This is a genomic window from Kitasatospora purpeofusca (assembly GCF_000718025.1).
In the GTDB taxonomy this organism is placed as follows: Bacteria; Actinomycetota; Actinomycetes; order Streptomycetales; family Streptomycetaceae; genus Kitasatospora; species Kitasatospora purpeofusca.
Genome location: NZ_JODS01000014.1, coordinates 169,348 through 224,362, shown reverse-complemented (window position 1 = coordinate 224,362; position 55,015 = coordinate 169,348). Strand labels below are relative to the sequence as shown.

Genomic DNA, 55,015 nt, shown 5'->3' with positions numbered 1-55,015 from the left:
CATGTCCTCGGCCAGCAGCGCGTTCTCGGCGGCCGAGAACTGCGCGGCGGCCGGCAGCAGCACGGTGCGCATCTGCTCGGAGGCGTACCGCTGGTAGGCGCCGCCGAGCGGGTAGCCCTGCCGGTTGTTGGCCCGGGCGGTCTCCACCAGCCCCGCGTACACCGGCACCTGCTGGTTCAGCTTGGAGAGCAGTTCCCGCAGCTGCGAGGAGGCGGGGGTGCGGGAGGCGGACTCGGCGATCAGCTGGGAGGCCGTCCTGAGGTCCTGCTCGTAGCGGTCCCGTACGGCCCGCGGTTCGGCGCCCGCCAGTAGGAAGCCGGTGGCGGCGGTGGCGTCCGCGTCGGCCAGCGAGCGGTTGATGTCGGCGGCGGCCTGGCTCAGCGGCTGGCTGTTGTCGACCACCCGCTGCGCCGCCGCGGCCCGGGAGTTCACCTGGACGGCGGTCAGCGCGCCGAACGCCAGGGTCAGTACCGCGAGCAGCGCTCCGGCCAGTCGCAGCCGGCCCGGCGCCGTCCGGGTGGCCCGCCCCAGCCGGGCGAGCGGCCCGCTCGGCAGGACCACCGCCCCCGTGCCGCCGGCCCGTCGCTGGGCCGGCACCGTACCCGCGGGCCGTTCCGGCGTGTGCGCGCCCGGCCCCTCCGTGCGTACCGGTGTCGCCACCAGCCACCCCCTCCCCTGTGGCCCGCCCCCCGTTTCGGGGGCCCGGCCGTTGCCAGCAGTATGGCCGTCACTCCCCGCGGCCACACCCGAGTTGCGCGGATCTTGAGCTGTCCGTCCCTGCTTCGCCCGCCGGTCCGTCCCCCCACGGGCCGTGCGGCGAACGGGTCGACGCGGCACGCACCCTACGCGGTTCCCGAGTAGAGCGGAGGATTGGGGTCCGGTTGTGTGGGAGTCGCGTCCGCGCCGAGGTGTCCGCGGCGCGTTCGGCGGCGTGAACCGGCCGGGCGCGCTCCCGGGGCGCTCGCGGTGCGGGTCCGCCCCGGCGGCCCGGTCCTTCGTACGATGACGCCATGCGCCTTCTGGGAACGATCTCCGCCGACCGTCCGCTGCTCGTCGTCGCCGTCCGGGAGGAGGCCGCCCACCTCGGCGACCGCCTTCCGGTGCTGCTCACCGGCATCGGCAAGGTCAACGCCGCCGCCGCGCTGGCCACCGTCCTCGCCGGGGGGCAGCACCCCTCCGAGGTGGTGAACCTCGGCACCGCCGGCGCCCTGCGCCCCGGCTGGGAGGGCATCCACACCGTCACCCAGGTGATCCAGCACGACCTGGACACCCCCGCCCTGTACGCCCTCACCGGCCGCACCTACGGCGCGCCGCTGGTCGTCGGCAAGGGCGGCGACGGGCCGGTCCTGGCCACCGGCGACCTCTTCGTCTCCGACCCGGCCGCCCGCGACCGCCTCGCCGAGCACGCGGACCTGGTGGACATGGAGGGCTACGCCGTTGCCGCGGTCGCCCACCGGGCCGGCCTGCCGGTCCGCCTGGTCAAGCACGTCAGCGACGAGGCGGGCGACGGCGCCGCCCACAGCTGGCAGGAGTCGGTCGACGACTGCGCCCGGCACCTGGCCGACTGGCTGCACGCCCAGGGCTGGTGACGGTCCGAAGGACATCGCTGTGGGTGGGGCTGTGGGCGGGGCCTCCTAGGGTGGCCGGGTGACCGACAACACCGACGCCCCCGTGCGGGCCGACCTCCGGCCGCCGGGGCTGAACGCCGACGAGCACACCACGCTGCTCACCTTCCTCGACTACCTGCGCACCTGTGTGATCGCCAAGACCGACGGGCTGTCCGACGAGGACGCCCGCCGGCCCGGCGTCGCCTCCGGGACGAGCCTGCTCTGGCTGGTGCGCCACCTGACCGCCGTCGAACTCAACTGGTTCCTCTGGGCCTACCGGGGGGACGACGTCGACCTGTGGGACGACGACGCGCCCTCGCCCGGCGACGAGACGGTGGCCGGGTCGGTGGCCGCGTACCGGGAGGCGATCGCCCGGGCCAACGAGGTGATCGGGTCGGCGGCGGCCTGGCCGGACCGGCCCGGTGTGCGCTCGCTGCGGCCCAACGCCGAGGCGCCGTCGATGCGTTGGCTGCTCGTCCACATGATCGAGGAGACCGGCCGGCACGCCGGACACGCCGACATCCTGCGGGAGTTGCTGGACGGTTCGGTCGGCCGCTGACGGGGGCGGGTGGCGGCCGTTCTGACAGAGAGTGGAATACTCCCCCGCGCAGTACCCGGCGCCGCTCCGGCGGCGCCGGGTGTTTTTCACACAGGGGGAACACAAGTTCATGTCTTTTTCTGACAGAAGCAGCGGGCGCCGTCGCACCGCGCACGCCGCCAGGACGGCGCTCGGCGCCTCGGCGCTCGCGCTGACGCTGCTCACCACCGCGGCCTGCGGCCCGGACAACAGCTCGGCCGACACCGCCGTCACCGCGGGTGCGGGCGCGGCACCGAACATCGGGCTGCCGGCCAACCTCGAAGACCTGAAGAAGTGGAAGTTCGACGACTGGGAGAAGTGGGCGAAGGACTACGCCCTCCCGGCCGCCGCCAAGGGCTTCTGGACGCTGGACAAGCTGCTCAAGGCCAAGCCCAACGAGCCGCTCCCGCCGCCGCCCGCACCGCCCGCCGCACCGGCGCAGCCCACCCAGGCCCCGGCGCAGCCCTCGCAGCCCGCCAAGCCCGCCCAGCCTTCGCAGCCGGCCCAGCCCGGGCAGCCGACGGCGCCCGGTGCGCCGACGGCCCCGGCCACCACGCCCGGCAAGCCGCCGGCCGGCCAGCCCACCCAGCCGGGGCACCCGACCCCGCCGCCCGCGCCGCCGAAGCCGTCGAACACCCAGCAGCCGGCCTCGCAGGCCCCGGCCCCGCCGGCCCAGCCCACCCAGGCTCCGGCGCAGCCCGCGCAGCCGCCCGCCCAGCCCGCGCAGCCGCCCGCCCAGCCCGCCCAGCCCTCGCAGGCACCGGCCCAGCCGGCCCAGCCCGCGCAGCCGGCCGACAACGGCAACGACCCGCTGCCGAAGACCGTCAACGCCCAGCCGCTCCCGCACCCGTACACCAAGCTCGCCGTGCACGGGAAGCTGTTCGCGGACGCGCCGGGCAGCGGTGCCGAGGCCGCCGCCGGGCTGAGCCACTACCAGTGCTCCGCCACGGTGGTCGCCGACCCGGCCCACCCCGGCAAGAGCAACCTGGTCTGGACGGCCGGCCACTGCATCCACCAGGGCAAGGGCGGCAAGTACTTCAGCAACATCTCCTTCATCCCGGCGTTCAACAGCAACGGCGCGCTGAGCGGCGGCAAGCAGGCCGACGAGGCGCAGTACGCGCCGCTCGGCATCTGGAACGCCACCCAGGCGGTCACCTCGCCGCAGTGGAAGGCCGAGGGCGGGGACGGCGGTTCGCCGGCCACCCAGTACGACTTCGCGATCATCCGGGTGCAGCCCGGCGAGGGCGGCAAGTCGCTGGAGGAGACGGTCGGCGGCGCCGTGCCGGTCTGGTTCAACGCCCCGCGCGAGCAGCTCAGCATCACCGAGTACGGCTACCCGGCGGCCCCGCCGTTCGACGGCATGGAGCTCAACCGCTGCGAGAGCGGCAAGCCGACCCGGCTGTCCTACGACCCGACCCGCCCGCCGATGCACGCCATCGGCTGCACCATGACCGGCGGTTCCAGCGGCGGCGGCTGGCTGGCGGTCAAGGACGGCAAGCCGGCGCTGGTCAGCAACGTCTCGGTCGGGCAGCACACCGGTGACCCGAAGTTCCAGGCCGGACCGTACCTGGACGACGTCGCCGCCGGTGCGTACGACTTCATCTCCAAGAAGGGCTGATCGGAGAAGGGCCGACGCACGACGGACGCACCGCGGCCGCCCCCGCACACCCAGGTGTGCGGGGGCGGCCGCATGCCCGCCCGAGGTGGCTCAGTCGGCGAACGCCGTGAGGTCCAGCGCGGCCAGCCGGTCCGGGTCGGTGAGCACGTCGATCGCCACGATCACGCCGCCCACCACGGTGAACGCCATGATCGACACCGGCCGCCCGTTCGCCCCGATCACCACGACCCCCGCCGCGCCGTTGACCAGCGCCGGCCGCGCGTACGGCGACAGGCCGCGGAACATGACCGCCTGGCCCGCGACCGTCCGGGCCCCGTTGAGCACCACCGGACGCCGCTGCTCCCGACCGGCGGCGGCCCCGTCGGCGCGCAGCACCACGTCCGGGTCCAGCACCGCGAGCAGCGCGTCGAGGTCCCCGGTGCGGGTGGCGGCGAAGAACGCGTCGACGGCCACCCGCTGGCGGGCCAGGTCCCGGTCCGGCGCGGGCGCCCGGCCCTGCACCTTGCGCCGGGCCCGGCTGGCCAGCTGGCGGGTGGCCGCCGCCGTCTTCTCGACCAGCGGGGCGATCTCCTCGAACGGCACCGCGAACATGTCGTGCAGCACGAAGGACACCCGCTCGGCGGGCGAGAGCGACTCCAGGACCACCATCAGCGCCAGCCCGACCGAGTCGGCCAGCAGCACCTCCTGCTCGGGGTCCGGCGCGTCCGCCCGCCTGAGCAGCGGGTCCGGTATCCGCGGCGGCTCGATGTCGCCGCCCCCGCTCCCCGCCCCGATCCGGGACTCGAAGGACTCCTCGCGCCGCTGGGCCCGCGAGCGCAGCTGGTTGAGGCAGATCCGTCCGACCACCGTGGTCAGCCAGCCGCCGAGGTTCTCCACCCCGGAGGTGTCGGTGCGGTCGTAGCGCAGCCAGGTGTCCTGGACGGCGTCCTCCGCCTCGGCGATCGAACCGAGCATCCGGTAGGCGACGGCCCGCAGGTGCGGCCGGTGCGCCTCGAACGAGTCCACGTCCCCCGACCCGGCGCCCCTCGCGGTCGCGGCGTCGTCCGCCGCGTCCGCCGCCAGAAAATTCTCGTCCACCCGTGTCACATTCCTCTGCCGCCGTGGGTCAAAGCTCCGGAAGCACGAAGCTAGCGGGTCCGCCGGAAGCGCGGCCTCCGTTCGTCCTAGGAGTGACGATCATGACTCTCCCGACCCCGACCCACGCCCCCGTTCTCGTGACCGGCGGCACCGGCACCCTCGGCCGCCACGTCGTACCGCTGCTGCGGGCGGCCGGCCGCGACGTCCGGGTGCTCACCCGCAACCCCCGACCGGCCGCCGACGGCGTCGAGTACCTGGCCGGCGACCTGCTGGTGGACGGCGGGAAGGGCGTCGACGCGGCCCTCGCCGGGGTCGAGGTGGTCCTGCACCTGGCCGGGGACGCCAAGAACGACGAGGCCACCACCCGCAACCTGGTCGCCGCCGCCCGGCGGGCCGGGGTGAAGCACCTGGTGTACATCTCGGTGATCGGCGCCGACCGGGTGCCGCTCGGCTACTTCCGGGCCAAGCACGCCGCCGAGCAGGCCGTCGTCGGCTCTGGCATCCCGTACACCGTGCTGCGCGCCGCCCAGTTCCACGACCTGACGGCGAAGACCGCGGCCGCGATGGCCAAGCTGCCGGTCGTCCCGAAGTTGGGCGGCATCCGCTGGGAGCCGGTGGACTCGCGGGACGTCGCCGAGCGGCTGGTCGAACTCGCCCTGGCCGCGCCCGCCGGGCTCGTCCCGGACCTCGCGGGCCCGGCCGTGCGCACGCTCGGCGACCTGACCCGCGACCACCTGCTGGCCGCCGGGAAGCGCCGCCCGATGCTGCCGCTGCGCGCCCCCGGCAAGGTGGGCCGCTGCTACCGGGAGGGCGCCAACCTCGCCCGGCCCGGCGCCGACCGGGGCACCCGCACCTGGGAGGCCTTCCTTGCCGAGACCTTCCCGGCGGGCGCCGCCGGCCGACTCGGGATCAGCTGATGTCGGCGGGCGCGCCGGTCTTCGCCGCCGCGGCCACCGCCGCGGTCGGCACCACCTTGGCGAACCGCATCGCGTGCAGCACCGTCGCGGTGGCCCGGGCGAGTTCGGCGGCCGGGAGGGTCACGCCGTCCGGGCCGGTCATGTCGAAGGCGTGCATGGCGTCGATCGGGAAGACCGTGTCGTAGCCGAGGTTGCCCGCCATCCGGGCGGTGGTCTCGTTGCACACGTTGGTGATGATCCCGGCGACCACCACCTGCCGGGCGCCCCGCTCCTGGAGCCAGGCGTGCAGGTCCGGGGTGCCGTAGAAGGCGCTGTTCACCGTCTTGGTGATGTGCAGCGCGGGCTCCACCGCCGCCACGAAGTCCTTCAACTCGTAGCCGGGGGTGCCCGGTTCGAGCGGGCCGGTGGAGGAGGCGTGCTGGACGACCACGATCGGCCGCCCGGTGGCCTGCCACACGTCGATCAGTTCGCCGATCCGCTGCTCGGCCTCGGGGTTGTCGCGCTCGCCCCAGAACGCGGTGTCCTCGAAGCCCTTCTGGACGTCGATGACGACCAGGACGGCGTCGGTGTCGATGGTGAGCGGGGCGTCGAAGGCGCTGGTGTTCGTCATGCGTCCATGCTGCGGCGGGCCCGGGCGCACCCGTGAGCGGCGGTGGAGCCACCCATCGATACGATCCTGCCACTACGCTTCCCCCATGCGCACGGTGGGGTGTCTGGTCTTCGACGGGGTGCGGCCGTTCGACTACGCGGTGATCGGCGAGGTCTGGGCCGAGAAGGAGGGCCGCCCCGGCGTCCCCGCCTTCGACCTGCGGGTCTGCGGCCCGGACGGCGCCCGGGTGCGGCTCGGCGGCGGGCTGGAACGCGTCCCGGACTTCGGCCTGGACGCGCTCGCCGACTGCGACCTGGTGGTCGTGCCCGGCGTGGAACGCCCGGAGGAGTCGCGCGACCCGGCCGTGCTCGCCGCGCTGCGCACCGCCCACGAACGCGGCGTCACGGTCGCCTCGCTCTGCGCGGGCGCCTTCGTCCTCGCCGAGGCGGGCCTGCTGGACGGCCGTACCGCCACCACCCACTGGGCCCTGGCCGAGGACCTGGCGGAGCGCTTCCCGGCGGTGGACGTGCGGCCCGAGGTGCTGTTCACCGGCGAGGGCCGGCTGTGGACCTCCGCCGGGGTGGCGGCCGGCATCGACCTCTGCCTGCACCTGGTCCGCGCGGCCCACGGCGAACGGGCGGCCGCGTCGATCGCCCGCGCCATGGTCACCGCGCCCTTCCGCTCCGGCGGCCAGGCCCAGTTCATCCCCTCCCCGGTCCCCGAGCCCGCGCCCGCCGGGGACGACCCGCTCGCCCGCGTCCGCACCGAGGTCCTCGCCGCACTCGACACCCCCTGGACCGTCCGCCGGATGGCCGCCCTCGCCCTGATGTCCGAACGCACCTTCGCCCGCCGCTTCGCCGCCGCCACCGGCACCACCCCGCTGCGCTGGCTGCTCGACCAGCGCATCCTCACCGCCCAGCGCCTCCTGGAGGACACCGACCTCCCGGTGGACACGGTCGCCGCCCACTGCGGCTTCGCCTCCGCCGTCTCGCTGCGGCCGCCGTTCACGGCCCGCCTGGGCGTGCCGCCCCGCGAGTACCGCCGCACCTTCCGGGGGCGGGACGGCATGTGACGAAGCGTCAGGCCCGCCCCTCGATCCTCGGGGTGAGGCCGTCGAGGAGGGTGGTGAGGCCGGATTCGAAGAGGGTGTCGAGGTCGAGGTCGTAGCCCTCGTCCAACTCGGCCGTCAGGCGGGTGAAGACCGGGAAGCGGGCCGCGGCGATGCGGGTGTCGAAGGCGGCGAAGCGGGTGTCGGTCCACTGGTCGCCGGTGAGGCCGGTGGCGGCCTGGGCCCGGGCCTCGCGTTCGAGGTTGGCGGCGAGGCCCTCGATGTAGCTGTAGAAGAGCACGTGGATGTCGAGGACGGTGGCGGCCGGGAGGCCGTGGCCGTCGAGGGCGGCGAGCGCCCACTCGGCGTGGGTGAGCAGGTTGGGCAGCAGCAACGGCCGGGTGACGGGGCCGAGTTCGGCGAGCCAGGGGTGGCGGCGGAACAGCGACCACAGGGTGCGGGCGCCGAGTTCGAGCCGGGGGCGCCAGCCGGCGGGCGGGTCGGCGGGGTAGCCGGCCTCGCCGAAGGCGGCGTCGGCGGCGAGCAGGACGAGTTCGTCCTTGCTGGTGACGTAGCGGTAGGCGGTCATCGGGGCGACGCCGAGCCGGGCCGCGACGGCACGCATGGACAGGGCGGCGAGCCCTTCCGCGTCGGCGATCCCCAGGGCGGCCGCGATCAGCCGTTCGCGGCTCAACTCGCCCTCTTCGGCGGATGGGCGGGGTGCAGCTGGACCGGCTGGCGCGGGCGCGGCGGCGACCACGGTGCCGACCCGGGGCCGGGCCTCGACCAGGCCCTCCGAGCGGAGCACCGTGAGCGCCTTGGTCGCGGTGGCGAGGGCCACGCCCCAGTCCTCGGCGAGCCGCCGGTTCGAGGGGACGCGCGCGCCGGGGGCGAGTTCGCCGCTGGTGATCCGGCGCCGGAGGTCGGCGGCGATGCGGCGGAACGGCGGGTCCGTCTCGGGAGCCACGGCGGCGCCCTCCTGTTCGGGAAATTCTCGGCGGCCGCGCCCGGCCTGTACTAGCGCAGACGCTACCAGGGGAATCGGCTCCGAAATGCCTGCTGTCCTAGCTCAGAAACGGCTCTGACCTGCGATTTCAGGGCTTGCGGGGCTCTGTATGTACAGCGTACGTTCAGGGTGTTCGCGGCGGAAGGCGCCGTACCGGGCACAACGAACCAGGGGAGCACCCATGCAGAACGTCCTCGTCTCCGGCGGCGGCATCGCCGGCACCGTCCTCGCCCACTGGCTGGCCCGCCGCGGCTTCGCCCCGACCGTCGTCGAGCTGGCCCCCGGCCCGCGCTCCGGCGGCCAGGCCGTCGACATCCGGGGCGTCGCCCTCGACGTGATCGAGCGGACCGGCCTCACCGGGCCGGTCCGGGCCGTCCGCACCCGGATGCGCGGCATGTCCGTGCTCGGCGCCGACGGCACCGAGCTGCACCGCTCGGAGGAGGTCACCTACAGCAGTGGCCGACTCGACAACGGCGACGTCGAACTGCTGCGCGGCGACCTGGTGGAGATCCTCCACGACCACACCCCGGCGGAGGTCGAGTTCGTTCACGGCGACAGCATCACCTCGCTCCAGGAGGACACGCGCGGGGTGCACGTCACTTTCGCGCACGGGCAGCCGCGCACCTTCGACCTGGTGGTGGGCGCCGACGGCCTCCACTCCCGGGTGCGCCGGCTCGCCTTCGGCCCGGAGGCGGACTGCCTCAGCCCGCTCGGCACCCATGTGGCGATCTTCGCCGCCGACAACTTCCTCGGACTGGAGGACTGGCAGGTCTGGCAGCGCGACGGCGAGGCCGGCTACGGCATCTACCCGGTGCGCGGCAACACCGAGCTGCGGATCGTCTTCGGCTGGGCGAGCGACACGCCCGTCGAGCGCGACCCCGAGGCGGCCCGGAAGACGGTCGCCGAGCGGATGGCCGCGCTGCCCTGGGAGCGGACCCGGCTGCTGGACGCCCTGCACCGCTCCACCGACTTCTACGCGGACGTGATGGCGCAGGTCCACCTGGACTCCTGGTCGGCCGGCCGCACCGTGCTGCTCGGCGACGCGGGCTACTGCGCCTCGCCGCTCTCCGGCCAGGGCACCAGCCTGGCCCTGGTCGGCGCCTACGTGCTCGCCCAGGAACTCGGCCGGGCCCGGGACGCCGGCGCCGGACACCGCGCGGCCTACGAGCGCTACGAGCGCCGGATGCGCCCCTTCGTCGCCCTCAACCAGGCCCTCGCCACCGAGAACCCCGGCGGCCCGGCGGCCGAGGAGTCCGTCGAGCGGGCGAAGAACGCGATCGACCTGGACGCCGCGTAGCACGCCGCGCCCGGGCCCGGCGCGGGGTGCACGTGACGGGGACCGGTCCCCGGCCCGATACCCTTTGGTTCCATGACCGAGGTTTCCCGTCCCGTCCGCGTCCGTTTCGCTCCGAGCCCCACCGGCATGTTCCACGTCGGCGGTGCCCGCTCTGCGCTGTACAACTGGGCGACGGCACGACAGCAGGGCGGTGTCTTCGTCCTGCGGATCGAGGACACCGACGCAGCCCGCAACAAGCCCGAGTGGACCGACGGCATCATCAGTGCCCTCGCCGCGATCGGCATCCACGAGGGCGACCCGGCCTTCGAGGGCCCGTACTTCCAGTCCGCCAACGCCGGCACCCACCGCGCCGCGGCCGAGAAGCTGTACGCGGCCGGCCGCGCCTACTACTGCGACTGCACCCGCGAGCAGACCGCCGAGCGCACCGGCTCCGCCCAGACCGGCTACGACGGCTTCTGCCGCGAGCGGGGCCTGGAGTACGCCGAGGGCCGGGCGCTGCGCTTCCGGACCCCGGACGAGGGCGCCACCGTCGTGGTCGACCTCATCCGCGGCGAGCCGGCCTTCCCGAACTCCGCCATCGAGGACTTCGTCGTCGCCCGCGGCGACGGCAGCCCGGTGTTCCTGCTCGCCAACGTGGTCGACGACCTGGAGCAGGGCGTCACGGAGGTCATCCGCGGCGAGGAGCACCTGTCCAACACCCCGAAGCAGCAGCTGCTGTGGGAGGCCCTCGGCGCCACCCCGCCGGTCTGGGCGCACCTGCCGGTGATCGTCAACGAGAAGCGGCAGAAGCTCTCCAAGCGCCGCGACAAGGTGGCGCTGGAGGACTACCTGGCCGAGGGCTACCTGCCCGAGGCGATGGTGAACTACCTGATGCTGCTGGGCTGGGGCCCGAAGGACGACGTCGAGATCCGTCCGTACGCCGAGCTGGAGCAGCTGTTCAGCATCTCCGAGGTGAACGCCGGCTCTGCCTTCTTCGACGTGGCGAAGCTGCGCTCGTTCAACGGCGAGTACATCCGCGCCCTGACCGTGGACGCGTTCATCGCCGCCTGCGCGCCGTACCTGGCCGCCGACCGCGCGCCGTGGCCGGCCGAGGCCTTCGACGCGAAGGCCTTCGCCGAGCTCGCCCCGCTGGCGCAGTCCCGGATCGCGGTGCTGAGCGAGATCGTCGAGCAGGTCGACTTCCTGTTCCTGGCGGAGCCGGTGGAGCACGAGCAGTCCTGGGCGAAGGCCATGAAGGACAAGGACGGCGCGCTGGCCCTGCTGCGCACCGCCCGCGAGAAGCTCGCCGTGGCCGACTGGAAGGCCGACGCGCTGAAGGCCGAGCTGGAGGCCGTCGCGGCCGAGCACGGGCTGAAGCTGGGCAAGGCGCAGGCGCCGATCCGGGTCGCGGTCACCGGCCGCACCGTGGGTCTGCCGCTGTTCGAGTCGCTGGAGGTGCTGGGCCGCGAGCGGACCCTGGCCCGCCTGGACGCGGCGGCGGAGCGTCTGGCCGGCTGACGCTCCGAGCCGTTCCGTACGGGCCGCACCCCCACCTCGGGGGTGCGGCCCGTCGTCGTTCCCGGGGTCTTCTCCGTGCTCGAATTGACCCATGTTTCTGGTGCAGAAATGCACCCGTCAATGGGTCGATCGGGCTCATAGAGTGATCATCACAAGGCGACGGCAGGGGAGCCGGAGCCACCCGAGACGGGGAGAACCACCATGAACGCCGGCCCGATCAAGCCCATCCTGACCCGCGCCGCCACCGCCGAGACCACCAGCGACCCGAGCAGCGTGATGACCCTGCTCGCCGACCACGGCACCGACGGCAGCCCGGTCACCAGCTACCGGTCCACCTTCGCCAAGGGCGCGGTCGGCGCCCCGGCGCACTTCCACACCCGGGCGTCGGAGCTGTTCTTCGTCATCGGCGGCAAGCTCCAGGTCCTGCTGGACGAGAAGGTCGAGACCCTGGAGAGCGGCGACTTCCTGCTCGTCCCGCCGCACACCCCGCACGCCTTCGCGGCAGCGCCCGGTTCGGAGGCCGACGTGCTGTTCGTCTTCACCCCGGGGATGCCGCGCTTCGACTACCTGCGCCTGCTCGGCCGGGTGATGCGGGGCGAGGCGAGCCCGCAGGAGATCAAGGACTCCTCCGAGCTCTACGACAACCACTACGTCGACAGCCCGCTGTGGCGCGCCACCCTGGAGGCCGCGGCCGGGAAGTGACGCTCAGACGGTGACGAGTCTCGGCGACCGGCCGAAGACCAGCTCGGTGAACCCGGGGGCGGGGGAGATCACCACCCAGACGAACTTGCCGATCCCGCCGGCGCGGGGGCAGCAGCCCCAGCGCTCGGCGAGTTCGTCGACGAGGAGCAGGCCGCGGCCGTGCTCGTCGTCGGGGTCGGGGGAGGGGCGGAGGACGGGGCGACCGGCGCCGGCATCGTGCACTTCGATCCGGAGCCGGTCGGCGACGACGGCGAACCGGACTTCCACAAGGCGGTCCGGCGGCGCGTCGGAGTGCCGGACGGCGTTGGTGACGAGTTCGCCAAGCAGCAACTCGCCGATGTCGGAAAAGCATTCGCCGCGAGGCAGGCCCGCCAGGTAGGCGCGGAGGAACGAACGGGCGCGGGGGGCCGAGTCGTTCCGGGAGGGAAGGCGGGCGGCGAACTCGCGGGGCCGGCGGGGGAGGCGGAGACAGGGCATGGCGAAGCCTTCGGGTGAGAGGGGGGAGTGGAACGGGCTCGCGAATGGGGCGCGATATTCACGCTGTGCAAGCGAATAACTGCGTTCCGGTGTCAATCATCGCTGCTCCATGGGTACGGTGACTGCCGATTCGTGGTGCAGCGGGGCACGGCACAAGAGGGGTGACGGACGTGTCACATCGGAAGGTAGATGCGGGACCGACGGCGAGCCCGGCGAAGCTGTTCGGGGAGGCGCTGCGGTTCGCCCGGGAGCAGGCGGGCCTCACGCAGGAGGCGTTGGGGAAGCTCCTGCACTGCGACCGCACGGTGGTGACGCGGTACGAGGGCGGTCACCGGCCGATGCCCCTGGACTCCGTCAAGGCCTGTGACCGGATCCTCCAGACCGGAGGCATGCTCTACCTGCTCTGGAAGCGCGTGGACTGGCAGGCCGATGTGGAGCATCCGGACTGGTTCCAGAAGTATGTGGACCTGGAAGCGGAGGCGTTGGCGATCCGCGTGTATCAATGCGTCCAGGTCAACGGCCTGTTGCAGTGCGCGGACTACGCGCACGCAATGTTTCGAACCGGCGTCGACAGGGACAGTCCGACCTTGCTGCGGGAGCGTGTGGCCGCGCGTATGAGTCGGCAGAAGCGATTGCTCGGGCCCGACGGTCCGTTGCACATCGCTGTGTTGGACGAGAGCGTGATCCGTAGTGTCGTCGGTGGCCCTGGGGTGATGAGGCGGCAGATGGAGCACCTGCTGGAGGTCGGCGAGCGTTCCAACGTCAGCATCCAGATCGTGCCCTTCGGCTGTGCGCCGTCGAGGCGCCCCGGAACCTCAATGTTCCTGCTGGAGATGCCGGATGGGAGCGAATGGCTCTACTCGGAGAGTCTCTACCGAGGGCACTTCAGCGATGCCGCATCCGTCGTTGCCCAGCATCGGGGTGACTATGATCTGCTGCGCGGGGACGTGCTCTCGGTCAGCGACTCTCGGGCGTTGATCGCCGATGCGATGGAGGGGTACCGGTATGAAGAGCGTCGATCTCGGGATGGCCTGGCGAAAGAGCAGCTACAGCGGGAACAACGGCGGCGAGTGCATCGAGGTGGCCCTCGGGTCCCCTTCCCCCGCCATCGTCCCGGTGCGTGACTCGAAGGACCCCTCCGGGCCGGTCCTCCTCTTCCCCTCCGCCGCCTGGTCCTCCTTCGTCTCCGCCCTCCGGGACGGGTCACTCCCGGTTGGTTAGGACCACCCCTGGGCATGGGCTACTATTTACCCATCACCCAGTTGCGCGGGTGGCGGAATAGGCAGACGCGCTGGATTCAGGTTCCAGTGCCCGAAAGGGCGTGGGGGTTCAACTCCCCCCTCGCGCACACAGAGAACGGCCGGTCGGATCCTCGGATCCGACCGGCCGTTCCAGTTTCCGGATGTACGGATCGCCCCTCACGACACCGTGAGGGGCGACCCTCCCACCGCGCCCACGTCGTCTACGAGCGGCCGCTGGGCGAAGCAGCAACTGGGGCTCGCTCCGGAGATCGTCAAGCGCAGCGACGATCCCTCAGGGTTCGTGGTGCTGCCCGGACGCTGGGTGGTGGAACGCACGCTGAGCCGGCTGATGCGCTCGCGGCGCCCGGTGCGCGACTACGAGACGCTGCCGCGCCGTGCGTCCTGGCTTCCCCCGGACACATGCGCGCCGAATGCAGAGGTATCGAGGTCCTTGAGGGACTCCAGTACCAGAGTGGCAATCGCATAGCGAGGATCGCAGCGATCAGCGGCCTCGGGAACGGCGACGACCGCCATCCCGGCCGATACGCCGGCGAGGACGCCGTTGAGCGAGTCCTCGATCACGATGCATTCGTCGGGTGACGCGCCGAGAGCGGCGGCTGCGCGGAGGTAGGCGCCCGGGTGGGGCTTGCGGTGTTCGTCGTCCTCGGCCGAGAACACGGCATCGAAGGATCGGTCCAGGCCGGTGCTCGCGAGCGCGGCCCGAATCACCGACTCCGGCGAGGACGACACGACGGCCATCGCCCTCGATGTTCGCGCGCATGCCGCGACGGCGTGTTCGGCGCCGGGCTTCAGCACCACCCCCGCCAGCCCACGGCACACGGCGGCCACGATCTGCTGCTCGACCTCGTCGGGGTCCGCTTCAAGGGTGGCCCGATCGAACCAGTGGGCCACCATGTCCCTTTGCCGCAGCCCGCGCGTCGCCGCCTGCATCTCCGCGGTGAGGTGCAGGCCGAGCGGACCGAACACCTCACGCTTTGCCGCGTCCCAGATCGGCTCGGAGTCGATCAAGAGGCCGTCCAGGTCGAACAGGACAGTCGGTTGCATCTGTTGCTCTTTCGTCGGCGATCACGCGAGGACGGGACCGAGTCGCTGCCCTGCCGGGCATATGCAGATGGTGCCGTGGTCGATGACGATACTCATGAGCCGTCGGCCGGCCCGGCGGCGAGCGTGGATCGTCCCGGGGTGGGCTCGTCGGCCCGGTCCCGGTCGGTCGGGCGGCGGGATCAGCGCCCGGGGTCCATTCCGGCGAGGAGTTCAGCGCACTCACTGGCGAAGGAACTGACCTGCTCCACGATCTGCCGGTACTCCTGCGGATCCCGCACCGGGTTCGACGTGGCATCGGTCCACTGCTGCCACAGTCCACCGGGGGCAAGGTATGAGGATGCTCGCTCGGCCCCCAGGACGGCATCGAGGTGGAGCAGTGTGCTGAGAGCAAAGGTCTGGTCCCAGATGAGCTCGGGTCGAGGCAAGTAGCGATCAAGGTATCGGCAGATCAGATCTGCGTCCGCGCTGGTGCCGAACGTGGCAAGGGTGATGCAGTAGGACCCGCTGTAATGGCCGCCGCTGGCCAACAGGAGTTCGCCGATGGAACTGCGGAACTCGGTCCTGCCGGCAACAGCAACCAGCCAGGAGGCAGTCTTGCGCTCGCGCCAACCGCCTTCGAATAGGATGCCGAGCTCAGCGGGAGTGATCTCCCCGGCGGCCTGGGCCAACTCCCTCATGAACAGCTCGCGCTCGGGCCCGCTCAACCGCAGAGAGCTTCCACCCAGCCGCAGGTACCGCCGCCCGGGCGTGACGAATCGTCGGACCAGGTCCATGAGCTCGGGGTCGGTGTGGGGATAGCGCATGGCCGCAAACCTTGCCTGGCGAGAACCCGGCGTGCCAGTGGATTGTGCCGAGCCTCCAGCAGCGATCGCTCAACGACCACATCAGGGAAACCGAGGCGAACGGCCGCGCCGTCCGAGCTCGGGGTGCCCGTCGTTGCGCGAGCCGGGCCGTCAGGCGGGACCGGATCAGGACATCGAGTCACCCCGTTCACGCCAAGGCCACCGGGCAGGACGCCCGCGCTCCTAGAGCTCCCCTCCGACAGCACTGTGTGACGCTATGAAGGGAACTCTCATGCGCCCGTTCGGCACCCGTGCGGCCGGAACGTTCACGGCCCTGCTCGCCACCGGACTGCTCGCCCTCGCACAGCCTGCCCACGCCTCCGGGCCCGCCGACCTCTACGCCACGGTCACCGCGACAGGATCGCCGGGGGCCGTCGCCTACCGCGTCTTCTTCGGCAACGCCGGACCCGACCGTGCGGCGGGCACGGTCACCGCCGTCGTCCAGCTCCCGGCCCAGACGACCGGCGCGACCATCGACATCTCCGGTTGCCCCTACGACAACAGTGCCAAGACCTTCACCTGCGACCTCACGGGCATGCCCGCGGGGCAGGGCTTCGTCCCGACCGTGACCGCGCAGATCAACCCGCTCGCGCTCGGAGCCCTCACCGCCACCGCGACCATCACCGGGACCGACCCCGACCCGGACGCGACCAACAACTCCGCCTCGGTCTCCTGCACGGCCCTCACCGGCCTGGTCGTCATCTGCTGACGATCGAGCCGAGGCACCGGCGCGCGCTCCGGGCCGGCACCAGGCCCGACCCCCCGCACGCGAAGAACGGCCGGTCGATCCTCGGATCGACCGGCCGTTCTGTTGTCCGCGCCGATGTGGATGTCCATCGGCGCGGCCCGAACCACGCTGTGCACCCCAGATCTGCGCGCGGGAGGGCTGCCGTCGGCGCCTGCCGCTCATGGTTCGATCCTCCGGGCGTACACGCCCTCACCGATGGGCCGGAAGTCGTGCCGCTCCCAAGCGAGTCGGAGCTTCTCCATCGCCTCCTCGTCCGGTCGCCGCACCTCCGGATCGTCAGACGCGTACGAGCACGGCTCGTCCGGCCCGTGATCGTGGATCGGTGCCGGGTAGCACACGGCCACCGTGCCGGGGACGGCCAGACGCCGCAGCGCGGTGACGGTCAGGCGCATCCCGACTCCCTTGCCGCGCCACGCATCCGAGACGCGGACGGACTCCAGCAGGAGCAGCAGTACGGGACTCAGCGCGGACACGGCCGGGGCAAGGCTGCCGTCCTCGCCGAAGATCACCCGGGGGATCCGGTCGAGGAGGCCGGGGTCGCCCTCCAAGGCGGCACGGGGGTTCGGCGTGACGCCCGGGATGACACGGGTGATCTCGGCGGTGCCGATCTTCTCGTCGGGAACGTAGAACTTCGCTGTCCACCGCTCCGCCCGCCCGGTCCACGTCTCGTCGGCGAACTGCCGCATGGCATAGGAGATGTGGAGCCGATCGGGGTCCATGGTCGCTCCTTTGAAGGGGTGGGCCCCCGTCGGGCGGGGGCCCACCCCTGTTGTCGGCCGACTACTTCGGGTCGGGTGCGGGCTGCTCCGGCGCGGGCTTGCCCGCGTGCTTCGGCGGCGGCTTCTCGTTGCCCTTGTGCTTCATCGTGACAGTGCTCACGGAACTGGCCTCCTACTCGTCGTGGGTGTTGTCGGTGCTGTCGCCGTCCGGCGGCATCGGACCCGGGCCCGGAGGCCTGTTGGGGCCGGGAGTCGTCATCCTGGTGACTCCTCGCACTGGGGCGGAGCCGGACACCGGGTGGTGCCCGGGCCGTTCGGTGTTACTGATAAACCACGCTAAATGCGCCGGGTGCTGCGATCCACAGCTATTCGCGTTCCCGCATGAACTCGTCGGCCCGATCGAGCAGGAAAGCCTTTGCTCCTGCTCCCGTGAGGGCATGACCCATGAAAAGTTCGAAGAGTTCGATGTGATGGATGATTTCCTGTGGGGTGCGTAGAACGACTTCCCCGGAGAATAGCTCGACCGTCACAAGCCTGTCGTCGTAGATGACGAAAATATTCATGGGCGAACCCGGGACCTGAACCGTCTGCGGGACGATCGCTATATCCACATTCGGCTTCTCGGAGACCCGGGCCATGTGGGCGGCTTGGGCGGCCATGGTCGAAAGTGGCGCGCGGCGCCATCTGACAGCCTGCTCGGTCATCAGGAAGACGAACCGGCGGCGCGGGTCGTCCAGGACGGCCTGGCGGGCCACGCGGGCCTGGACAACCCTGGGCACGTCGCGCGCCGGCTCACTCCTTACGCCGGGCTGAAGCGTTGCGGCAGCGTACTCGGGCACGTGCAGCAAGCCGGTGGGGACGGCCGGGAGGAAGTGCCGCATCAGGGTCGACGACTGTTCGAGCGCCTTCAGCTCGGCCTGTTTCTGATGGAGTCCGAGGCGGGCATGGGTACGCCATGCCGTGTAGTCCACATTTGCCGTGCGAGCGAGCTCCAGCAGTTCCCGGGCGATTTCCTCGGGAACGTTCAGTGCGGCGAGAATCCGTTCGACGTCGATGACGCTCGGGAGTGTGCTCCCGGTCTCTATCCGACTGATCTTCGCCTGACTCATCTGGCAGCGAACGGCGAGTCGACTGCCAGACAGGCCGGACGCCGAACGGAGGCTCCGAAGAGCCTCCGCCAGGTTCTTCCGTTGACGTCCTTGGTGTTCAGGTTCGAGCACTGTTCCACTCTGCAAACGGGACGGATTCGGAAATCGCCAGGTCGCGCCAGCGCAGGTACTTCGAGATGTCCGGGTTCTCGATCAGCGTCCGGTTGATCTGTGTCCCGTCCGGCCGGTAGTTCATGTGGACGACCACCGACTCGTCGAACAGCCAGAAGTCCTGGTCCGGAACGTCGAGGTCCCGGGTCGTCAGGTCCACGATCCGGTAGTCCTCACCGGCGGCAACGTTGCCGGGGATGCACCACTCGAACAGGTAGCGGCTGTAGTCGGTCAGCGGCAGGCAGACCAGCTTGGCGCGGGTCATCGTCCGGCCGGCGGCGCGGTGGTCCCGGATGCAGTCGTGCCACTCGGAGTTGAAGCCGTCGGGGACCGGGTCGCCGGCGAGGAAGCCGGCGACCGTCTCGGCTTCGAAGGGCATGGTGTAGATCTGATGCACCTCCATCCGGAAGGCGGACCGCTCGAAGTCCCGGAAGTAGTTCTGCCACTCCTCACCGTCCAAGAGCACGGAAGGCCTCCCGGAGCAGGCTCTCGGGGATGGTCACGATGGCCTCACCGTCGGGCGTGGTGCGGTCGGTCGTGTAGCCCTGGACTGCCAGCAGTCCCGGCAGGTTCGTGGTGAAGATCGTCGGGCAGTCGCCGTTTCCGCACTTGTCGTCATCGCCGGACGGCCCGCACGGTCCGCCGGCGATCATGGTCAGTTCCAGTTCGTCGCCCACTGGCCTTCCCCTTCCTCCGTAGCTGTGATCGGCACGCTACGGACGGTGCGCGGCGCATCGCAAGGGCGATGGGGCAGTTACTCGCGTTCTCGCATAATCTCCTGGCCGATTGCGGAGAACGGCCGGTCGGATCGTCGGATCCGACCGGCCGTTCCGGTTTCCCTGCCTGCAGTGGCTGCGGCGTCGATCAGCCCAGGAAGTCGACCCGGTCGATCAGACCGTCTCGCACGCGGTACGCCACCAGGACGCGGAGCGGCTCGGGGGACAGGCCGTGGGCGATCTCGTGGTCGACCACCCAGTCGCCCTCGGTGAGTCGCCCCGCGATCTCCGCCCGGCACCGGCCCTCGGTGAACTGCCCGGCGTACGTGTCGCGCAGGGCCGGCCTGCCCTGGAGGAGGCTGCCGTCGGTCCGGCGGATCGTGACGTCCTCGGCGTAGGTGGCGAGGAAGGCGTCGAGGTCGTGGCTGTTGTAGGCGGCGAGCTGCTGCTCGACCACGTCGCGCGGTTCGGTCATGTGCTTGAACGTTCCTTCATCGATGGGTGGTTCAGGCCGCGAGGCGGCGGGCGGCGAGTTCGGCGTAGAGCGCGGCGCCGTCGGGGAGGACCGCGTCGTCGAACTCCGCGTGCGGCGAGTGGTTGGACGGCAGGGTATCGGGGTCGCTGCCCTTCGGGGCGGCGCCGAGCCAGGCGAACGAGCCCGGGACGGCCTCGAGCACCCGGGAGAAGTCCTCCGAGCCGGGGATCGGGTTCGGCAGCGTCCGGAAGCGCTCCTCGCCGAAGACCTCCCGGACGGTGTCCGCCAGGAAGTCGGTCTCGGACTCGTCGGTCACGGTCACCGGGTACTCGGGGAGGTACTCGATCTCCGCGCGCAGGCCGTGGGCGGCCGCGATGGCCCGGACCAGCTCCACCGAGGCGTCGGCGACCTTGGCCTGCGCCTCGGGGGAGAAGGTGCGCACCGTCGCCTCGAAGCGGGCGGTGTCGGGGATGATGTTGCGCCGGGTGCCGGCCTGGAGGATCCCGACGGTGATCACCACCGGGTCGAAGATGTCGAAGCGGCGGGTCACCATGGTCTGCAGGGCGGTGACGATCTCGCAGGCCGCCGGTACGGGGTCCTTGGCCCGGTGCGGCACCGCGCCGTGGCCGCCCGCACCGTGGAGGGTGACGTGCAGCGCGGCCGACGCGGCGAGGATCGGCCCGCGCCGGGAGCTGAACTCCTTGTGCGGCATGGTCGACGACACGTGCAGGGCGTACGCGGCGACCGGGCGCTGCCCCGCCGCGTCCAGCACGCCCTCGGCGAGCATGGCACCGGCGCCGTCCCAACCCTCCTCGCCGGGCTGGAACATGAAGACCACGTCACCGTGCAGCTCCTCCCGCCGCGCGGCCAGCAGCTGCGCGGCGCCCGCGAGCATGGTGGTGTGCAGGTCGTGGCCGCAGGCGTGCATCGCGCCGTTCTCGGCGGCGAACGGCACCGGGGTCTTCTCCACGACCGGCAGGCCGTCCATGTCACCGCGCAGCAGCACGGCCGGTCCCGGCCGGCCGCCGCGCAGTACCGCGGTGACCGAACTCAGGCCGGTGCCCAGGCTCACCTCCAGCGGCAGCCCGTCCAGGGCCTGCAGCACCCGCTCCTGGGTGCGCGGCAGATCGAGGCCCACCTCGGGGAAGCGGTGCAGGTCCTGGCGGAGCCGGACCAGGTCCGGGGCCAGTGCGAGGGCGTCGTCGTGCAGGGACACAGGTACCTCCATCGGACCCGCGTGCGGCGGGATTTGTGCGGAGCGGTCTCGTTCCGTGATTCTGGGTGCCGCGGCGGGAGTCGCTCGCGATTTCGCAGGATCACGCCACGGAGAGCCCCTTTCATGAACGAATCGACCGGAAGCCGACGGTGACCGGTGCGGAGGAGACCGGCACGGAGGCGACAGGCACGACGGTGAACGGCCCGACGGTGACGGTCGACGAGCTGGACCTCGCCCTGGTGAACGCGCTGCAGCTGCGCCCCCGGGCGCCCTGGTCGCTGCTCGGCCAGACCCTGGGGATCAGCCCGGTCACCGCGGCCCGCCGCTGGCAGCGGCTCTCGGAGGCCGGGATCGCCTGGGTGACCGCCTACGGTCTGCCGCACCCCGAGGACCGCGGGTGCGTCGCCTACCTCGACCTCGACTGCGCCCCCGACCGGACCGGGCGGATCGCCGACGAACTGGCCGAGGACGCGCACGTGATGAGCATCGAGCACTTCGCCCAGGGCTGCGACCTCGCCGTCACCGCGGCCTTCACCGACCTGGCGGCGGTCTCCCGCTACACCGCCGAACGGCTCGGCCGGATCCCCGGGGTCGACTCCGTCCGCGTCCACCTGGCCACCGGCTTCTACGCCGAGGGCATCCGCTGGCGCCTGGACTCGCTGGACCCGGCCCAGCGCGGGGAACTGCACGACGATCAGTCGGCGGGCAACGGGAAGCCGTTCGCCGCACGGGCCGAACTCCGCGAAGAAGACCGGGAGTTGCTCATCAGACTGGGCGTCGACGGCCGCCTCGACCAGGCCGGGCTGGCCGCCGCGACCGGGCTGAGCCCGTCCACGCTGCGCCGTCGCCTCGACCGGCTGGCGGGCTCCGACGCGATCCGCTTCCGCTGCGAGATCGCGGCCCGCGACGCCGGCCGGCCGGTCCTGGCGACCTTCCGGGCCGACCTCCCCCCGGACCGGCTCGACGAGGTCGGCCCCCAGCTCGCCAGACTCCCCGAGGTCCGGCTGTGCGTGTCCGTCACGGGCGCGCACAACCTCGTCCTCTCCGTCTGGCAGCGCTCCCTCGCCGACGTCCAGCGCCTGGAGGCCGCGCTCACCCGCAGGTTCCCCGACCTGCGGGTGGCCGAGCGCCGGGTGGCGCTGCGCACGGTGAAACGGATGGGCCGGATCCTCGGCGCGGACGGACGTGCCGTCCGCGCCGTCCCGATGGACATCTGGCGGGACCCGGTACCGGCTCCCTGACGGCCGTGCGCCCGTCCGGCGTCGACCGGACGGGCTCAGCAGACGGCGGGCACCGTGACCGTGGCGGTGACCGTCGGCCGGCCCGCCCTGGTGGTGGTGAAGGTGGCGGTGACACCGGTGCCGCACGGGACGGTGCTCGCCACCGGGCCGACCGTGATTCCGCCGGCCGGCACCACGGCGCCGAGGTTCTCGCGCTCCAGGATCGCGCCGCCGGTGGTACGGAGTTCCAGCTCGAACGAGGCGAGCTGCGCGGGCCCTCCGGTCGATGACACCCAGCCGGTGGCGGACGCGAGGCGGCCGTCGATCGTCAGGCAGACCTGGGCCCCGACGCCGTAGCCGCAGGTGGTCGTACCCGTGGGCGTGGCGGCGGCCTGGCCGGCCCCCGCGATGCCGAGCCCGGACAGTGCGGCACCGGCCGCGAGGACGGCGACGAAACGCTTCATCAGAATTTTCTCCTTCGATGACAGGAGGAGCCCCAGCCCACCTGTGTCGTGTCACGCTGCACATGGCACATGCTGGCACTGGCCCGGGCCTCCGTCCCCGATCGGGCCGAACTCCGGGCAGGAGTACCGGAATCGGCCCCTCGTTGGCGGATTCCGGGCTCTCGGGCCGCCGAGAACACCTCGGCGGCCCCCACATTCCGGGGAGAGAATTGGCCCCGGCCCGTCCTCCCGGGCGCTGCGGTCAGCGTTCGAGGAGGGCCTCGCGCACGGCGCGCTCCACCAGGGGAGCGGCGTTGGCGTGTTCCCCGGCGTTGGGGTGCAGGAGGGTGGCGCGTTTGCCGATGGCGGCGCAGTCGAACGGCAGGCCGCCGGGCACCGCGGCCGGCCAGAACGGCTCGGCGTCGCCGCAGATGCCCTCGATCCACCGGGTGTCCTCGGGGGCGCACACGTCGTGGCCCACGCTGGAGGTGTAGCGGTCGACGTACCTGTCGCCGCGCTTCGCCGCCTCCGTTCGGATGATCGTGTTCATCGCCTTCAACGCGTCCTCGCGCAGCCAGTCGATGTCGGCGGGGGTGATCGGGCCGAGCTGCGTGGGACCGCCGCCGCAGGCGCTGCCCCGCTCCGGCAGGACGGCCGGGTAGCCGACCGTGATCACCGTGGCGTGCGGTGCGGCGCGGTGGATCACGTCGAGCATCCGGCCGTACTCGTCGCGGATCCTGGCGAGCTTCGCGGCGAGGCCCTCCACGCCCTCCGGTGGATTCGCGAAGTACGCCGCGCAGGGGATGTGGGCGAGGGTCAGTTCCAGGCATTCGCCGAAGGGCAGGGCGATCGCGCCGACGCCGACGGTGACGACGTCGGCGCGCTCGCCGAGCCGGGCCCGCCGGATCTGCGGATCCACCACGGGCCACCCGGCGGGGTCCCCGCCGGGCGGTTGCACCGGGCTGGCCGGCTGCTGCCTCTCGCGGGTGATGTTGGCGATGGTGGCGTTGTCGCAGCTGACGTCGGTCAGCCGCACGGGCCGGTCCGGCGGGCGGGCGGCGAGCGTCCGCCGGACGAGGTCGGGGTATGACCCGGTGGTCCGGTCGCACCCGTCCCGTGCGGTGCTGCCCAGTGCGGGCCGCGGATCCCCGATGAAGAGGCCGGCTGTGTAGGAGTCGCCCAGCGCGGCCCACTCGTAGCGGTCCCTGCTGCTGCCCTCGGCCGCGACCGAGGGCAGCAGCAGGGTCACCGCCAGCACAGCCAGTCCCAGCACCGGCACTCGGGTGCGCAGACGGGTCGCGGGGTGTCGCACGGTTCCTCCAGGGCATGGGACAACACGCGGTGGGTGCAAGAACGATCCGCGCACCGCAGTACCCATCCCCGCACAGCCGGGCCGCTCCCGCCGGTCGGGGCCGACCGATCGGATTCATCGTGGCGCCGTCGGCGGTGCCGGCCCACACTCGGGGCGGCGATCACATTCGCCGCTTCAGGACGACCGACGGGCCTGCTTGAGCTCCTGGTGGACGGCCCAGGCGTCGGCGACCGGGCCCAGGTGGGCGAGCTTGTCGGGGTTGGTGACGGATCGGACGGTCCCGATCCGGCCGTCCAGCACCTCAAGGACGAATGTGGTCAGCACCCGGCCCTCGCGGTCGCGGAACACGGCGCCGGGCCGTCCGTTGACCTCGTGCGGCTCGAAGGTCACGTCGATCCGGGCCATCAGCGGGACGATCGCGGCCAGCAGCCTCGCGACGTTCACGGCGCCGGCGACGGCCCGGGCGAGCTGCGGGGTCTTGCCGCCGCTGTCGCCGACCATGGTCACGTCGGCCGCGAGCAGTTCCTGGAGCCCGGCCATGTCGCCCTCGCGCAGGGCGTCGAAGAAGCGGGCCGCGAGTTCGTCCCGCTCCTTGCGCTCGGCCTCGAAGCGCGGCCGCCCCTCCCGCATGTGCCGCCGGGCGCGTGTCACGAGCTGCCGGCAGGCCGCCTCGGAGCGGCCCACCGACTCGGCGACCTCGTCGTACCCGAAGCCGAACACCTCGTGCAGCACGAACGCGGCGCGTTCCAGCGGGCTGAGCCGTTCCAGCAGCAGGAGCGCTGCCATCGACACCGAGTCGGCCAGCTCGGCGGCCCGGGCCGGGTCCTGGTAGGGGTCGGTGAGCAGCGGCTCGGGGAACCACGGGCCCACGTACGCCTCGCGCCGGACCCGGGCCAGGCGCAGCACGTCGATCGAGAGCCGGGTGACCGTGGTGGACAGGAAGGCCTTCACCGAGTCGGGCCGGGTCGGCGAGGCGTCGAAGCGCAGCCAGGCCTCCTGTACGGCGTCCTCGGCCTCGCCCACGCTGCCGAGGATCCGGTAGGCGATCGAGAACAGCAGCGGCCGCAGCTCCTCGAACTCCTCGACCTTGCTCACGCCGGCTTCCTTCCCCTCGAACGGACGTCTGTCGAAACGATCATGCCGGTGGCCCGCCGGGCCGGGTCCGCCGCCCCGGGGCCGGCGGACCCGCGGCGGTCAGTGGAACTGCCCGGCCACGTAGGTGCCGGCCGGCTGCTGGGTGATGATGTTCGCCCGGTTGGCGAGGTTCATGAACGAGATCAGCATCACCAGGGCCGCCAACTGCTCCTCGTCGTAGTGCTCGGCGGCCTTCGCCCAGACCTCGTCGGGGACGCCGCCGGCCCCGTCCGCGACCCGGGTGCCCTCCTCGGCGAGGGCCAGGGCGGCCCGCTCGGCCTCGGTGTAGACGATGGCCTCCCGCCAGGCCGCGACCAGGTTCATCCGCACCGCGGTCTCCCCGGCGGCCGCCGCGTCCTTGGTGTGCATGTCGATGCAGACGGCGCAGCCGTTGATCTGGCTCACCCGCAGGGCCACCAGCTCCTGGGTGGCGGCGGGCAGCGGCAGGGCCTTGAGCTCCTTGCCCAGGGCCATCAGGCTCTTGATGAACTTGGCGCCGGTCGGGTTGGTGAAGAAGTTCAGTCGCGCGTCCATGGGGTGTGCTCCTTCGTGGTGGTCGGTGCTTCACCCCTCAAGACGGAACGGCCCGGCGGCCTGTGACACGGCCCGGTGTGACGCCCGCCACTCGCCGACTTCCCACCTGCTTTGCAAAACCTTTGCGAAGTCCGTTGACAGGTATAGACCTTGGCGTGAAGAGTCGTCGCCGCCCGGTACGGGCACACCCTGCGGACTCCCTGCGCCGTCCACCGTTCCCACGATCGTGCGGCCCACCGCACTAGGGGTGATCTCGACCATGCGTCACCGACTCTCCACCCGTTTGACCTTCGGCGCCGCCACCGCCGCCGTCCTGGCGCTGCTGGCCCCGCTCGCCCCGGCGGCCGCGGCCGCCGATCTCGACGGGGCGGGCGATTCCGCGCGCCACGGCGGGGCCGCCTACAAGCGGGTCGGGTACTTCATCCAGTGGGGCATCTACGCCCGTAACTTCCACGTCAAGGACCTGGAGACCAGCGGCACCGCCGGCAAGCTGAGCCACATCAACTACGCCTTCGGCAACGTCGGTTCGGCCGGCACCTGCCAGATCGGCGGCCCCGGCTCCGACGGGTGGGCCGACTACGTCCGCCCGGTCGGCGCGGAGGAGGCGGTGAACGGCGTCGCCGACACCGACACGCAGGCTCTGGCGGGCAACTTCAACCAGCTGCGCGAGCTCAAGGCGAAGCACCCCGAGCTCAAGGTCATGATCTCGCTGGGCGGTTGGAGCGGTTCGGCGTACTTCTCGGACGCCGTCCGCACCGAGGCGGGCCGCAAGGCGCTGGTCTCCTCCTGCATCGACCTCTACCTCAAGGGCAACCTGCCCAAGGACGGCGTCCGGGGCGGTGCGGGCGCGGCGGCCGGGATCTTCGACGGCATCGACCTCGACTGGGAGTGGCCGGGCTCCGAGGGCAACCCCGGCAACGGGATCCGCCCGGAGGACAAGCAGAACTTCACCAAGCTGGTCCACGAGTTCCGCACCCAGGTGGACGCGTACGGCAGGACGCTGAAGGGCCGCAAGCACTTCGAGCTGAGCGCCTACGTGCCCACCGCGCCCGCCAAGATCGACGCGGGCTTCGAGGTCTCGAAGATCATCCGGGACTTCGACTTCGTCAACCTCCAGGGCTACGACTTCCACGTCTCCGGCGAGAAGACCACCGCCCAGCAGTCGGCGCTGTACGCGCGCAACGACTTCAGCCTGGACGGGACCGTCGACGCCTGGCTGCGGCGCGGCGCCCCGGCCCGCAAGCTGGTCACCGGCCTGCCCTTCTACGGCCAGGGCTGGACGGGCGTCACGGGCGGCGGCAACGGCCTCGGCCAGCCCGCCGCCGGGCCGGCCCCGGCCACCTGGACGGCCGGCACCGAGGACTACAAGGCGCTGAAGAAGCTCGCCGACTCCGGCACCTACAAGCTGTACCGGGGTCAGCGCAACGGCCACGCCTGGCTGTTCGACGGCACCACCCTGTGGACGTACGACGACGCCACCGTGCTGCGCACCAAGGCCGAGTACGTGCGCCGCGAGGGCCTCGGCGGGGCGATGATCTGGTCGCTGGACGGGGACACCCCGAACGGCGAGCTGATCACCGCGATCGACAAGGGCCTCAGCCGCCGGTAGTCGTACCCCGGCACGCGGACGCGGGCCCGTCCCCCGGAGGGACGGACCCGCGTCGTGCTGCGTGTGTGGCGACCCGGTGGGTCAGGCGTTGATGCAGGTGTTGCCGAACGCCGGGCTCAGCGCGCTGATGACGCCGATCGAGTTGCCGCAGACGTTGATCGGGATGTGGACCGGGATCTGGATCTGGTTGCCGGAAAGCACGCCCGGGGAACCGAAGGCCAGGCCGTTGGCGGCGGCGTCGGCGGAAGCGGTGCCGGCGCCGGCGAGCAGGGCGGCCACGGCGAGGACGCCGGCGGCGAGGGCGGTGCGAGTACGCATGTCTCTCCTTGGTGGGTGAGTCAGCAGATCAGAGCACCAATCACACCGGGGGAGAGCCGTGATCCCCCCGGATTGGTCGGAACGCGGGCGTGTCCCGGCATCGGCCGATCGGGTACCGGCGTCGGCCCGGCGCCCCCGGCGTCAGCCGGTCGGAAGCTCCTGCTCGGCCCAGATGGTCTTGCCCCGGCGGGTGTAGCGGCTGCCCCAGCGGGTGGTGAGCTGGGCGACCAGGTAGAGCCCCCGGCCGCCCTCGTCGGTCAGCCGGGCCCGCCGCATCCGGGGCTGGGTGGCGCTGGGGTCGGACACCTCGCAGGTGAGGCGCTCGGCCCGGATCAGCCGGACGCCGACCGGGCCGCCCGCGTACCGGATGGCGTTGGTGACCAACTCGCTGAGCACCAGTTCGGTGGTGAACTCCAGCTCCTCCAGGCCCCATTGCCGCAGCTGCGCGGTGGCGGCCTCGCGGACCCGGGCGACCCCCGACGGGTCCGCGTCCAGGGTCCAGCCGGCGGTGTCCGCGGCCGGCACCTCGCGGGTCCGGGCCAGCAGCAGGGTGACGTCGTCGGTGAGGCGGTGGGCCGGCAGGTCGGCGACCAGGTCCCGGCCGAGCTGCCGCAGCGAGGCCCCGGCCGGGGTGACGGCGCCCTCCGGCGGGTTCGCCGCCGCGGCCAGCCGGTGCGACAGCGCGTCCATGCCCTCCTCCAGGTCGTCCGCGTAGCCCAGCAGCAACCCGTCGGTGTAGAGCGCGAGCAGGCTGCCGGGCTCCAGCTCGACCTCGGTCACCTCGAACGGCAGGCCGGTCACGCCGAGCGGCGGTCCGGGCCGGAGCGGCACATAGGTCACCCGGCCGTCCGGCGCCGCGACGGCGGGCGGCGGATGCCCGGCGGAGGCCATCGCGCAGTGCCGCGACACCGGGTCGTACACCGCGTAGACGCAGGTGGCGCCGAACGGCACGGTCTGCTGCTCGTCCGCGCCGTCCCCGGTCCCGTCCAGCCACAGGCCGTGGCCGACCGGGGGCCGGGAGGCCGCGCCGGGGCCGTCCAGCTCGCCCTCGTCGTCCTCCCTGTCCCCGGCTGCCCCGTCCTCGGCCGCCCTGTTCTCCTCGTCCTCGTCCTCGTCCGGCCGTTCTGCCTCCACCATCAGCTGGGCCACCAGGTCGTCCAGGTGGACGAGCAGCTCGTCCGGCTCCAGGTCGAGGTCGGCCAGCGTCCGGACCGCCGTCCGCAGCCGCCCCATGGTGGCGCTGGCGGCGAGGCCGTGCCCGACCACGTCGCCCGCGACCAGCGCGACCCGGGCGGAGGACAGCGGGATCACGTCGAACCAGTCGCCGCCGATGCCGCTCGCCGTGTCGGTGGGCAGGTAGACGCTGGCGGTGGAGACGGCCGTGGTCTCGGCCTGCGAGGGCGGCAGCAGGCTGCGCTGGAGGCCGACGGCGGCCCGGTGCTCGCGGGCGTAGCGGCGGGCGTTGTCCAGGGCGAGCGCGGCGCGGTCGGCGATCTCGCGCAGCAGCTCCAGATCGGCCGGCAGGTACGGGGGCCGGTTGGGGGCGCGGTGGACGGCCACCCGGCCGAGCAGCCTGCCACCGGCCCGGAGCGGGACGGCCATCGAGGCGGGGAAGTCGGTGTGCACGCTCTGCTCGTCGGGGTGCGCGTGCACGGCCGCCCCGACCGGCGGGGGCGGCGGCGGGGCGACCGGGCCGCCGGGCCCCTGCGCCGGTGCGCCGGACGGGGCCGAGACCGCGACGGCGGCGCGGCGCAGCAGCACCCGCCCGTCCCGCCCGGGGGTGGGCTCGCCGCCGGTGAACACGGCCTCGGCGACGTCCACCACCGCGAGGTCGGCGAGGCCCGGGACGGGCGCGGCGCCCGGGCCTGCGGCGCCCGGTGCGGTCCGGGCGGCGGTGGGCGGTGCGGCGACGGGCGTGGCGGGGGTGACGGGCGGCGCGAGGACGGCGGCCAGTTCCTCCGCCGTCCCGGCGACCGACAGCGAGCCGCCGACGGCGGCCGTGGCCCGGTGCAGCAGGGCGAGCCGTTCACCCGAGCGGTGGAGTTCGGTGACGTCGGTGAACAGCGCGGTGACCCCGATCACCTGCCCGTCCGGGGCCTGCAGCCGGAACGCCGAGATGGCCATCACCGCGCCGCCGGACGGGTCCTCGATGGTGCGGACGATCTCCTCCGCGCCGATCAGCGGCCGGCCGGTGCGCAGCACGTCGTGCAGCCCGCGCTCGACGGCCGCCGCGTCCTGCCGCTGGAGGAAGTCGCCGAGGCGGCGGCCGCGCAGGTCCGGGGGGAGACCGCTGTAGGGGAGCAGATGGGTGTTGGTGCGGACGAGGCGCAGCCGTTCGTCGAAGACGGCCAGGCCGACCCGGTCCTGGAGGAAGAGTTCGCTGGTGAACGCCTGGTCCTGGCGCCAGCGGGCGATCTGCGGGGTGGGGGCGGCGAGCACCAGGTAGCGGGCGGTGCCGGGGCCGTCGGCTGTGCCTGAGCCGCCGGGGGTTGCGGAGCCGTCGGCGGTTGCGGCGCCGTCCGGGGTCTCGGGGGCCACCGGGGCGTCCAGGGGCAGCACCTGGAAGGAGAGCGCGAGCCGTTCGCCCCGGCCGGAGCGGAACACCGCCTCGCCGGACCAGCCCTCGGCCCGCTGCTGATCGGTGAGCTCGGACATGGCCGGCCACCCCGCGGGGTCGTCGAGCAGCTCGCGCGCCGGCCGTCCGCGGACCTGCCGGGCGTCGACGCCCAGGAGCCGGGCCGCCTCCGGGGTCCAGCGGACGATCCGGCCGTCCGCGTCGAGCAGGGCTCCGACGGCGTTGTCGACGAAGGGGGATCGGCCACGCTGCAGGGCGTCCGCCGTGCTCATCCGGTCGGCTCCTCTCCGTCGGCGGGATCACGGCCGCGATCTCTCCATCATCCTCCGGCCCGCCGAGCCCGCCAGTCCCGCCGGTGGCCCCCGTCGCACAGGAGGCGGTGCGCGGGGGGTTCTCGGGCGTCCGCTCTTATTGTAATCTCCGTCAATAAGCGGGGCCTACGCCGCGGTAACGAGCCCCCGCGCAGGCCACGCACCTGACGGAGGCAGCCATGGCTCACTCGGCGGAACGCACCCCCACCCTCACCCCCGGCGGCCACGGACGGACCCACACCGCCGCCGACGACGACGTGTCCAAGCGGCTGCTCGAATCCGCCGCGACCCTCTCCTACGACCCGGCCACCGAGATCGACTGGGACGCCCCGCTGGAGCCCGGGCACTACGGGCTCAACCCGGAGTGGAGCACCCTCTACGGCACCGCGCTCTGGTCCGAGATGACCGAGGAGCAGCGGGTCGTTCTCACCCGCCACGAGGTCGGCTCGATCATGACCACCGGCATCTGGTTCGAGATGATCCTTCAGCAGATGGTGCTGCGCGACCAGTACCTCAAGGACCCGGCCAGCGCCGAGTTCCGCTTCGCGCTCACCGAGATCGCCGACGAGTGCCGCCACTCGATCATGTTCGCCCGGGCCTGCGAGAAGATGGGCGTCCCCCAGTACAAGCCCAACCAGCTGGTCGCCCAGGCCGGGCGCGCCTACAAGGCCCTCGCCCGCGGCGAACTCGCCTACGGCGGCATCCTGGTCGCCGAAGAGGTGCTGGACGTCATGCAGCGCGACTGGATGCGCGGCGAGAACGTCCTCGACATCGTCCGCGGGACCTCCCGGATCCACGTGGTCGAGGAGTCCCGGCACATGAAGTTCGCCCGCCAGGAGATCCGCGAACGGCTGCGCGGGGCCGGCACCCTGCGCCGCCGCAACGCCGCCTTCGGCATCGCCGCCGGCGCCTACGTCATCGTCACCAGCATGGTTCACCCGTCCGTGTACAAGGCCGCCGGCCTGGACGTCGCTCGGGCCCTCGCCGAGGTCCGCGCCAGCGAGCACCGCCGCGCCATGATGCGCACCAGCAGCCGCCACCTGATGGCCTTCCTCGCCGAGAACGGCCTGCTCACCGGCCCGTCCACCAAGCTCTACCGCCGCATCCACATGCTCTGAGCGCCGCGCGACCCGTACCCCCGCACGCCGAACCCCACCCAGCGAGGAACCCCGCCCCCGCCATGGCCTACGCGATCACCCGGTCCTGCTGCAACGACGCCTCCTGCGTGTCCGTCTGCCCGGTCAACTGCATCCACCCCACCCCCGACGAGCCCGACTTCGGCCGCACCGACCTGCTCTACATCGACCCGGCCGCCTGCATCGACTGCGGCGCCTGCGCCGACGCCTGCCCCGTCGATGCGATCTTCCCGGTCGACCGGCTCCAGGGCCCCGACGCCGTCTACGGCGACCTCAACCGCGACTGGTACCGCGACCACCCCACCGACCACGCCTGGGGCGCGCCCGTCTTCCCGCGCAGCCTGCCCACCGGCCTCGACCTCGGGACCGGCCCGCTGCGGGTCGCCGTCGTCGGCACCGGGCCCTCCGCGAGCTACACCGCGCAGGCCCTGCTGCGCACCACCGACGCCGAGGTCACCATGCTCGACCGGCTGCCCGTGGCCGGGGGACTGCTGCGGCACGGGGTCGCCCCCGACCACCAGTCGACCAAACGGATCGCCGAGAGCTTCGCCTCCGTCTTCCACGACCCCCGGCTGCGGGTCCACCTCAACGTCGAGGTCGGCACCGACCTCGACCACGCCGAACTCGCCGCCCACCACCACGCGGTGGTGTACGCGGTCGGCGCCGCCGCCGACCGCCGGCTCGACGTGCCCGGCGAGGACCTCCCCGGCAGCCTGCCCGCCACCACCTTCGTCCGCTGGTACAACGCCGAACCCACCGTGCCCGCCGACGCGGTCGCCCTCGACGCCGGCACCGGCCCCGGCGCCGAACGGGCCGTGGTCGTCGGCAACGGCAACGTCGCCGTCGACATCGCCCGGATCCTGCTCACCGACCCCGACCGGCTCGCCGCCACCGACATCGCCGACCACGCCCTCGCCGCCCTGCGCCGCAGCCCGCTGCGCGAGGTCGTGCTGACCGCCCGGCGAGGACCCGAGCACGCCGCCTGGACCACCCCCGAGTTCCTCGCCCTCACCCGGCTCCCGGGCGTCGAACTCGTCGTCGACGACCGGCCGGAGGTCCGCGCGGCCCTCGCCGCCGCACCCGAGGGCTCCGGCGCGGCCCTGCTGGCGGGCCTCCCACTGGTACGCCTGGACGGCTCCGCCCCGCCCCGGCCGGGCCGCCGGATCGTGCTCCGCTTCCACGCCGCGCCCGTCGAACTCCTGGGCGGCGAAAGGGTCGAGGCCGTCCGCCTGACCGGCGACGACCGGCCGCTGCGCGCCGCCCTGGTGGTCCGCTCCATCGGCCACCGCGGCGTCCCGCTCCCCGGACTGCCCTTCGACGAGGCCACCGCGAGCGTCCCGCACCGCGGCGGCCGCGTCCTCGACCCGGCGACCGGCCGCCCGCTGCCCGGCACCTACCTCGTCGGCTGGGCCAAGCGCGGCCCCTCCGGCGGCATCGGCGCCAACCGCGCCTGCGCCGAGGAAACCGTGCACGCCCTCCTGGACGACGCCGTCGCGGGCACCCTGCCCCACCCGACCGGCGACCGCAGGGCCTTCGACCGCCTGGTCCGCACCCGCCGCCCCGACGCCCTCGGCCTGCGCCACCTCCGCGCCATCGACCGCGCCGAACGCGCCCAAGGCGAAGCCACCGGCCGCCCCCGCGTCAAACTCCCCACCGTCCCCGCCCTCCTGGCGGCGGCCCGGCGGTGACGGGAGGACAGGGCTGGTCGAACGCCCGTCAGCTGAAGAGGGCGCTCAGGTCCAGCGGGGTGATCAGGTAGCTGTCGGTGGCCGGGTCGTGGGCGTGGAGGAGGGCGGTGCGGCCGGCCGGGACGGTGGGGTCGCCGGGTGGGGTGCGGACCGCGATGAGGAGCGGCGCGCCGTCGTCCGTGGTGACCTCGGCCCAGCCGCCGGTGGCGGTGGCGTCGCCCGGGAGGACGAAGCAGGAGCGGCCGACCAGGGGGAAGGGTTCGGAAGCGAGCAGGTCCCCGGGAAGATCGTCCGGAAGAACCCCGGGCACGGCGTCGACATGGGGATCGGCGCCGCACCCCCCGTTCCGGGTCCCGGTGGGGTGGCCGACGTCGTGTCCCCCGGACACGACGTCGGCGCCAAGGCCGCTGAGCAGGGCCAGCATCCAGTACTCAGCGGTCACCACCAGAGTCGGAAAGCCGGGTGCGGCTCTGAAATTCCCCCGCAACCGCCCCGCCCCCCAGACTCTTTCCTACAGCGCCGGATCCCCCGTGCGCCGCAGTGATCCTGTCAGGGGCGGGGCGTCCGCACACTGCCAGGATCCGGCAATCTTGACGACGCTTTGACACCCTGAAAATATCCGGAAACCGCAAGCAACGCGGGGCGGTCCGAAACGTCTGACGGAACGGATCAGAGCGGCTGGTCGGGCCAGTCGAGCAGCCGCGCGCCCATCACGGCGGTCTCCAGGGTGTACCGGTGCAGCGCCTCCGACGGGTCGTAGCCGGTGAGGTCGCGGATGCGTTCCAGCCGGTAGCCGAGGGCGCGCACGCTCAGCCCCAGCCGCCGGGCGGTCTCCGCGTTCACGTACCCGGCCTCGGCCTGGACGGTGATGGTCTCCAGCAGCGGACGGGCGCCGCCGCGCGCGGTGGTGAGCGGGCCGAGCACGGTCCGCACCAGGTCGGCCATGGCTTCCCGGTCCCGCATCAGCACCGGGAAGACCAGCAGTTCCTCGGCCCGCAGCCGGGCTGCGGGCAGGCCGAGCCGCTCCGCGTACTCCAGCGTGGCGAGCGCCTCCTCGTAGCTGCGGACGATGCCGCCGGTGCCGCCGTACCGGCGGCCGGTGGCCACCCGCAGGGCCGGCGGGTAGCCGGGGCCGGGGCGCAGGGCGAGGTCGGTGAAGGCGGTGAGGACGGCCTGTTCGCCGTCGGAGGCGATGCAGACCAGCCGCCCGTCGCGGACGGCCAGCAGCAGGGTGCGGTCGTCGTAGCGGCCGGTGAGTTCGCGCAGGACCCGGTGCGGGGTGGGCGCGCCCTCCAGGTAGGCCTCGGCGCCGACGGCGACGGCGACGGTGTAGCCGGCGGCGAGCCGCAGGCCGAAGCGTTCGGCGCGTTCGGCGAGCCGGCCGAGGTCGGTGCGGCCGTGCAGCAGGTCGTTGACGAGTTCCCGCCGGTTGGCCTCCTCCTGGCGGACGGCCATCCGCTGGGCGCGTTCGTGGCCCTCGGCGACGGCGCCCAGCGCGGCCTGGGTGGCGGCGAGCACGGCGTCGCCGGTGCGCCGGACCTCGGCGGTGGTGACGGCGGTGAGGCCGGGGAAGGTCTGCCAGGACGCGCGGGTGGCGCCCAGGCAGACGCCGACCAGGTCGCGCAGTCCGTGGCCGGCCTCGGCGGCGCGCTCGCCGAGGTCGCGCAGTCGTTCGAGTTCGGCGCGGCGGAGCAGGCGGCCGGTGCGGGAGACCTCGGTGAGCAGGGCCAGACAGTGGCCGGCGAGCTTGCCGGGGATGTCGGGGGTGCCCGGGCTGCCCGGGGTGCCGGTTCCGTTGGCCGCCGTCATGGTGTCGTGTCCGCCCCGGCCCGTGGGTGTGGTGCGGCCGTCCGGCGGGCCGTCCGGGCGGCCGATCGGCCTCTGCGCCGGTCGGCCGGACCGCCGGGCCGTGAGCCGTTCGGCCGGCCACCCAGCCCGGGCATGTTATCGGCTCGGCCGACCGGAGACCTTGCTGTCCTGCGCCGCCGCTCCGTCCTGCGCCACCGCGCTGTCCTGGGCCGCCGCGACCGGCAGCAGCGGCCGGTGGCAGGCGACGGTCCGTCCCGGCGCCACCTCGCGCAGCTCCGGCACCTCCCGCGCGCACCGCTCGTCGGCGAACGGGCAGCGGGTGCGGAACCGGCAGCCGGACGGCGGGTCGAGCGGCGAGGGCGGGTCGGCCGGGAGCAGCCCGGTGTCGCCGAGCGGCCGCCCGGGCTCGGGGACGGCGGCGAGCAGCGCGGCCGTGTAGGGGTGGGCGGGGGCCGCGAGCACCTCTTCGGTGGGGCCCTGCTCGCAGAGCCGGCCGAGCTGGAGCACCGCGACGTCGTCGCTGACCGCGCGGACCACACCGAGGTCGTGCGAGATGAACAGGCTCGCCAGGCCCCGTTCCTCGGTCAGCCGGCGGAGCAGGTTGAGCACGGTGGCCTGGGCCGAGACGTCGAGCGCGGACACCGCCTCGTCGGCGATCAGGACCCGCGGCTCGGCCGCCAGCGCCCGGGCGATGGCGACCCGCTGCGCCTGGCCGCCGGAGAGCTGGGCGGGCCGGCGGTCGCCGAACAGGGCGAGCGGCAGCCCGACCGCCTCCAGTTGGCGTTCGACCACGGCGGCGCGGTCCACCGCCGGGTCGGGGTGGGCGTCGAGCGCTTCGGCGACCAGGTCGCGGACGGTGCGGCGCGGGTTGAGCGAGGAGACCGGGTCCTGGAACACCATCTGCAGCCGGGGCCGCAGGGCCCGCAGCGCGCGGGGGGAGAGGGCGGCCAGGTCGGTGCCGTCCACGGTGACGGTGCCGGCGGTGGGCGGGGGCAGCCGGAGCAGGGCCTTGGCGATGCTGCTCTTGCCGGAGCCGGACTCGCCGACCAGGGCGAGGGTGCGGCGTTCGCGCAGGGTCAGGTCGACCTCGCTGACGGCGTGCAGCGGGCCGGAGCGGGTGCGGTGGACCACCGACAGTCCGGTGGCCCGCAGCACGACGGGGCAGGGTTCGGGGGTGGGGACGACGGGGGGCTTGGCGGGGGTCATACGGTCTCCTGGGCCTTCGACACGGACGCGGACGCCGGGCCGATCGGCAGGGTGAGCGGGAAGTGGCAGGCGGCCGTGTGGCCGTCGCCGGCCCGGTGGAGCGGGGGCGCCTCCGTCGAGCAGACCGCCTCGGCGCGCTCGCAGCGCGGCGCGAACGGGCAGCCGACGGCCGGCCGGGAGAGGTCCGGCGGCGAGCCGGCCACGGCGGGCAGGACGCGGCGCAGCGGCCCGGTGACCCTCGGCACCGAGCGCAGCAGCGCGGCGGTGTAGGGGTGGGCGGGTGCCTCGGTGACGGCCTCGGTGGGCCCGGTCTCGACGATCCGCCCGCCGTACATGACGGCGATCCGCCGGGCCCGGCCGTACAGCAGGCCGATGTCGTGGGTGATGAGCAGGGTGGCGAGGCCGCGGGTCCCGCGGTGCCGGTCGAGCAGGTCGAGGACGGTGCGCTGGACGGTGACGTCGAGCGCGGTGGTGGGCTCGTCGGCGAGCAGCAGGGCGGGGGAGCCGGCCAGTGCGGCGGCGATGCCGACCCGCTGCCGCAGTCCGCCGGACAGCTCGTGCGGGTAGGCGCGGGCGCGCCGGGCCGGGTCGGGCACGTCGACGGCGGCGAGCAGTTCGGCGGCGGTGCGCAGCCGTTCCCGGCGGCGCATCCGGCGCCGGTTGGTGAGCGACTCGGTGACCTGGTCGGCGATCCGGACCACCGGGTTGAGCGAGGTCATCGGGTCCTGGTGGACCATGGCCACGCCGGTGCCGAGGAGTTCGGCGCGCCGGCGCGGGGCGGCGGTGAGCAGGTCCTCGCCGTTGAGCAGGACCTGCCCGGTGGCGGTGGCCCGGGTGGCGCGGGGGTGGACGCCGAGCACGGTGCGGGCCAGTACGGACTTGCCGGAGCCGGACTCGCCGACCACGCCGAGGCACTCCCCGGCGTCGATGCTGAGGTCGATGCCGTGCAGGACGTGCAGGGTGCGGCCGTCGGGGGTGTGCAGGGTGGTGTCCAGCGAGCGGACTTCCAGGACAGGGCTGGTCATCCCCGGCCTCCCTTCGAACGGAGCTGCTCGCCCAGGTAGTTGAGGGCGAGGACGGTCAGGCAGAGCACCGCCGCGGGGGCGAGCGAGATCCACGGCGCGCTGCCGAGGGTGGTCCGGCCCTCGGCGATGATGCCGCCCCAGGACGGCTCCGGCGGGCGCAGGCCGAAGCCGAGGAAGCTGAGCGAGCCCTCGGCGACGATCGCGACCGTGGTGGCGGTGAACGCGAAGGTGAGCGCGACCGGCGCGACGTGCGGGACCACCTCGCGGCGCAGGATGCGCAGCGGCGCGGTGCCGATCATCCGGGCGGCCTGGACGAAGCCGCGCTCGCTGAGCGACAGGACGACGGCGCGCACCACCCGGGTGAAGTGCGGCACGGTGAACAGGCCGATCAGGCTGCCGATCACGGTCAGGCTCGGGCCGCGCAGCGCGACCGTGATCATCACCAGGATCAGCGAGGGCACCGACATCAGCAGGTCGGTGGCGAAGCCGATCGCCTTGTCCACCGGGCCCCGGAACCAGCCCGCCGCCAGGCCGAGCGCCCCGCCGCCGAGCAGGCCGACGGCGATGGTCAGCCCGGCGACGGCGAAGGAGGCGCGGGCGCCGGCGACGGTGCGCTGCAGGACGTCCCGTCCGGCCGCGTCGGTGCCCAGCCAGTGGCCGGGGCCGGGGGCGGCGGAGGGGTGGGCGAAGTCGCCGTGCAGCGGGTCGAACCCGGGCAGCAGCGGGAGCAGCAGGGCGGCGAGCGCGACCAGCGCCAGCCAGGCGCCGGCCGCCAGCACCCCGGGGGCCGGACGGCGCGCGGTCGGACGGCGGGCGGCGGCGGGCGGAGCAGTCGGGCCGGTAGTGGCGGAAGTGGCGGTAGTGGCGGGCTCAGCGACGCTCATCGGCGATCCTCGGGTCGACGGTGCGGTACAGCAGGTCCACGGCGACGGTGGCCGCCACCACGCCGACGGCGCTGACCACCACCACGGCCTGGACCACCGGGAAGTCGCGGCCGGCGATCGCGGTGGCCGCCAGGGTGCCGACGCCCGGTACCGCGAACAGCGACTCGACCAGCACCGAGCCGCCGAGCGACATCCCGATGCCGATCCCGACCAGGGTGACCAGCGGCAGCGAGGAGGGCCGCAGCGCGCGCCGCAGCAGCAGCCGCACCGTGCCCATGCCGCGGCTGCGGGCGGCGGCCACGTAGGTCTGGTCGAGGGTGTCGATCAGCTGGCCGCGCAGGGTGCGGGCGAACACGGCCGCCTCGGTGAGGCCGAGGGTGAGCGCGGGCAGCACCAGGTGGCGCAGGTTCTCGAACGGGTCCTCGGTGAACGGCGTCCAGCCGGTGGCGGGCAGGATCCGCAGCTGGACGGCGGCGAGCCAGATCAGCACCAGGCCGAGCACGAAGCCGGGCACCGCGAGCCAGACGAAGGCGCCGGCGGTGGCGATCCGGTCGACCGCGCCGCCCGGCCGCCAGGCCGAGTACAGGGCCACCGGCAGGGCCAGGCCGAGTGCCACCAGCTGGGCGGCGACGAAGAGTTCGAGGGTGACCGGGATCCGGTCGGCGAGTTCGGTGGTGACGGCCGCGCCGGTGGACAGCGAGTGGCCGAGGTCGCCGTGCAGGGCGTCGCCGAGCCAGCGCCAGGCGGCGACGAGCACGTTGTCGTCCAGGCCGAGCTTCGCCTCGTACGCGGTGACCTGCTCGGGCGTGGCGGTGGGGCCGAGCGCGGCGAGGGCGGGGGAGCCGGGCATGAGGTGGGGCAGGGCGAGCGCCGAGACGGTGACCAGCAGCAGGACCGCGGCGGCCCGTCCGGCCCGTCCGGCGACGCGCCCCGCGGTTCGCAGGACGGGCGCCAGGGCGGTCGGAGCGGTTGTCCGGGCGGGTGCCGCCGCGGTCCGGGCGGGTGCGTGGGCGGGTGTCACTTCTTCACCCACAGCACGGCGGGGGAGACGCTGACCACGGTCCGCTTCGAGACGTCGGGCAGCCCGCCGAGCTTGGCGGAGGCCAGGAAGCCGACCGGGTTCTCGGTCAGGAAGAGCATCGGGGCGTCGGCGACGATCTCCCGTGCGGCCTCCTGGTAGGCGCGGGCCCGCTGGGCCGGGTCGACGGTGCCGTGCCCGGCGGTGATCGCCTGCGCGGCCTCCGGGTTGTTCCAGCCGGTGAAGTTGTAGGCGGAGTTGGGCAGGAAGAGGCTGGTCAGGGCGGTGTCGGTGTCGCCGAACATGCTGGTGACGAAGTCCATCACCTGGAACTGGCGCTGGTACATCGCGGTGCCGAGGCCCGCCTGGTCCAGCGGCTTGATGGTCATCCGGACGCCCGCCTCGGCGAACATCTGCTGGAGCACGGTGGCCCGCTGCTGGGCCTCGGGCCGGCTGTCGACCAGGTAGTCGAAGGCGAGGTCGGCGTGGCCGGACTCGGCGAGCAGGGCCTTGGCCTTCGCGGCGTCGTGCGCGGGGTACCCGGTGTCGGCGCCGCCCCGGTAGGGCGAGGTGGAGCCGATCGGGCCGTCCGCGACCCTGCCCCGGTCGAGGTGGACGACCCGCTCGACGGCGGCGCGGTCCACGGCGTACTGGAGCGCCTTGCGGACCTTCGGGTCGTCGAAGGGGGCGGCCTTGGTGTTGAACAGCACGGTGGAGGTCGAGCCGGGGCCGGTCGCGGCGCGCAGCCCGTCGCCGGCGGCCTGCTTGTACTGCGCGGGGGTCTCGGTCCAGACGAGGTCGGCGTCGCCGGAGCGCAGCGACTGGTAGCGGCTGTCGGTGTCCGGCAGCACCTTGTAGACGAGCTTGTCGGCGTGGCCCTTGGGCCCCCGGTAGCCCGGGTTGCGCACCAGGGTGGCGGAGACGCCGGGCTGCACGCTCTCCACCGTGTACGGGCCGGAGCCGACGGCGGGGGTGTCGGGGCCGGCGGGCGCCTCGGAGATGTAGCCGAGGGAGCGGGTGAACAGGTTGGGGAAGGCGGCGTTCGGGGCCTTGAGGGCGAAGCCGACCGAGGTCGGGGAGTTCACCGTCATGGCGCCGATGCTCGCGGCGTCGATCGCGCAGGCGCACTTGGCCTCGGGCCTGGCGAGCCGGTCGACGTGGTCGACGACGGCCTGCGCGTCCAGCGGCTTGCCGTCGCTGAAGGTGACGCCCTCGGGCAGCTCCAGCGTCCAGGCGGTGGCGTCGGCGTTCGGGGTGAAGGACTTGGCCAGGTGGGGCTGGACGGCACCGTTGTCGGCGTTGGCCATCAGCGGGTCGTAGAGCGCGTTGGCCAGGATCATCATCGGCATCGAGGTGAGGCCGCTGTCGGCCGGGTCGAGCTTGGTGAACGGCCGGTCGAGGCCGATGCGCAGGGTGCCGCCGTCGACGGCGGGGCCGTCGTCCTTGGGCGCGGAGCCGGTCGCGGCGCCGCCGGAGAGGGTGTCGTCGGAGGCGGAGCAGGCGACGGCGGTGAGGGCGAGGGCCGCCGTGCAGACCGCGGATGCCAGAACGTGCGTGTGCCGCTTCATGGTTCCTCGTGGGGTTCGGTGGGGGCGGGGGGAGTGGGGACGGCGCGGAGGGACGAGGGGAGAGCGAGGGAAAAGCGGAGCGGGAGCGGGGGGAGGACGGGCGGTCCCGACCGGGCCGGTCGCCGTCGGTGCCCAGCTTTTGGAAGTGGCACAACTGCCAATTGGCAGTTCTGCAAACTTCACATGACGAGCTGACGACGACTTCGCGCTCGGCTTGAGCGGCCGCTCCGGGCGTGATTCCGTACGACCAAGGCCGCTGGCGGCAGACGAGTTGACGAGGAGCGAGCAGGATGCAGGGGCAGGGGACGGACACCGCGGCGGAGCCCGGACTGCGCGACCGCAAACGCGCGCGGACCAGGCAGGCGATCCGTACGGCGGGGCTCGACCTCTTCGAGGAGCAGGGCTTCGAGAGCACCACGGTGGACCAGATCTGCCGGCGCGCGGACGTCGCCCACCGCACCTTCTTCCGGTACTACGAGTGCAAGGAGGCCCTGCTCTTCGGCATGGACTTCGGGCTCGCGGTCCTGGACGCCTTCGCCGCCGCCCCGTCCGGACTCGGCATCTGGGAGGCCTTCGAGCACGCCGGGGCCACCACCGACGGGCAGCTGGAGGAGCCGGCCGAGCACACCGCGCGGCGCCGGGCGCTGCGGCGCCGGTTCATCGGCATCCGCAGTGTGCACGACTTCGCGCTGATCATGATCGACACGTTCTCGCAGCGGGCGGCGGCGATCGCGGCCGACCGGCTGGGCGTGGACGTGGCCGCCGACCTGCGGCCGCACGCCCTGGCGGCGCTGCTGGCGGGGATGACCCGGCGGCACGTCGTCGACGGCGAGGAGGGGCGGCCGCTGGCGGACTGGGCGGTGGCCTTCCGGCAGTTGCTCGGGCCGCTCGCGGGGCCGGAGCCGGAACCGGAGCCGACGGCCGTGCCGTCCGGGCCCGCCGTGCCGTCCGGACCCGCCGGGTGAGCGCGCCCGGCTACCGGGCGGGCCCCGACCCGCCCGCGCCGTCCGCCCCGCCGGGCTCGCGGTAGTGCAGCACGAACCGCGCGCTGCTGCCGTCGATCCGCCGCCGCACGTACAGCGCGGGCGTGCCGTCCGGCGTGCAGCTGACACCCTCGCGGACCAGCAGCGGCGTGCCCGGCGGCACCCCGAGCAGCTCCGCGTCCGTGAGGTCCGCGCCGATCGCGCCGAACGCCCGCCAGTCGTACTCCAGCTCCACCCCGGCCGCCCCGGCCAGGGCGAGCACCATGTTCCCCGGCCGTCCCGGCCGCAGCAGTTCGGCCGGCAGCGGCCGGGTCGGCACCCAGTAGCTGTTCGCCACCCGGGGCCGGCCGCCGATCCGGATCACCGTGTCCACCCGGGACAACTCCCCGACGGTGCAGACCAGTTGCCGGGCCGCCTCGCCGTCCTCGGCGGAGCCGCCGACGGCCGGGGCCGCCACCACGGCCTCGCCGTCGCCCTCGACGGTGCCCGTCGCCCCCTCCGGCAGGGGGGTGTCCAGCGGCAGGGCGCGGTGGACGCTGCCGAGGTCGAACCGCTGGCTGCGCGGGTCGACCGTGATCGAGACCCGCACCGCCGGCGGGCGCACGAAGGTCCCCACACCCCGGCGGATCTCCAGCACCGCGGCCCGCTCCAGCTCCGCCACCGCCTGCCGGACGGTCAGCCGGTTGACGCCGAAGTCGGCGCTCAGCTCCGGCTCGCTGGGCAGCCGGGAGCCCGCCGGGTACGTCCCGGCGTCGATGCGCTCCTGGAGCTGCCGGGCCAGCCGGCGGTACAGCGGGGTGTCGCTTCGGTGCGTTGCCACGCGCCCGATCCTACGGAGCCGCGGGGCGGCTTCCGTCCGGGGTTGTCCGGAAGTTCACCCCGGCGCCGCTTGCCCCGACGCCGACCGGCCAGGTAGACATCTAGACGTCTAGATGTCTCGCCGCACTGTGACCCTCCCCCTGGCTTTCCCCCTTCCCCCGACCGACCCCCACCACCGAGAGGCCCCCACCATGACCCTGGTCAACTTCCGCGACCCCGCCACCCTCGCCGACCCCGCCGGCCGCTGGATCCGCCCCGGCGCCCTCTACCGCTCCGCCCAGCCGTTCCCCCACGACAACGCCGACATCTCCGCCCAGCTGCGCACCGCCGGCGTCCGCACGATCGTCGACCTGCGCGGCGACGCCGAGGTCCGGGACAACGACTGGGCCGTGTCGGCGGCCGACGGCGTCGAGGTGGTCGCCGCCCGCATCCAGCCCACCAACGGCGAGCTGGCGGCGGCCATGCGGCAGATGACCACCGACGCCGACCTCGGCGCCTTCTACCTGCTGATGGCCGAGTCCGCCCCCGAGGCCGTCAAGCTCGCCGTCGAGGCCGCCGCCCGCCCCGGCGGCGTGCTGCTGCACTGCGCCGCCGGCAAGGACCGAACCGGCCTGCTCACCGCCCTGCTGCTCGACCTGCTCGGCGTGCCCGCCGAGGAGATCGTCGCCGACTACGCCCGCACCGGCGCCGCGCTGACCCAGATCTTCGAGGGCCTGGCCGAGCGCAACCGGGCCGCGCTGAACGACTACGAGAACGGCACCCTGACCGTCCCCCGCCCGCTGCTGGAGGCCCCGGCCGGCGCGATGGCGGCCTTCCTGGAGCTGGTCGGAAGCCGCTACGGCGGCACCGAGGGCTTCCTCGCCCACTGCGGCGTGGACGCCGGGACCGTCGCCGCCTTCCGCGCCAAGGCCGCCGCCGGGGTGACCGCATGAGCGCCGCGAGCCGCCCGCAGCCGCTGCGCCACACCGACGGCACGCCGTTCCGCGACCTCAACCACAACGGCACCATGGAGCCCTACGAGGACCCGCGGCTGCCCGTCGAGGAGCGCGTCGAGGACCTCCTGGCCCGGATGACCCTGCCGGAGAAGGCCGCCCTGATGCTCCACGGCCGGATGCTCCCCGGCAACCAGGGCCCCTTCCCCTCCGGCGAGCACCTCGTCACCGAACACGGCCTCACCGCCTTCGCCATGATGGCCGTCCCCGACGCCCGCGCCATGGCCGAGTGGAACAACCACGTCCAGGACCTCGCCGCCGCCGCCCGCCTCGGCATCCCGGTCACCCTCGCCTCCGACCCCCGGCACGGCTTCACCGCCAACCCGGCCACCGCCTTCACCGGCGGCGGCTTCTCCACCGGCCCCGAGCCGATCGGGCTGGCCGCCACCGACGACCCGGAACTCGTCGAGCGCTACGCCGCCCTGATCGGCCGCGAACTGCGGGCCGTCGGCATCCGGATCGCCATCCACCCGATGGCCGACCTCGCCACCGAACCGCGCTGGGCCCGGATCAGCGGCACCTTCGGCGAGGACCCGGACCGCGCCTCCCGGATCATCGCCGCCTACATCCGCGGCCTCCAGGGCGGGCCGATCGGCCCCGACAGCGTCGCCTGCATGACCAAGCACTTCCCCGGCGGCGGCCCGCAGTTCAAGGGCGAGGACTCGCACTTCGCGGCCGGCCGCCGGCTGGTCTACCCGGGCGGCGCGCTCGACCGGCACCTGCGCCCCTTCGAGGCCGCGTTCGAGGCCGGCACCGCCCAGATCATGCCCGCCTACGCGATCCCCTCCGGCAGCGGGCTGGCCGAGGTCGGCGCCAACTTCAACCACGACGTCATCACCGGACTGCTGCGCGGGAAGTACGGCTTCGACGGCGTGGTCTGCACCGACTTCAACGCCATCACCGGCATGGACGTCCCCGGCATCGTCAGCCTGCCGCCGCGCCACTGGGGCGTCGAGGAGCTGTCCGTGCCGGAGCAGGTGGCGCTGACCCTGCACGCCGGGGCCGACCAGCTCGGCGGCGAGACCGACCCGGAGCTGATCCTCGGCGTGGTCCGCTCCGGCGCCGTCACCGAGGCACGCATCGACGAGTCCGTCCGCCGCATCCTGCGCGACAAGTTCCGCCTCGGCCTGTTCGACGACCCGTACGTGGACGTCGAGGCCGCCGTCGCCCTGGTCGGCACACCCGAGGGCCGCGCACTGGGCCGCGAGCTCCAGTCCCGCTCCCTGGTCCACCTGTCCGGCCGCCCGCTCACCGGCACCCGCCTCTACGTCGAGGGCGTCGACCCGGCCGTGGCCGCCCGCTACGGCACCGTCGTCGACCGGCCCGAGGACGCCGACCTCGCGGTCCTCCGCCTCGCCACGCCCTACGAGAAGCGCGAAGGACTGCTGGAGCAGGCCTTCCACTCCGGCTCGCTGGAGTTCGAACCGGCCGAGGCGGCCCGGCTGGCGGAGCTGGCCCGGACACTGCCCACGGCGCTCGTCGCCCAGCTGGAGCGCCCCGCCGTCCTCACCCCGCTGGCCCCCCACGCGGCCCTGCTGGTGGGCGAGTTCGGCGCCGCCGACGACATCGTCCTGGACGCCGTCCTCGGCCGCACCCCGATGACCGGCACCCTCCCCTTCGACCTCCCCCGCTCCGACGCGGCCGTCGACGCCGCCCGCGAGGACGTCCCCTTCGACACCGCCGCCCCACTGTTCCGCTACGGCCACCCGACCGCCCCACGCAGCGACGCCCACCCGGCCTGAGGCACACCCGGCCCGCCCCCGACCAGGAGGTGCGGAGCAGGAAGTCGGCCGGACCGACTTCCTGCTCCGCACCTCCTGTTGCAGGCCATCGCCCTCGGCCCGCACTGGAGCCGCCGGCTGGAGGTCGCGGGCCCCGGGCCCGCGACCTCGGCGAAAACCGCTCGCTCCGCTTGCCGGGCCGCTGGCAGAGTCGGACGCCATGCAGCACCAGTGCGAGATCCGGGCCGACTTCGACGCCACCACCATCACCCTCTACCAGGCGTACGCCCCCGCCGTCGCCGAACCCGCGCTTGCCGCACAGCGGTTCGTGCCGCCGTTCTCATTCGGTCGGACGACCTGGATCAAGCCCTCGTTCGCCTGGCTGATGCACCGCAGCAACTGGGCGCGCAAGCCCGGCCAGGAACGCGTGCTCGCCGTCCGGATCACCCGTGCCGGCTGGGAGGAGGCCCTGCGCCGCGCCGTCCTGACCACCGCCGACCCGGCGGAGCTCGCCCGCGCCGAGGTGCACGTCCAGTGGGATCCGGAGCGTTCGCTGCGGGGCGCCGCGCTCAACCACTACAGCATCCAGGTGGGCGTGGGCCGGAGCCTGATCCGGACCTTCGCCGAGGAGTGGATCACCGGCATCACCGACCTCACCCCGCGGGTCCGGAGGATCGCCGACCTCGTCCGGGGCGGCCGGGCGGACCGGGCCCAGCGCCTCCTCCCGCCCGAGCGTTTGTACCCACTGCCCGCCCCGATCGCGGCCCGGTTGGGCATGGACGGCTGACCCGGCACACCCCGTCCGGCGGTGCCGTCGTGTCAGGCCCCGGCCGGGACCGGTGAGTCGAAGACCTCGGGCGGGCCGTAGTCGCTGAACGCCATCGTGACCAGGAGCGCCGTCCCGTCCGCGGTCCAGCGCTTCTCGGCGTAGCGGGTGCGGCCGCCGGCGTCGACCCACTGGTCGAGGTCGATGCCCGTGGCACCCTCGGACTCCACGTCGGCGCGCGCCCGCGCGGAGACCTGGCCCAGCCGGTCGAGGTCCAGATGGCCGGCGAGGTGGTGGACGAGGACGCCGTCGCGGGTCTCCACGCCCTTGCGGGCCTCCGGGCCGAGGGAGAGCAGCACCGGGGCGTAGCCCGTGAGGTCGAACTCCGAGGCGTGGACGAGGGGCAGCGACATCCTGGTCCAGCTGCCGGTCGGGCCGCCGACGCGGTGGTACTCGGCGTCGGCGGTGATGACGATCTCCCTCGTGCTGCTGCCGACGCGGCGTTCCTGCCGGCCGGTGAAGAGGGTGTTGAAGTTCTGCCGTGCGGTGATGTTCATGAACACCTCCCCGCCGGTCTCGATCGTCGACCGGACCGAGACGGCGTACGGCTCCTTGCCCGCCTTCGCCACGGCCGCGGCCGGGTCGACCTCGGGCCTCGCGGTGGACGTGGCGACCGGGGCGGCTGCGGTCGACGGGCCGGAGGCGGCCGACGGGTTCCCGCCGGTGCAGCCCGTGAGCAGCAGCAGCCCGGCAACGGCGGCGGCAGTGGTGAGGACGTCGGCAGGGCGGACGGATCGGCGCATAGGGGCGGTGACTCCGAGAGTTGTCGACGGGTCAGCCGGAACCGTGGACCCACGTGCCCCAAGGACCCTCCGGATACGAATGTTTCAAGCCATCCGGATCTTATACGGCTAACAACCCCTTCGGCCCTGCCCCCGACGAGCCGTCCGGTGAACGGCGGCGGTCCGCGCTGTCATGGCGCTGGGCAGCCCACGCCCCATGGGAAGGCAGGAACATGAGGAGATTCACGTACACGGTCACCGGACCGGCACTGGCGCTCGCGGCCTCGGCGGTCCTCCTGGCCGCAGGCGGTACGGCCCGCGCGGAGTCCGCCTACGACCAGATCACCATGCTGAAGCAGGAGAAGACCCAGTGGTGCTGGTCGGCCTCCGGGCTCACCATCGCCAAGTTCCAGGGATACGGCACCACCCAGGCGGACTTCTGCAAGCGCGCCTCGTCGTACGCCGGCGGTCCCAGCTGCGACAACCAGCCCGCCAGGCTGGAGGACATGGCCAACGCCTGGTACAGCCTGGGCATGGCCAAGCCCGGTACCGGTCTCACTCGCCCGGCGTCGTTCGCCGAGGTCACCACCGACGTCAAGGCCGCCCGGCCGATCGGCGCCCGGATCGGCTGGAAGACCGGCGGGGGGCACATGAACGTCGTCTACGGCTTCGACACCTCCAACAACACCGTCGCGGTCGGCGACCCGTGGCCGGACACCACCACCTACACGTGGTGGAACTACGCCGACTACGTCAACAACAGCTCGTTCCAGTGGACCCACTCCCGTACCGGCATCTCCGGCTAGACCGAGAAGACAGAGAAGGAGGACGACACATGCGTGACCGAGCTGTCCCCGTCGGCCGGAAGGCCGTCCGGCTCACCCCGCTCGCCCGGCTGCCGCTCGCCCTGGTGCTGGGCGCTACCGTGCTGCTGTCCGCCGCCGGTCCGGCCCGGGCCGTCGACATCCCCGACTACCAGGCCGCCCTGGACGTGGTGCGGTCGGCCGGCGTCCACGACGCCGTCTGCCGCTTCCTCGCCACCCCGCTGCCCGGGGCCGGTTCCGACACCGGTTCCGACACCGTGGTGACGGTCCCCGACACGCCGGACCCGTGCGCCGGCCTGCCCGCGTTCACGCTCAACGACCCGCTCGCGGTGCACGAGATCACCCCGGACTTCGTCGCGGGCACCGCACTGCCGGTCCCCACCTCGGCGGTCAGGCTCAGCCACCTGGTCTCCTCGCTCGGCGGCGCCGTCAACGACCGCACCGCCACCGTGCTGCTCGCCCCGTCCGAGGGCGGCGGCTGGCACCTCGCGGGGGTGCGGGACGGCGACAGCGACGCCGGGTACGCGGGCAGCGCGACGCCCGGCTCCCTGGTCTTCACCGAACCGCAGATCCGCGGCTGGTACCGGCTGACGCTCACCACCGTGGAGCCGCTCAACGACCCGGCCAGGGCCGGGCTCGACGGCAAGTCCGCGATGTCGCTGGCCGACTACCAGCAGGTGGTCAAGGCCCGGTACGCGGACAAGCTGCCCGGCTCCGATTACGACACCCGGGGCATGTCCAGCGGCTACGGGCCGGACGGCCGGGCGGCCGAACCGTCCGACCGCACGCCCCTGCTCGCGGGCGGCTCGATCGCGGCCCTCGCGCTCGCGGGCGGCGCCGCCGCTCTCGGCCGGCTCCGGCGCCGCCGCCGCGGCACGGTCTGAGCACTGCCCGCCGCCCCGTCCTGAGTCGGGCCCAGGGGGACTTTGCAAAGTCTCGTCGGACTTTGCAAAGTCCCCCTCTAGGCTTCGAGGGCCTTGCCGTACATCGACGAGGTGCGCCGGACCGTCATCCCCAACCGCTCGTACAGCGGCAGCGCGCCGGTCTCCGAGTGCGTCCACAGGGTGCACCGCTCCCGGCCGTACCGGTGGAACGCGCCGAACACCTCACCGAGCAGCAGCCGGGCGATCCCCCGGTGCCGGTGGTCGCGGCGGACGGCCAGCCGCTCGACGTGCCCCTCACCGCAGTCCGGCAGGTCCAGGGCCAGCGCCGCGCCGACCATGTCCCCGCCGGCGAAGGCCACCCGGGAGAGCGCGGGCACGAACGAGTCGTGCCCGACCGTCCGCAGCGCCCACTCCTCGTACGGACTGCGCCGCACCTGCCACTCGTCGAACGCGTCCTCGGTCACCCGGTGCGCCGTCCGCTCGTCGCCCGGCCGGAACGGCCGCACGGAGATCCCCGACGGCGGCGCGGCCGCCACCGGAGCGGCGGGCAGCGCGATCCCCAGCTGCCACTGGGAGACGAACGGCAGGTAGCCGCGCGAGCGCAGCAGCCGCACGGCGGCCCGGTCGCCGTCCTCCACGGCCTGCGCCAGCCGCTCCCCGCCCGCCCGCCGGGCCCGGTCCTCGGTCCAGTCCAGCAGCCACCCGCCCAACCCGGCGCCCCGGTGGCCGGGGTGGACGTCCACCCGGCTCCGCCGTCCGCCGCGCACCCATGCCCAGCCGGCCACCTCGCCGCGGCCGTCCCGCACCAGCAGGGCGTCCCGGGCGGGGTCGAGGCCGGGGTGCGCGAGGTCGGCGGCGACCTCGCCCGGCCCGCTCTCGGTACGGCCGAGCAGGTCGCGCTCGCAGGCGGCGACCAGCCGGGCGACGGCGGGGGCGTCGGCGACCGCCGCCGGGGCGGACCGGTAGCGGGCGGGGAGCGGCGGGAGTCCGGCGAGGTCGGTCACGTGTCCTGACTCTGCGCCACCCGAGCCGCTCCTGTCGACCGGATTCGGCGGACCGGATCAGGCGGACCGGATCCGGACGGAGCTTCGGCCCCGGGGACGGGAGAGGGGCCGCCTCCTGGCACGATCGCAGGATCGGAGGCGGCCCCGGCACCGGTCCCGGACCACGCCGCTGACTGGGCATCGACCGCGTGGCTCGGACCGGTCACGAACCATCCGACAACCTCAACCGCACGTGAGGTCAAGCCCCGCCGTCGAAAGGGGCCGGTCCCGCCGCCCGCGCGCGACGACCCAGGGCGGCTCGGGGCGGCTCAGCACGGCTCAGGAGGACGTCCGCAGCTCCCGGATCCGGGTGATCCGGCCGCGGGCGTCCACGACCAGGTCGTAGGTGTCGCCGTAGCAGGCGTAGGGGGGTTCGGGCTCGCCGCCGGACAGGCAGGTGTCGAGGTGGTCCAGGAGGACGGGCAGCTGGACCTCCTTGGCCGGCTCGTCGTGCGGGAGGTCGACCAGGGTGGCGGTGGCGTGTGCGGCCAGGGCGAGTTCGACCGGTTCGGCGTCGCTGGGACAGCCGGGCGGCGCCGGGCGGACGCTCAGCCGGCCGTCGCGGACCTCGAGGACCTGGACCACCCGGCGCCCGGCCCCGGTCTCGCAGGCGGCGGGGGAGACGGCGGGGGAGGCGAGGTCGAGGTCGGCCCCGGCCCCGGGGGACGCCCAGTACTCCTCGGTGTCCGGGTACCCGTCCTCCCCGGCGTCGTCGATGTCGTCGGGGTCCCGGGCGTCGCCGACCTCGTCCGAGGACATTGCCAGCGTCGGGTCCTCGTCGATCGGGGTGCAGGCGGCGAGGCCGGTGGTGACGGCGCAGCTGAGCAGCACGGCGAGGAGGAGGCGGCGGGGCGCGGTCATGGGATGAGTCTTCCAGGAACGTGACCGGACGAGACACCCGCGTACACGTGGAATCCGTCCGACCGGTTCCGCTTCACCGCCGCCACCGCCCCGGAACACTTTGCAAAGTCCCGGCAGCACTTTGCAAAGTGCTGCCGGAGGGCGCTCCCGCCCCACCCTTTCCGCCGGCCACCGCCCCCCACCACCGACCCCCACTGTTTCCGCCCCGGACGCACGACCGCCCCCGCCGGGCGTGCGGGCCCGGCGGGGGCGGAGGACAGGGGGCGGAGGACAGGGGGGGGGACACGGCGGCGGACGGGGAGCCCGGAAGCCCGGCAGCAGGGGAGCCCGGGACTACGCGGCCACCGGGTGCAGCGGGTCGTAGGCCCGCCGCGCCCGCTCCTGCGCCTGCGGCCCGGCCCGCAGGTGGTCCAGGCCGAGCAGGACGGCGCCCAGCACCGGCGGCGCGACGACGACCCGGGGCTCGGCGAGCGGCGCCACCCGCGCCAGGCGCGCGGTCAGGTTGTCCAGCAGCAGCGACTGCCGGGCGGCCAGCACTCCGCCGCCGAGCACCACCGGGGTCGGCGTGTCCAGCAGGTCGAGGCGGCGCAGCGCGACCAGCGCGAGCCGGGTGATCTCGTCGGCCTGCCGGTCGATCAGCTCCAGCGCCGCCCCGTCGCCCTCCCCGGCGACGGCGAACAGCACCCGCACGATCTCGTGCAGCCGGGCGAACGGCAGGTGCCCGAGGTGGACGGCCTCGGCGACGGCGACGGCGCTGGGCAGGCCGAAGTGCTCGGCGATCGCGGGCGCCAGCGCGGTCGGCCCGCCGCGCCCGTCCTCCGCGCGGACGGCGTGCCACATGCTGCTGACGGCCAGACCGGCGCCGCCGCCCCAGTCGCCGGTGAGCTCGCCGAGGGCGGGGAAGCGGGCGGTGCGGCCGTCCGGCAGCAGTCCGACGCAGTTGATGCCGGCGCCGCAGACGACGGCGACCCCGCGCGGGCCGTCGGTGCCGGCCCGCAGCAGGCCGAAGGTGTCGTTGACCACGGTGTTGCTGACGCCCCAGGGGTGGGACTCCAGGGCCACCCGCAGCGCCTCCTCCTCGACCGGGAGGTCGGCGTTGGCCAGGCAGGCGCTGACGTGGCTGGTCAGCGGGCCGGTCCAGCCGGTCAGCCCGGCGGCCGCGGCGGCCTCCTCGACCAGCGGGGCGAGGCCGGCCACGGCGGCGGCGCCACCGGTCTTCTGCGGTGTGAAGCCGCCGCCCCGGGCGGAGCCGAGGACACGGCCGTCGGCGCCGACGAGGGCGACGTCGGTCTTGGAGTTGCCGGCGTCGATGGCGAGGACGCCTGGCAGGTGTGGTTCGGGCTGGTGGGTCATCGGGTCCCCGCGGCTCGTCGTACGTGGCCCGGCCGGGGGTCTTTCCCGGCCGGGGATGGCTTCTCCTCCCGGCGTCCGCCGGGCGCCGGCCGCCGCGCCGCCGGTGGCCCGGCCCGCACTCCCCCCACGGGGTGCGGGCCGCGGGACCGGCGGCCCGGTCCGGCGCCGGGACGGGACCGGCGCGGAGGCCGGGCGGGTCAGGCCCAGGCGAGGTGCTCGCGGTTGTGGGCGAGCAGCCGGTCCGTGAGCCGGTCGGCGAGGTCGATCTGGCCGACCAGCGGGTGGGCGAGCAGTGCGTCGAAGACCCGGTCGCGACCGCCGCGCAGGGCGGCGTCCAGGGCCAGGTGCTCGTAGGAGGTGACGGCGGCGACCAGGCCGGCGTACAGCGGCTCCAGCGGGCGCTGCGGCAGCGGGCGCACGCCCGCCGCGTCGACCTCGGCCGGCACCTCGATCACGGCGTCGTCGGGCAGGAACGGCAGCACCCCGTCGTTGCGGGTGTTCACCACCTGCACCGAGGTCCCGCCGCCGGTGCCGAGCAGGGCGGCGATGAGCTGCACCGCCGCCTCGGAGTAGAACGCGCCGCCGCGCCGGTCGAGCAGCTCCGGCTTGGTGTCGAGGGCCGGGTCGGCGTACAGCTCCAGCAGCTGCCGCTCGATCTCGGCGACCTCGGCGGCCCGGGAGCCCTTGACCTTCAGCTCCTCCACCACCAGGTCGTGCTGGTAGAAGTACCGCAGGTAGTAGGACGGCACGACGCCGAGCCGCTCGACCACCCGCTGCGGCAGCCGGATGTCGTCGGCGATCTCCTTGCCGAAACCGGCCAGCAGTTCCGGCAGCACCTCCCGGCCGCCGGCCGCGCCGGGCGCGTCCAGCAGGGTGACGCCGCGCTCCCAGCTGAGGTGGTTGAGGCCGACGTGGTCGAGCCGGACCAGCTCCGGGTCGACCCCGAGGTGCTTGGCGAAGCGGCGCTGGAAGCCGATCGCCACGTTGCACAGGCCGACGGCCTTGTGGCCGGCCTCCCGCAGGGCGCGGGTGACGATGCCGACCGGGTTGGTGAAGTCGACGATCCAGGCGTCCGGGTTGGCGCGGCGGACCTTCTCGGCGATGTCGAGCACCACCGGGACGGTGCGCAGCGCCTTGGCGAGGCCGCCCGCGCCGGTGGTCTCCTGGCCGACGCAGCCGCACTCCAGCGGCCAGGTCTCGTCCTGGTTGCGGGCGGCCTGTCCGCCGACCCGCAGCTGCAGCAGCACCGCGTCGGCGTCCGCGACGCCGGCCTCGATGTCGGTGGTCGTGGTGACGACCGCGCCGTGGCCCTGCTTGGCGAAGATCCGCCGGGCCAGTCCGCCGATCAGCTCCAGCCGGTCGGCGGCCGGGTCGACGAGGACGAGTTCGCCGATCGGCAGGGTGTCGCGGAGCCTGGCGAAGCCGTCGATCAGCTCCGGGGTGTACGTAGAACCGCCGCCGATGATGGCCAGCTTGAGTGCGGACATCAGCCCTTGACCCCTGTCAGTGTCACGCCTTCGATGAAGGCCTTCTGTGCGAAGAAGAAGAGGACGATCACCGGGGCCATCACCAGCAGGGTGGCGGCCATGGTGAGGTTCCAGTTGGTGTGGTGGGCGCCCTTGAAGGACTCCAGTCCGTAGGAGAGGGTCCAGGCGTCGTGGTTGCTGCTGGCGTAGATCTGCGGGCCGAAGTAGTCGTTCCAGCAGTAGAAGAACTGGAACAGCGCGACGGCGGCGATGGCCGGCTTGGCCATCGGCAGCACCACCCGCAGCAGGGTGCGCAGTTCGCCGCAGCCGTCGATCCGGGCCGCCTCGATGTACTCCTTGGGGATGGTCAGCAGGAACTGCCGCAGCAGGAAGATCGAGAAGGCGTCGCCGAAGGCCATCGGGATGATCAGCGGCCAGAGCGAGCCGCCGAGGCCCAGCTGCTTCGCCCAGAACAGGTACATCGGGATGATGGTGACCTGCGGCGGCAGCATCATCATCGAGATGACCGCCATCATCGCCAGGTTGCGGCCGCGGAAGCGGAACTTCGCGAGGGCGTAGGCGACCGGCAGGCTGGAGACGACGGTCAGCACGGTGCCGGCGAGCGCGTAGAGCAGGGTGTTGCGCCACCAGGTGAGGAAGCCGGGGGTGTTCCAGACCTTGCCGTAGTTGCCCCAGTTCCAGGAGGTGGGCCAGTAGTCGGTGGTGAGTGCCTGGCTGTCGGTCATCACCGAGGTGAGGAAGACGAAGACGAACGGCAGCAGGAAGAACAGGCCGGCGGCGATCGCCAGCGAGTGGACGGCCACCCAGTTGAGCAGCGCGCGCCGGCGGGCGACCCGCTCGGCGGCGGTGACGGGGCCGCGGGCGACGCCCCGGCCGGTCCGCTTCCCGGGGGCCTCGGAGGGGAGGGTCGAGCTGAGAGTCATGATCGTGTCCTCACTGGGCCGCTAGTCGTCGCTGGCCATGAAGCCGGACTTGCGGCGCATCAGCACCGAGGTCACGGCCATCGAGATGACGAACAGCACCAGGGCCACGACGCACGCCGCGCCGTAGTTGAAGCGCTGGAAGCCGAGGTTGTAGACCATCTGCGGCAGGGTCCAGGTGGAGCCGTTCGGGTAGCCGGGCTCGAACTGCTGGCCGGAGTTGCCCGCGTTGCCGGCGGCGACCCTTCCGGCGACGAAGGCCTGCGTGTAGTACTGCATGGTCTGGATGACGCCGGTGACCACCGCGAACATGATGATCGGCGAGATGTTCGGCAGGGTGACGTAGCGGAACCGCTGGAACGGGCCGGCCCCGTCGAGCTCGGCGGCCTCGTACTGCTCCTTCGGGACGTCCAGCAGGGACGCCATGAAGATGACCATCAGGTCGCCGACGCCCCACATGGCGAGCAGGGTGAGGGCGGGCTTCGACCAGTTCGGGTCGGCGAACCAGCCGGGCTGCGGCAGCCCGATCTCGCCGAGGAAGTGGTTCACCGGGCCGGTGCCGGGGTTGAGCAGGAAGGCGAAGGCGACGGTGGCGGCCACCGGCGGGGCCAGGTACGGCAGGTAGAAGGCGGTCCGGAAGAAGCCGACCCCGGACTTGATCTTGGTGATCAGCATCCCGATGCCGAGACCGAACGCCACCCGCAGGCTCACCATGACGACGACCAGCCACAGGGTGTTGCGCAGGCCCTGCCAGAACGCGGGGAGGTCGTTGAAGACGTAGTCCCAGTTCTTCAGGCCGGTGAAGGTCGGCGAGCCGAAGCCGTTGTACTTGGTGAACGAGAAGTAGATCGTCGAGATCAGCGGGTACAGGAAGAAGACGCTGAAGCCGATCAGCCAGGGGGAGAGGAAGGCGAGGGTGCGGGCCGCCGGGGCGGTCGCTCCGGCCCCCTTGCGGGTGGCGGACGCGAGTGACATGGGAGCTCCGAGGACGGGCCGGGCGCGCGGGGTACGCGCTACTTGGCCTGGGCGATGGCGGCGTCGATCTCCTTGGCGGTGGCGCTGAGGCCTGCCGTGAGGTCGGTCTGCTTGCCGGACTC

56 protein-coding genes, 1 tRNA gene and 1 pseudogene (2 of these 58 running past the window's edge) are annotated in these 55,015 nt (G+C 73.5%); 23 read left to right on the top strand and 35 right to left on the bottom strand.

Translation table 11 applies throughout. The annotated features are described in order from the left end of the window. Window positions 1-660: the 5' end (the start) of a GlnX family signal transduction membrane protein gene (locus IF01_RS0121305; RefSeq protein ID WP_149030384.1), read on the bottom strand. 762 nt of this gene lie to the left of the window's left edge; the window shows 660 of its 1,422 coding nt (coding positions 1-660); its start codon is at window positions 658-660; its stop codon lies off the left edge, out of view. Between the two features lie 350 nt (window positions 661-1,010). On the opposite strand from IF01_RS0121305, the gene IF01_RS0121300 reads away from it, so the two are divergent. The 3 genes from IF01_RS0121300 (at window position 1,011) to IF01_RS44140 (ending at window position 3,802) form a co-directional block, all read left to right on the top strand. Next, window positions 1,011-1,589, top strand: coding sequence for a nucleosidase (locus IF01_RS0121300; protein ID WP_030395070.1), 579 nt, complete (start codon window positions 1,011-1,013; stop codon window positions 1,587-1,589). A gap of 58 nt (window positions 1,590-1,647) precedes the next feature. Continuing rightward, window positions 1,648-2,166 (top strand): DinB family protein, encoded by a 519-nt coding sequence (locus IF01_RS0121295; RefSeq protein ID WP_030395069.1) that lies wholly within the window; start codon window positions 1,648-1,650, stop codon window positions 2,164-2,166. A gap of 109 nt (window positions 2,167-2,275) precedes the next feature. Next, a complete protein-coding gene (locus IF01_RS44140; RefSeq protein ID WP_051755801.1) occupies window positions 2,276-3,802 on the top strand; it encodes a trypsin-like serine peptidase in 1,527 nt (508 codons plus the stop codon). A gap of 90 nt (window positions 3,803-3,892) precedes the next feature. Here IF01_RS44140 and IF01_RS0121285 read toward each other — a convergent pair whose 3' ends face one another. Continuing rightward, window positions 3,893-4,807, bottom strand: a complete 915-nt coding sequence (locus IF01_RS0121285) for a sigma-70 family RNA polymerase sigma factor (protein WP_037780596.1) — start codon at window positions 4,805-4,807, stop codon at window positions 3,893-3,895. 173 nt (window positions 4,808-4,980) lie between these two features. Between IF01_RS0121285 and IF01_RS0121280 the strand changes: the two genes are divergently transcribed. Next, window positions 4,981-5,796 (top strand): SDR family oxidoreductase, encoded by an 816-nt coding sequence (locus IF01_RS0121280; RefSeq protein ID WP_030395066.1) that lies wholly within the window; start codon window positions 4,981-4,983, stop codon window positions 5,794-5,796. Here IF01_RS0121280 and IF01_RS0121275 read toward each other — a convergent pair. Beyond that, window positions 5,789-6,406, bottom strand: coding sequence for a cysteine hydrolase family protein (locus IF01_RS0121275; protein ID WP_030395065.1), 618 nt, complete (start codon window positions 6,404-6,406; stop codon window positions 5,789-5,791). The genes IF01_RS0121280 and IF01_RS0121275 overlap by 8 nt on opposite strands. Window positions 6,407-6,491: 85 nt before the next feature. Here IF01_RS0121275 and IF01_RS0121270 point away from each other — a divergent pair, with 85 nt between their 5' ends. Further along, on the top strand, window positions 6,492-7,457 hold the full coding sequence (locus tag IF01_RS0121270) for a GlxA family transcriptional regulator (protein ID WP_030395064.1): 966 nt from the start codon (window positions 6,492-6,494) through the stop codon (window positions 7,455-7,457). 7 nt (window positions 7,458-7,464) lie between these two features. Here the strand turns inward: IF01_RS0121270 and IF01_RS0121265 are convergent, their stop codons facing one another. Continuing rightward, window positions 7,465-8,400: a TetR/AcrR family transcriptional regulator C-terminal domain-containing protein gene (locus tag IF01_RS0121265; protein WP_030395063.1), complete on the bottom strand. Its 936-nt coding sequence runs from the start codon at window positions 8,398-8,400 to the stop codon at window positions 7,465-7,467. Between the two features lie 220 nt (window positions 8,401-8,620). On the opposite strand from IF01_RS0121265, the gene IF01_RS0121260 reads away from it, so the two are divergent. The 3 genes from IF01_RS0121260 (at window position 8,621) to IF01_RS0121250 (ending at window position 11,935) form a co-directional block, all read left to right on the top strand. Beyond that, a complete protein-coding gene (locus IF01_RS0121260) occupies window positions 8,621-9,736 on the top strand; it encodes an FAD-dependent monooxygenase (protein ID WP_030395062.1) in 1,116 nt (371 codons plus the stop codon). Between the two features lie 126 nt (window positions 9,737-9,862). Then, window positions 9,863-11,233 (top strand): glutamate--tRNA ligase, encoded by a 1,371-nt coding sequence (gene gltX, locus IF01_RS0121255; RefSeq protein WP_030395061.1) that lies wholly within the window; start codon window positions 9,863-9,865, stop codon window positions 11,231-11,233. Between the two features lie 201 nt (window positions 11,234-11,434). After that, window positions 11,435-11,935, top strand: a complete 501-nt coding sequence (locus IF01_RS0121250; RefSeq protein ID WP_030395060.1) for a cupin domain-containing protein — start codon at window positions 11,435-11,437, stop codon at window positions 11,933-11,935. 3 nt (window positions 11,936-11,938) lie between these two features. Here the strand turns inward: IF01_RS0121250 and IF01_RS42115 are convergent, their stop codons facing one another. Further along, complete coding sequence (locus tag IF01_RS42115; protein WP_078880157.1) at window positions 11,939-12,412, bottom strand: ATP-binding protein; 474 nt, start codon at window positions 12,410-12,412, stop codon at window positions 11,939-11,941. Between the two features lie 170 nt (window positions 12,413-12,582). Here IF01_RS42115 and IF01_RS0121240 point away from each other — a divergent pair, with 170 nt between their 5' ends. From IF01_RS0121240 to IF01_RS45735, 4 genes and pseudogenes are all read left to right on the top strand, one after another. Further along, window positions 12,583-13,536, top strand: a complete 954-nt coding sequence (locus tag IF01_RS0121240; RefSeq protein WP_030395058.1) for a helix-turn-helix domain-containing protein — start codon at window positions 12,583-12,585, stop codon at window positions 13,534-13,536. Next, entirely contained in the window at window positions 13,493-13,633 is a 141-nt protein-coding gene (locus IF01_RS50130; protein WP_233290163.1) for a DUF397 domain-containing protein, read from the top strand. The genes IF01_RS0121240 and IF01_RS50130 overlap by 44 nt, the downstream gene beginning before the upstream one ends. A 43-nt stretch (window positions 13,634-13,676) precedes the next feature. Continuing rightward, window positions 13,677-13,760, top strand: a tRNA-Leu gene (locus tag IF01_RS0121235). Between the two features lie 158 nt (window positions 13,761-13,918). Continuing rightward, a pseudogene (locus IF01_RS45735) lies at window positions 13,919-14,053 on the top strand (IS5 family transposase); the annotation flags it as partial. On the opposite strand, the gene IF01_RS0121230 reads toward IF01_RS45735, so the two are convergent. Next, entirely contained in the window at window positions 14,029-14,718 is a 690-nt protein-coding gene (locus tag IF01_RS0121230) for an HAD family hydrolase (protein WP_051755799.1), read from the bottom strand. The pseudogene IF01_RS45735 and the gene IF01_RS0121230 overlap by 25 nt on opposite strands. Window positions 14,719-14,897: 179 nt before the next feature. Continuing rightward, complete coding sequence (locus tag IF01_RS0121225) at window positions 14,898-15,521, bottom strand: DUF6000 family protein (RefSeq protein WP_030395056.1); 624 nt, start codon at window positions 15,519-15,521, stop codon at window positions 14,898-14,900. A 256-nt stretch (window positions 15,522-15,777) separates the two neighbouring features. Here IF01_RS0121225 and IF01_RS44135 point away from each other — a divergent pair, with 256 nt between their 5' ends. Then, window positions 15,778-16,269, top strand: coding sequence for a DUF11 domain-containing protein (locus IF01_RS44135; RefSeq protein ID WP_157855304.1), 492 nt, complete (start codon window positions 15,778-15,780; stop codon window positions 16,267-16,269). A 197-nt stretch (window positions 16,270-16,466) separates the two neighbouring features. Here IF01_RS44135 and IF01_RS0121215 read toward each other — a convergent pair whose 3' ends face one another. The 6 genes from IF01_RS0121215 to IF01_RS0121185 form a co-directional block, all read right to left on the bottom strand. Next, window positions 16,467-17,027, bottom strand: coding sequence for a hypothetical protein (locus tag IF01_RS0121215; protein ID WP_030395054.1), 561 nt, complete (start codon window positions 17,025-17,027; stop codon window positions 16,467-16,469). A 365-nt stretch (window positions 17,028-17,392) separates the two neighbouring features. Next, entirely contained in the window at window positions 17,393-18,247 is an 855-nt protein-coding gene (locus IF01_RS0121205) for a helix-turn-helix domain-containing protein (protein WP_030395053.1), read from the bottom strand. Further along, window positions 18,234-18,752, bottom strand: a complete 519-nt coding sequence (locus IF01_RS0121200) for a DUF6879 family protein (RefSeq protein WP_030395052.1) — start codon at window positions 18,750-18,752, stop codon at window positions 18,234-18,236. Before IF01_RS0121200 ends, IF01_RS0121205 begins: the two co-directional genes overlap by 14 nt. Beyond that, a complete protein-coding gene (locus tag IF01_RS0121195) occupies window positions 18,736-18,963 on the bottom strand; it encodes a hypothetical protein (protein ID WP_341845497.1) in 228 nt (75 codons plus the stop codon). Before IF01_RS0121195 ends, IF01_RS0121200 begins: the two co-directional genes overlap by 17 nt. 187 nt (window positions 18,964-19,150) lie before the next feature. Beyond that, complete coding sequence (locus IF01_RS0121190) at window positions 19,151-19,477, bottom strand: nuclear transport factor 2 family protein (protein WP_030395050.1); 327 nt, start codon at window positions 19,475-19,477, stop codon at window positions 19,151-19,153. 31 nt (window positions 19,478-19,508) lie between these two features. Continuing rightward, window positions 19,509-20,693 carry a M20 metallopeptidase family protein gene (locus tag IF01_RS0121185; RefSeq protein WP_030395049.1) on the bottom strand — a complete coding sequence of 395 codons (1,185 nt, stop codon included), beginning with the start codon at window positions 20,691-20,693 and terminating at the stop codon, window positions 19,509-19,511. A 149-nt stretch (window positions 20,694-20,842) separates the two neighbouring features. Between IF01_RS0121185 and IF01_RS0121180 the strand changes: the two genes are divergently transcribed. Further along, a complete protein-coding gene (locus IF01_RS0121180; RefSeq protein WP_051755797.1) occupies window positions 20,843-21,934 on the top strand; it encodes an Lrp/AsnC family transcriptional regulator in 1,092 nt (363 codons plus the stop codon). A 35-nt stretch (window positions 21,935-21,969) separates the two neighbouring features. On the opposite strand, the gene IF01_RS0121175 is transcribed toward IF01_RS0121180, so the two are convergent. The 4 genes from IF01_RS0121175 to IF01_RS0121160 all read right to left on the bottom strand — a co-directional run bounded on the left by IF01_RS0121175 (window position 21,970) and on the right by IF01_RS0121160 (window position 25,336). After that, entirely contained in the window at window positions 21,970-22,377 is a 408-nt protein-coding gene (locus IF01_RS0121175; RefSeq protein WP_030395047.1) for a hypothetical protein, read from the bottom strand. Between the two features lie 241 nt (window positions 22,378-22,618). Further along, entirely contained in the window at window positions 22,619-23,668 is a 1,050-nt protein-coding gene (locus tag IF01_RS0121170) for an SGNH/GDSL hydrolase family protein (RefSeq protein ID WP_030395046.1), read from the bottom strand. A 174-nt stretch (window positions 23,669-23,842) separates the two neighbouring features. Further along, window positions 23,843-24,763, bottom strand: coding sequence for an RNA polymerase sigma-70 factor (locus tag IF01_RS0121165; protein WP_030395045.1), 921 nt, complete (start codon window positions 24,761-24,763; stop codon window positions 23,843-23,845). A 99-nt stretch (window positions 24,764-24,862) separates the two neighbouring features. Then, complete coding sequence (locus tag IF01_RS0121160) at window positions 24,863-25,336, bottom strand: carboxymuconolactone decarboxylase family protein (protein ID WP_030395044.1); 474 nt, start codon at window positions 25,334-25,336, stop codon at window positions 24,863-24,865. 259 nt (window positions 25,337-25,595) lie between these two features. Between IF01_RS0121160 and IF01_RS0121155 the strand changes: the two genes are divergently transcribed. Next, complete coding sequence (locus IF01_RS0121155) at window positions 25,596-26,945, top strand: glycoside hydrolase family 18 protein (RefSeq protein ID WP_030395043.1); 1,350 nt, start codon at window positions 25,596-25,598, stop codon at window positions 26,943-26,945. Window positions 26,946-27,026: 81 nt separating this feature from the next. Here IF01_RS0121155 and IF01_RS0121150 read toward each other — a convergent pair whose 3' ends face one another. Both IF01_RS0121150 and IF01_RS0121145 read right to left on the bottom strand, forming a co-directional pair. Then, window positions 27,027-27,263 carry a chaplin gene (locus IF01_RS0121150; RefSeq protein WP_030395042.1) on the bottom strand — a complete coding sequence of 79 codons (237 nt, stop codon included), beginning with the start codon at window positions 27,261-27,263 and terminating at the stop codon, window positions 27,027-27,029. Window positions 27,264-27,404: 141 nt separating this feature from the next. Next, window positions 27,405-30,110 carry a SpoIIE family protein phosphatase gene (locus IF01_RS0121145; protein WP_051755794.1) on the bottom strand — a complete coding sequence of 902 codons (2,706 nt, stop codon included), beginning with the start codon at window positions 30,108-30,110 and terminating at the stop codon, window positions 27,405-27,407. A 218-nt stretch (window positions 30,111-30,328) separates the two neighbouring features. Here IF01_RS0121145 and IF01_RS0121140 point away from each other — a divergent pair, with 218 nt between their 5' ends. Continuing rightward, the gene (locus IF01_RS0121140) at window positions 30,329-31,267 is read left to right on the top strand and encodes an AurF N-oxygenase family protein (protein ID WP_030395040.1); all 939 of its coding nucleotides are present in this window, start codon (window positions 30,329-30,331) and stop codon (window positions 31,265-31,267) included. 62 nt (window positions 31,268-31,329) lie between these two features. Further along, window positions 31,330-32,973 carry a 4Fe-4S binding protein gene (locus IF01_RS0121135; RefSeq protein WP_030395039.1) on the top strand — a complete coding sequence of 548 codons (1,644 nt, stop codon included), beginning with the start codon at window positions 31,330-31,332 and terminating at the stop codon, window positions 32,971-32,973. 28 nt (window positions 32,974-33,001) lie between these two features. Here IF01_RS0121135 and IF01_RS0121130 read toward each other — a convergent pair whose 3' ends face one another. The 7 genes from IF01_RS0121130 to IF01_RS0121100 all read right to left on the bottom strand — a co-directional run bounded on the left by IF01_RS0121130 (window position 33,002) and on the right by IF01_RS0121100 (window position 40,483). Beyond that, window positions 33,002-33,415: a hypothetical protein gene (locus IF01_RS0121130; protein ID WP_157855303.1), complete on the bottom strand. Its 414-nt coding sequence runs from the start codon at window positions 33,413-33,415 to the stop codon at window positions 33,002-33,004. A gap of 227 nt (window positions 33,416-33,642) precedes the next feature. Continuing rightward, the gene (locus IF01_RS0121125) at window positions 33,643-34,782 is read right to left on the bottom strand and encodes a PucR family transcriptional regulator (RefSeq protein ID WP_078880153.1); all 1,140 of its coding nucleotides are present in this window, start codon (window positions 34,780-34,782) and stop codon (window positions 33,643-33,645) included. 135 nt (window positions 34,783-34,917) lie between these two features. After that, the gene (locus IF01_RS0121120) at window positions 34,918-35,988 is read right to left on the bottom strand and encodes an ABC transporter ATP-binding protein (protein WP_063764260.1); all 1,071 of its coding nucleotides are present in this window, start codon (window positions 35,986-35,988) and stop codon (window positions 34,918-34,920) included. Further along, a complete protein-coding gene (locus IF01_RS0121115; RefSeq protein WP_030395035.1) occupies window positions 35,985-37,013 on the bottom strand; it encodes an ABC transporter ATP-binding protein in 1,029 nt (342 codons plus the stop codon). The genes IF01_RS0121120 and IF01_RS0121115 overlap by 4 nt, the downstream gene beginning before the upstream one ends. Further along, window positions 37,010-37,897 carry an ABC transporter permease gene (locus IF01_RS0121110; protein WP_030395034.1) on the bottom strand — a complete coding sequence of 296 codons (888 nt, stop codon included), beginning with the start codon at window positions 37,895-37,897 and terminating at the stop codon, window positions 37,010-37,012. The genes IF01_RS0121115 and IF01_RS0121110 overlap by 4 nt, the downstream gene beginning before the upstream one ends. Then, complete coding sequence (locus IF01_RS0121105) at window positions 37,884-38,918, bottom strand: ABC transporter permease (protein ID WP_078880152.1); 1,035 nt, start codon at window positions 38,916-38,918, stop codon at window positions 37,884-37,886. Before IF01_RS0121105 ends, IF01_RS0121110 begins: the two co-directional genes overlap by 14 nt. Further along, window positions 38,915-40,483: an ABC transporter substrate-binding protein gene (locus IF01_RS0121100; RefSeq protein ID WP_030395032.1), complete on the bottom strand. Its 1,569-nt coding sequence runs from the start codon at window positions 40,481-40,483 to the stop codon at window positions 38,915-38,917. The genes IF01_RS0121105 and IF01_RS0121100 overlap by 4 nt, the downstream gene beginning before the upstream one ends. 290 nt (window positions 40,484-40,773) lie before the next feature. On the opposite strand from IF01_RS0121100, the gene IF01_RS44130 reads away from it, so the two are divergent. Beyond that, entirely contained in the window at window positions 40,774-41,448 is a 675-nt protein-coding gene (locus IF01_RS44130) for a TetR family transcriptional regulator (protein WP_051741087.1), read from the top strand. 10 nt (window positions 41,449-41,458) lie between these two features. Here IF01_RS44130 and IF01_RS44125 read toward each other — a convergent pair whose 3' ends face one another. After that, window positions 41,459-42,286, bottom strand: a complete 828-nt coding sequence (locus IF01_RS44125) for a GntR family transcriptional regulator (RefSeq protein WP_030395030.1) — start codon at window positions 42,284-42,286, stop codon at window positions 41,459-41,461. 190 nt (window positions 42,287-42,476) lie between these two features. Between IF01_RS44125 and IF01_RS0121085 the strand changes: the two genes are divergently transcribed. The 3 genes from IF01_RS0121085 (at window position 42,477) to IF01_RS0121075 (ending at window position 45,785) form a co-directional block, all read left to right on the top strand. Next, window positions 42,477-43,217 carry a tyrosine-protein phosphatase gene (locus IF01_RS0121085; RefSeq protein WP_051755792.1) on the top strand — a complete coding sequence of 247 codons (741 nt, stop codon included), beginning with the start codon at window positions 42,477-42,479 and terminating at the stop codon, window positions 43,215-43,217. Next, entirely contained in the window at window positions 43,214-45,019 is a 1,806-nt protein-coding gene (locus IF01_RS0121080) for a glycoside hydrolase family 3 protein (RefSeq protein ID WP_030395028.1), read from the top strand. Before IF01_RS0121085 ends, IF01_RS0121080 begins: the two co-directional genes overlap by 4 nt. A 199-nt stretch (window positions 45,020-45,218) precedes the next feature. Next, window positions 45,219-45,785, top strand: a complete 567-nt coding sequence (locus tag IF01_RS0121075; protein ID WP_030395027.1) for a DUF4291 domain-containing protein — start codon at window positions 45,219-45,221, stop codon at window positions 45,783-45,785. Between the two features lie 32 nt (window positions 45,786-45,817). Here the strand turns inward: IF01_RS0121075 and IF01_RS0121070 are convergent, their stop codons facing one another. Beyond that, window positions 45,818-46,567, bottom strand: coding sequence for a hypothetical protein (locus IF01_RS0121070; RefSeq protein ID WP_030395026.1), 750 nt, complete (start codon window positions 46,565-46,567; stop codon window positions 45,818-45,820). Between the two features lie 212 nt (window positions 46,568-46,779). Here IF01_RS0121070 and IF01_RS0121065 point away from each other — a divergent pair, with 212 nt between their 5' ends. Together IF01_RS0121065 and IF01_RS0121060 are read left to right on the top strand one after the other, a co-directional pair. Further along, window positions 46,780-47,352 (top strand): C39 family peptidase, encoded by a 573-nt coding sequence (locus IF01_RS0121065; RefSeq protein WP_030395025.1) that lies wholly within the window; start codon window positions 46,780-46,782, stop codon window positions 47,350-47,352. Window positions 47,353-47,381: 29 nt separating this feature from the next. After that, window positions 47,382-48,254: a hypothetical protein gene (locus tag IF01_RS0121060; RefSeq protein WP_030395024.1), complete on the top strand. Its 873-nt coding sequence runs from the start codon at window positions 47,382-47,384 to the stop codon at window positions 48,252-48,254. Between the two features lie 77 nt (window positions 48,255-48,331). Here the strand turns inward: IF01_RS0121060 and IF01_RS0121055 are convergent, their stop codons facing one another. The 7 genes from IF01_RS0121055 to IF01_RS0121025 form a co-directional block, all read right to left on the bottom strand. Further along, window positions 48,332-49,258 carry a GNAT family N-acetyltransferase gene (locus IF01_RS0121055; RefSeq protein ID WP_030395023.1) on the bottom strand — a complete coding sequence of 309 codons (927 nt, stop codon included), beginning with the start codon at window positions 49,256-49,258 and terminating at the stop codon, window positions 48,332-48,334. A 318-nt stretch (window positions 49,259-49,576) separates the two neighbouring features. After that, complete coding sequence (locus IF01_RS0121050; RefSeq protein WP_030395022.1) at window positions 49,577-50,158, bottom strand: hypothetical protein; 582 nt, start codon at window positions 50,156-50,158, stop codon at window positions 49,577-49,579. Between the two features lie 333 nt (window positions 50,159-50,491). Next, window positions 50,492-51,511, bottom strand: coding sequence for an N-acetylglucosamine kinase (locus IF01_RS0121045; RefSeq protein ID WP_030395021.1), 1,020 nt, complete (start codon window positions 51,509-51,511; stop codon window positions 50,492-50,494). A gap of 197 nt (window positions 51,512-51,708) precedes the next feature. Then, entirely contained in the window at window positions 51,709-52,998 is a 1,290-nt protein-coding gene (locus IF01_RS0121040) for a 6-phospho-beta-glucosidase (protein WP_030395020.1), read from the bottom strand. Continuing rightward, the gene (locus IF01_RS0121035; protein WP_030395019.1) at window positions 52,998-53,921 is read right to left on the bottom strand and encodes a carbohydrate ABC transporter permease; all 924 of its coding nucleotides are present in this window, start codon (window positions 53,919-53,921) and stop codon (window positions 52,998-53,000) included. Before IF01_RS0121035 ends, IF01_RS0121040 begins: the two co-directional genes overlap by 1 nt. Before the next feature lie 21 nt (window positions 53,922-53,942). Then, entirely contained in the window at window positions 53,943-54,893 is a 951-nt protein-coding gene (locus IF01_RS0121030; protein ID WP_030395018.1) for a carbohydrate ABC transporter permease, read from the bottom strand. Between the two features lie 38 nt (window positions 54,894-54,931). Next, on the bottom strand, window positions 54,932-55,015 hold the 3' end of the coding sequence (locus IF01_RS0121025) for an ABC transporter substrate-binding protein (protein ID WP_030395017.1). 1,278 nt of this gene lie beyond the right edge of the window; only the last 84 of its 1,362 coding nucleotides appear in the window; the start codon falls outside the window, past its right edge — the gene reads right to left on this strand; its stop codon occupies window positions 54,932-54,934.

Coding starts and splice junctions, on each gene's coding strand:
- IF01_RS0121300 (WP_030395070.1), top strand. CDS start 1,011: ATGCGCCTTCTGGGAACGATCTCCGCCGACCGTCCGCTGCTCGTCGTC.
- IF01_RS44140 (WP_051755801.1), top strand. CDS start 2,276: ATGTCTTTTTCTGACAGAAGCAGCGGGCGCCGTCGCACCGCGCACGCC.
- IF01_RS0121280 (WP_030395066.1), top strand. CDS start 4,981: ATGACTCTCCCGACCCCGACCCACGCCCCCGTTCTCGTGACCGGCGGC.
- IF01_RS0121275 (WP_030395065.1), bottom strand. CDS start 6,406: ATGACGAACACCAGCGCCTTCGACGCCCCGCTCACCATCGACACCGAC.
- IF01_RS0121270 (WP_030395064.1), top strand. CDS start 6,492: ATGCGCACGGTGGGGTGTCTGGTCTTCGACGGGGTGCGGCCGTTCGAC.
- IF01_RS0121260 (WP_030395062.1), top strand. CDS start 8,621: ATGCAGAACGTCCTCGTCTCCGGCGGCGGCATCGCCGGCACCGTCCTC.
- gltX (WP_030395061.1), top strand. CDS start 9,863: ATGTTCCACGTCGGCGGTGCCCGCTCTGCGCTGTACAACTGGGCGACG.
- IF01_RS0121250 (WP_030395060.1), top strand. CDS start 11,435: ATGAACGCCGGCCCGATCAAGCCCATCCTGACCCGCGCCGCCACCGCC.
- IF01_RS42115 (WP_078880157.1), bottom strand. CDS start 12,412: ATGCCCTGTCTCCGCCTCCCCCGCCGGCCCCGCGAGTTCGCCGCCCGC.
- IF01_RS0121230 (WP_051755799.1), bottom strand. CDS start 14,718: ATGCAACCGACTGTCCTGTTCGACCTGGACGGCCTCTTGATCGACTCC.
- IF01_RS0121225 (WP_030395056.1), bottom strand. CDS start 15,521: ATGCGCTATCCCCACACCGACCCCGAGCTCATGGACCTGGTCCGACGA.
- IF01_RS44135 (WP_157855304.1), top strand. CDS start 15,778: ATGAAGGGAACTCTCATGCGCCCGTTCGGCACCCGTGCGGCCGGAACG.
- IF01_RS0121215 (WP_030395054.1), bottom strand. CDS start 17,027: ATGGACCCCGATCGGCTCCACATCTCCTATGCCATGCGGCAGTTCGCC.
- IF01_RS0121190 (WP_030395050.1), bottom strand. CDS start 19,477: ATGACCGAACCGCGCGACGTGGTCGAGCAGCAGCTCGCCGCCTACAAC.
- IF01_RS0121175 (WP_030395047.1), bottom strand. CDS start 22,377: ATGAAGCGTTTCGTCGCCGTCCTCGCGGCCGGTGCCGCACTGTCCGGG.
- IF01_RS0121160 (WP_030395044.1), bottom strand. CDS start 25,336: ATGGACGCGCGACTGAACTTCTTCACCAACCCGACCGGCGCCAAGTTC.
- IF01_RS0121155 (WP_030395043.1), top strand. CDS start 25,596: ATGCGTCACCGACTCTCCACCCGTTTGACCTTCGGCGCCGCCACCGCC.
- IF01_RS0121150 (WP_030395042.1), bottom strand. CDS start 27,263: ATGCGTACTCGCACCGCCCTCGCCGCCGGCGTCCTCGCCGTGGCCGCC.
- IF01_RS0121145 (WP_051755794.1), bottom strand. CDS start 30,110: ATGAGCACGGCGGACGCCCTGCAGCGTGGCCGATCCCCCTTCGTCGAC.
- IF01_RS0121140 (WP_030395040.1), top strand. CDS start 30,329: ATGGCTCACTCGGCGGAACGCACCCCCACCCTCACCCCCGGCGGCCAC.
- IF01_RS0121135 (WP_030395039.1), top strand. CDS start 31,330: ATGGCCTACGCGATCACCCGGTCCTGCTGCAACGACGCCTCCTGCGTG.
- IF01_RS0121125 (WP_078880153.1), bottom strand. CDS start 34,782: ATGACGGCGGCCAACGGAACCGGCACCCCGGGCAGCCCGGGCACCCCC.
- IF01_RS0121120 (WP_063764260.1), bottom strand. CDS start 35,988: ATGACCCCCGCCAAGCCCCCCGTCGTCCCCACCCCCGAACCCTGCCCC.
- IF01_RS0121115 (WP_030395035.1), bottom strand. CDS start 37,013: ATGACCAGCCCTGTCCTGGAAGTCCGCTCGCTGGACACCACCCTGCAC.
- IF01_RS0121110 (WP_030395034.1), bottom strand. CDS start 37,897: ATGAGCGTCGCTGAGCCCGCCACTACCGCCACTTCCGCCACTACCGGC.
- IF01_RS0121100 (WP_030395032.1), bottom strand. CDS start 40,483: ATGAAGCGGCACACGCACGTTCTGGCATCCGCGGTCTGCACGGCGGCC.
- IF01_RS44130 (WP_051741087.1), top strand. CDS start 40,774: ATGCAGGGGCAGGGGACGGACACCGCGGCGGAGCCCGGACTGCGCGAC.
- IF01_RS0121085 (WP_051755792.1), top strand. CDS start 42,477: ATGACCCTGGTCAACTTCCGCGACCCCGCCACCCTCGCCGACCCCGCC.
- IF01_RS0121080 (WP_030395028.1), top strand. CDS start 43,214: ATGAGCGCCGCGAGCCGCCCGCAGCCGCTGCGCCACACCGACGGCACG.
- IF01_RS0121075 (WP_030395027.1), top strand. CDS start 45,219: ATGCAGCACCAGTGCGAGATCCGGGCCGACTTCGACGCCACCACCATC.
- IF01_RS0121070 (WP_030395026.1), bottom strand. CDS start 46,567: ATGCGCCGATCCGTCCGCCCTGCCGACGTCCTCACCACTGCCGCCGCC.
- IF01_RS0121065 (WP_030395025.1), top strand. CDS start 46,780: ATGAGGAGATTCACGTACACGGTCACCGGACCGGCACTGGCGCTCGCG.
- IF01_RS0121060 (WP_030395024.1), top strand. CDS start 47,382: ATGCGTGACCGAGCTGTCCCCGTCGGCCGGAAGGCCGTCCGGCTCACC.
- IF01_RS0121050 (WP_030395022.1), bottom strand. CDS start 50,158: ATGACCGCGCCCCGCCGCCTCCTCCTCGCCGTGCTGCTCAGCTGCGCC.
- IF01_RS0121045 (WP_030395021.1), bottom strand. CDS start 51,511: ATGACCCACCAGCCCGAACCACACCTGCCAGGCGTCCTCGCCATCGAC.
- IF01_RS0121040 (WP_030395020.1), bottom strand. CDS start 52,998: ATGTCCGCACTCAAGCTGGCCATCATCGGCGGCGGTTCTACGTACACC.
- IF01_RS0121035 (WP_030395019.1), bottom strand. CDS start 53,921: ATGACTCTCAGCTCGACCCTCCCCTCCGAGGCCCCCGGGAAGCGGACC.
- IF01_RS0121030 (WP_030395018.1), bottom strand. CDS start 54,893: ATGTCACTCGCGTCCGCCACCCGCAAGGGGGCCGGAGCGACCGCCCCG.